This window comes from Nocardia sp. NPDC051030 (assembly GCF_040683015.1).
Taxonomy (GTDB): domain Bacteria; phylum Actinomycetota; class Actinomycetes; order Mycobacteriales; family Mycobacteriaceae; genus Nocardia.
Genome location: NZ_JBFBCD010000002.1, coordinates 766,097 through 823,004, shown reverse-complemented (window position 1 = coordinate 823,004; position 56,908 = coordinate 766,097). Strand labels below are relative to the sequence as shown.

At 66.6% G+C, this 56,908-nt stretch carries 55 protein-coding genes (2 of these 55 cut by a window edge); 28 read left to right on the top strand and 27 right to left on the bottom strand.

What is annotated here, in order from left to right; translation table 11 throughout:
- Positions 1–928 carry the 3' portion of a Na+/H+ antiporter gene (locus tag AB0N05_RS08435; RefSeq protein WP_364689181.1) on the top strand. Its footprint begins 668 nt before the window's first position, so only the last 928 of its 1,596 coding nucleotides appear in the window; its start codon lies beyond the left edge, outside the window; the stop codon is at positions 926–928.
- 156 nt (positions 929–1,084) lie between these two features.
- Here AB0N05_RS08435 and AB0N05_RS08430 read toward each other — a convergent pair whose 3' ends face one another.
- From AB0N05_RS08430 to eat, 4 genes are all read right to left on the bottom strand, one after another.
- Positions 1,085–2,110, bottom strand: coding sequence for a YdcF family protein (locus AB0N05_RS08430; protein ID WP_364689178.1), 1,026 nt, complete (start codon positions 2,108–2,110; stop codon positions 1,085–1,087).
- A 301-nt stretch (positions 2,111–2,411) separates the two neighbouring features.
- Positions 2,412–3,332, bottom strand: coding sequence for an ethanolamine ammonia-lyase subunit EutC (gene eutC, locus AB0N05_RS08425; protein ID WP_364689175.1), 921 nt, complete (start codon positions 3,330–3,332; stop codon positions 2,412–2,414).
- A gap of 175 nt (positions 3,333–3,507) precedes the next feature.
- The gene (locus AB0N05_RS08420) at positions 3,508–4,920 is read right to left on the bottom strand and encodes an ethanolamine ammonia-lyase subunit EutB (protein ID WP_364689172.1); all 1,413 of its coding nucleotides are present in this window, start codon (positions 4,918–4,920) and stop codon (positions 3,508–3,510) included.
- Positions 4,917–6,341 carry an ethanolamine permease gene (eat, locus tag AB0N05_RS08415; protein ID WP_364689169.1) on the bottom strand — a complete coding sequence of 475 codons (1,425 nt, stop codon included), beginning with the start codon at positions 6,339–6,341 and terminating at the stop codon, positions 4,917–4,919. Before eat ends, AB0N05_RS08420 begins: the two co-directional genes overlap by 4 nt.
- 260 nt (positions 6,342–6,601) lie before the next feature.
- On the opposite strand from eat, the gene AB0N05_RS08410 reads away from it, so the two are divergent.
- Positions 6,602–7,489 (top strand): rhomboid-like protein, encoded by an 888-nt coding sequence (locus tag AB0N05_RS08410; protein ID WP_364689166.1) that lies wholly within the window; start codon positions 6,602–6,604, stop codon positions 7,487–7,489.
- A gap of 84 nt (positions 7,490–7,573) precedes the next feature.
- On the opposite strand, the gene AB0N05_RS08405 is transcribed toward AB0N05_RS08410, so the two are convergent.
- The 3 genes from AB0N05_RS08405 to AB0N05_RS08395 are packed head-to-tail and all read right to left on the bottom strand — an operon-like array spanning position 7,574 to position 10,478.
- On the bottom strand, positions 7,574–8,764 hold the full coding sequence (locus AB0N05_RS08405) for a cation:proton antiporter (protein ID WP_364689163.1): 1,191 nt from the start codon (positions 8,762–8,764) through the stop codon (positions 7,574–7,576).
- Between the two features lie 4 nt (positions 8,765–8,768).
- Positions 8,769–9,251 carry a cation:proton antiporter regulatory subunit gene (locus AB0N05_RS08400; RefSeq protein WP_364689160.1) on the bottom strand — a complete coding sequence of 161 codons (483 nt, stop codon included), beginning with the start codon at positions 9,249–9,251 and terminating at the stop codon, positions 8,769–8,771.
- Positions 9,252–9,260: 9 nt separating this feature from the next.
- Positions 9,261–10,478, bottom strand: a complete 1,218-nt coding sequence (locus tag AB0N05_RS08395) for an MFS transporter (RefSeq protein WP_364689157.1) — start codon at positions 10,476–10,478, stop codon at positions 9,261–9,263.
- Between the two features lie 92 nt (positions 10,479–10,570).
- Between AB0N05_RS08395 and AB0N05_RS08390 the strand changes: the two genes are divergently transcribed.
- Positions 10,571–11,437 carry a LysR family transcriptional regulator gene (locus AB0N05_RS08390; RefSeq protein WP_364689622.1) on the top strand — a complete coding sequence of 289 codons (867 nt, stop codon included), beginning with the start codon at positions 10,571–10,573 and terminating at the stop codon, positions 11,435–11,437.
- Positions 11,438–11,453: 16 nt separating this feature from the next.
- Here the strand turns inward: AB0N05_RS08390 and AB0N05_RS08385 are convergent, their stop codons facing one another.
- On the bottom strand, positions 11,454–11,822 hold the full coding sequence (locus AB0N05_RS08385; RefSeq protein ID WP_364689619.1) for a DUF952 domain-containing protein: 369 nt from the start codon (positions 11,820–11,822) through the stop codon (positions 11,454–11,456).
- A gap of 306 nt (positions 11,823–12,128) precedes the next feature.
- Positions 12,129–13,457, bottom strand: a complete 1,329-nt coding sequence (locus AB0N05_RS08380) for an aldehyde dehydrogenase family protein (protein WP_364689154.1) — start codon at positions 13,455–13,457, stop codon at positions 12,129–12,131.
- 135 nt (positions 13,458–13,592) lie between these two features.
- Between AB0N05_RS08380 and AB0N05_RS08375 the strand changes: the two genes are divergently transcribed.
- The 4 genes from AB0N05_RS08375 to AB0N05_RS08360 all read left to right on the top strand — a co-directional run bounded on the left by AB0N05_RS08375 (position 13,593) and on the right by AB0N05_RS08360 (position 17,521).
- A complete protein-coding gene (locus AB0N05_RS08375; RefSeq protein WP_364689150.1) occupies positions 13,593–14,627 on the top strand; it encodes an AraC family transcriptional regulator ligand-binding domain-containing protein in 1,035 nt (344 codons plus the stop codon).
- Positions 14,628–14,682: 55 nt separating this feature from the next.
- Positions 14,683–16,488 (top strand): acyl-CoA dehydrogenase, encoded by a 1,806-nt coding sequence (locus tag AB0N05_RS08370; RefSeq protein WP_364689147.1) that lies wholly within the window; start codon positions 14,683–14,685, stop codon positions 16,486–16,488.
- Positions 16,489–16,825: 337 nt separating this feature from the next.
- Positions 16,826–17,020: a hypothetical protein gene (locus AB0N05_RS08365; RefSeq protein WP_364689144.1), complete on the top strand. Its 195-nt coding sequence runs from the start codon at positions 16,826–16,828 to the stop codon at positions 17,018–17,020.
- A 201-nt stretch (positions 17,021–17,221) separates the two neighbouring features.
- Positions 17,222–17,521 (top strand): DUF1905 domain-containing protein, encoded by a 300-nt coding sequence (locus AB0N05_RS08360; protein WP_364689141.1) that lies wholly within the window; start codon positions 17,222–17,224, stop codon positions 17,519–17,521.
- Positions 17,522–17,535: 14 nt separating this feature from the next.
- Here the strand turns inward: AB0N05_RS08360 and AB0N05_RS08355 are convergent, their stop codons facing one another.
- The gene (locus AB0N05_RS08355; RefSeq protein WP_364689138.1) at positions 17,536–19,233 is read right to left on the bottom strand and encodes a DEAD/DEAH box helicase; all 1,698 of its coding nucleotides are present in this window, start codon (positions 19,231–19,233) and stop codon (positions 17,536–17,538) included.
- 101 nt (positions 19,234–19,334) lie between these two features.
- Between AB0N05_RS08355 and AB0N05_RS08350 the strand changes: the two genes are divergently transcribed.
- From AB0N05_RS08350 to AB0N05_RS08335, 4 genes are all read left to right on the top strand, one after another.
- Complete coding sequence (locus tag AB0N05_RS08350) at positions 19,335–20,444, top strand: YihY/virulence factor BrkB family protein (protein ID WP_364689135.1); 1,110 nt, start codon at positions 19,335–19,337, stop codon at positions 20,442–20,444.
- Between the two features lie 102 nt (positions 20,445–20,546).
- A complete protein-coding gene (locus AB0N05_RS08345; RefSeq protein ID WP_364689132.1) occupies positions 20,547–21,914 on the top strand; it encodes an OFA family MFS transporter in 1,368 nt (455 codons plus the stop codon).
- Positions 21,911–22,045, top strand: coding sequence for a hypothetical protein (locus AB0N05_RS08340; protein ID WP_364689129.1), 135 nt, complete (start codon positions 21,911–21,913; stop codon positions 22,043–22,045). The genes AB0N05_RS08345 and AB0N05_RS08340 overlap by 4 nt, the downstream gene beginning before the upstream one ends.
- Positions 22,046–22,141: 96 nt before the next feature.
- Complete coding sequence (locus AB0N05_RS08335) at positions 22,142–22,795, top strand: hypothetical protein (RefSeq protein ID WP_364689127.1); 654 nt, start codon at positions 22,142–22,144, stop codon at positions 22,793–22,795.
- A 47-nt stretch (positions 22,796–22,842) separates the two neighbouring features.
- Here AB0N05_RS08335 and AB0N05_RS08330 read toward each other — a convergent pair whose 3' ends face one another.
- Genes AB0N05_RS08330 through AB0N05_RS08315 form a run of 4 tightly spaced genes read right to left on the bottom strand, consistent with a single transcriptional unit; the run spans position 22,843 to position 27,676 of the window.
- On the bottom strand, positions 22,843–24,627 hold the full coding sequence (locus AB0N05_RS08330; RefSeq protein WP_364689124.1) for a glycosyltransferase family 2 protein: 1,785 nt from the start codon (positions 24,625–24,627) through the stop codon (positions 22,843–22,845).
- Between the two features lie 14 nt (positions 24,628–24,641).
- Positions 24,642–25,568 (bottom strand): glycoside hydrolase family 16 protein, encoded by a 927-nt coding sequence (locus tag AB0N05_RS08325; RefSeq protein WP_364689121.1) that lies wholly within the window; start codon positions 25,566–25,568, stop codon positions 24,642–24,644.
- The gene (locus tag AB0N05_RS08320; RefSeq protein ID WP_364689118.1) at positions 25,569–26,873 is read right to left on the bottom strand and encodes a hypothetical protein; all 1,305 of its coding nucleotides are present in this window, start codon (positions 26,871–26,873) and stop codon (positions 25,569–25,571) included.
- A complete protein-coding gene (locus tag AB0N05_RS08315; protein WP_364689115.1) occupies positions 26,870–27,676 on the bottom strand; it encodes a WecB/TagA/CpsF family glycosyltransferase in 807 nt (268 codons plus the stop codon). Before AB0N05_RS08315 ends, AB0N05_RS08320 begins: the two co-directional genes overlap by 4 nt.
- 114 nt (positions 27,677–27,790) lie before the next feature.
- Between AB0N05_RS08315 and AB0N05_RS08310 the strand changes: the two genes are divergently transcribed.
- Positions 27,791–28,756, top strand: a complete 966-nt coding sequence (locus tag AB0N05_RS08310) for a GDP-L-fucose synthase (RefSeq protein WP_364689113.1) — start codon at positions 27,791–27,793, stop codon at positions 28,754–28,756.
- Here AB0N05_RS08310 and gmd read toward each other — a convergent pair.
- From gmd to AB0N05_RS08285, 5 genes are all read right to left on the bottom strand, one after another.
- Positions 28,744–29,778, bottom strand: a complete 1,035-nt coding sequence (gmd, locus tag AB0N05_RS08305) for a GDP-mannose 4,6-dehydratase (protein ID WP_364689110.1) — start codon at positions 29,776–29,778, stop codon at positions 28,744–28,746. The genes AB0N05_RS08310 and gmd overlap by 13 nt on opposite strands.
- Positions 29,760–31,013 (bottom strand): glycosyltransferase family 4 protein, encoded by a 1,254-nt coding sequence (locus tag AB0N05_RS08300; RefSeq protein WP_364689107.1) that lies wholly within the window; start codon positions 31,011–31,013, stop codon positions 29,760–29,762. The genes gmd and AB0N05_RS08300 overlap by 19 nt, the downstream gene beginning before the upstream one ends.
- Before the next feature lie 100 nt (positions 31,014–31,113).
- Positions 31,114–32,007, bottom strand: a complete 894-nt coding sequence (locus tag AB0N05_RS08295; RefSeq protein ID WP_364689104.1) for a glycosyltransferase family 2 protein — start codon at positions 32,005–32,007, stop codon at positions 31,114–31,116.
- Between the two features lie 53 nt (positions 32,008–32,060).
- The gene (locus AB0N05_RS08290) at positions 32,061–33,047 is read right to left on the bottom strand and encodes a hypothetical protein (protein WP_364689102.1); all 987 of its coding nucleotides are present in this window, start codon (positions 33,045–33,047) and stop codon (positions 32,061–32,063) included.
- 16 nt (positions 33,048–33,063) lie between these two features.
- Positions 33,064–34,560, bottom strand: a complete 1,497-nt coding sequence (locus AB0N05_RS08285) for a sugar transferase (RefSeq protein ID WP_364689099.1) — start codon at positions 34,558–34,560, stop codon at positions 33,064–33,066.
- A gap of 425 nt (positions 34,561–34,985) precedes the next feature.
- Between AB0N05_RS08285 and AB0N05_RS08280 the strand changes: the two genes are divergently transcribed.
- On the top strand, positions 34,986–35,603 hold the full coding sequence (locus tag AB0N05_RS08280; RefSeq protein WP_364689096.1) for a YdcF family protein: 618 nt from the start codon (positions 34,986–34,988) through the stop codon (positions 35,601–35,603).
- A gap of 41 nt (positions 35,604–35,644) precedes the next feature.
- A complete protein-coding gene (locus AB0N05_RS08275; protein ID WP_364689093.1) occupies positions 35,645–36,256 on the top strand; it encodes a serine acetyltransferase in 612 nt (203 codons plus the stop codon).
- On the opposite strand, the gene AB0N05_RS08270 is transcribed toward AB0N05_RS08275, so the two are convergent.
- The 3 genes from AB0N05_RS08270 to AB0N05_RS08260 are packed head-to-tail and all read right to left on the bottom strand — an operon-like array spanning position 36,222 to position 39,663.
- Positions 36,222–37,541 carry an oligosaccharide flippase family protein gene (locus tag AB0N05_RS08270; RefSeq protein ID WP_364689090.1) on the bottom strand — a complete coding sequence of 440 codons (1,320 nt, stop codon included), beginning with the start codon at positions 37,539–37,541 and terminating at the stop codon, positions 36,222–36,224. The two genes, AB0N05_RS08275 and AB0N05_RS08270, sit on opposite strands and share 35 nt — an antisense overlap.
- Complete coding sequence (locus AB0N05_RS08265) at positions 37,538–38,428, bottom strand: glycosyltransferase family 2 protein (protein ID WP_364689087.1); 891 nt, start codon at positions 38,426–38,428, stop codon at positions 37,538–37,540. The genes AB0N05_RS08270 and AB0N05_RS08265 overlap by 4 nt, the downstream gene beginning before the upstream one ends.
- On the bottom strand, positions 38,425–39,663 hold the full coding sequence (locus tag AB0N05_RS08260) for a hypothetical protein (RefSeq protein WP_364689085.1): 1,239 nt from the start codon (positions 39,661–39,663) through the stop codon (positions 38,425–38,427). Before AB0N05_RS08260 ends, AB0N05_RS08265 begins: the two co-directional genes overlap by 4 nt.
- Before the next feature lie 82 nt (positions 39,664–39,745).
- On the opposite strand from AB0N05_RS08260, the gene AB0N05_RS08255 reads away from it, so the two are divergent.
- The 7 genes from AB0N05_RS08255 (at position 39,746) to AB0N05_RS08225 (ending at position 47,696) form a co-directional block, all read left to right on the top strand.
- Positions 39,746–40,294 (top strand): colanic acid biosynthesis acetyltransferase, encoded by a 549-nt coding sequence (locus tag AB0N05_RS08255; RefSeq protein ID WP_364689082.1) that lies wholly within the window; start codon positions 39,746–39,748, stop codon positions 40,292–40,294.
- Positions 40,294–41,397 (top strand): glycosyltransferase, encoded by a 1,104-nt coding sequence (locus AB0N05_RS08250; RefSeq protein ID WP_364689079.1) that lies wholly within the window; start codon positions 40,294–40,296, stop codon positions 41,395–41,397. Before AB0N05_RS08255 ends, AB0N05_RS08250 begins: the two co-directional genes overlap by 1 nt.
- Positions 41,394–42,131, top strand: a complete 738-nt coding sequence (locus AB0N05_RS08245) for an SGNH/GDSL hydrolase family protein (RefSeq protein ID WP_364689076.1) — start codon at positions 41,394–41,396, stop codon at positions 42,129–42,131. The genes AB0N05_RS08250 and AB0N05_RS08245 overlap by 4 nt, the downstream gene beginning before the upstream one ends.
- A complete protein-coding gene (locus AB0N05_RS08240; protein WP_364689073.1) occupies positions 42,128–42,763 on the top strand; it encodes a cell shape-determining protein in 636 nt (211 codons plus the stop codon). Before AB0N05_RS08245 ends, AB0N05_RS08240 begins: the two co-directional genes overlap by 4 nt.
- The gene (locus AB0N05_RS08235; RefSeq protein WP_364689071.1) at positions 42,760–43,884 is read left to right on the top strand and encodes a Wzz/FepE/Etk N-terminal domain-containing protein; all 1,125 of its coding nucleotides are present in this window, start codon (positions 42,760–42,762) and stop codon (positions 43,882–43,884) included. Before AB0N05_RS08240 ends, AB0N05_RS08235 begins: the two co-directional genes overlap by 4 nt.
- Before the next feature lie 69 nt (positions 43,885–43,953).
- Complete coding sequence (locus AB0N05_RS08230) at positions 43,954–44,670, top strand: hypothetical protein (RefSeq protein ID WP_364689068.1); 717 nt, start codon at positions 43,954–43,956, stop codon at positions 44,668–44,670.
- Positions 44,667–47,696 carry a lipopolysaccharide biosynthesis protein gene (locus tag AB0N05_RS08225; RefSeq protein WP_364689065.1) on the top strand — a complete coding sequence of 1,010 codons (3,030 nt, stop codon included), beginning with the start codon at positions 44,667–44,669 and terminating at the stop codon, positions 47,694–47,696. The genes AB0N05_RS08230 and AB0N05_RS08225 overlap by 4 nt, the downstream gene beginning before the upstream one ends.
- Here AB0N05_RS08225 and AB0N05_RS08220 read toward each other — a convergent pair.
- Together AB0N05_RS08220 and AB0N05_RS08215 are read right to left on the bottom strand one after the other, a co-directional pair.
- Positions 47,648–48,286, bottom strand: coding sequence for a class F sortase (locus AB0N05_RS08220; RefSeq protein ID WP_364689063.1), 639 nt, complete (start codon positions 48,284–48,286; stop codon positions 47,648–47,650). The two genes, AB0N05_RS08225 and AB0N05_RS08220, sit on opposite strands and share 49 nt — an antisense overlap.
- Positions 48,283–49,266 (bottom strand): hypothetical protein, encoded by a 984-nt coding sequence (locus tag AB0N05_RS08215; RefSeq protein ID WP_364689061.1) that lies wholly within the window; start codon positions 49,264–49,266, stop codon positions 48,283–48,285. The genes AB0N05_RS08220 and AB0N05_RS08215 overlap by 4 nt, the downstream gene beginning before the upstream one ends.
- 264 nt (positions 49,267–49,530) lie before the next feature.
- Here AB0N05_RS08215 and AB0N05_RS08210 point away from each other — a divergent pair, with 264 nt between their 5' ends.
- Complete coding sequence (locus AB0N05_RS08210) at positions 49,531–49,992, top strand: phage tail protein (protein ID WP_364689058.1); 462 nt, start codon at positions 49,531–49,533, stop codon at positions 49,990–49,992.
- A 251-nt stretch (positions 49,993–50,243) separates the two neighbouring features.
- Here AB0N05_RS08210 and AB0N05_RS08205 read toward each other — a convergent pair whose 3' ends face one another.
- On the bottom strand, positions 50,244–52,871 hold the full coding sequence (locus AB0N05_RS08205) for a DUF4132 domain-containing protein (RefSeq protein ID WP_364689056.1): 2,628 nt from the start codon (positions 52,869–52,871) through the stop codon (positions 50,244–50,246).
- Positions 52,872–53,288: 417 nt separating this feature from the next.
- Between AB0N05_RS08205 and AB0N05_RS08200 the strand changes: the two genes are divergently transcribed.
- Positions 53,289–53,555 carry a hypothetical protein gene (locus tag AB0N05_RS08200; protein WP_364689053.1) on the top strand — a complete coding sequence of 89 codons (267 nt, stop codon included), beginning with the start codon at positions 53,289–53,291 and terminating at the stop codon, positions 53,553–53,555.
- 174 nt (positions 53,556–53,729) lie between these two features.
- Positions 53,730–54,095: a hypothetical protein gene (locus AB0N05_RS08195; RefSeq protein WP_364689050.1), complete on the top strand. Its 366-nt coding sequence runs from the start codon at positions 53,730–53,732 to the stop codon at positions 54,093–54,095.
- A 589-nt stretch (positions 54,096–54,684) separates the two neighbouring features.
- Here the strand turns inward: AB0N05_RS08195 and AB0N05_RS08190 are convergent.
- Positions 54,685–54,825, bottom strand: a complete 141-nt coding sequence (locus tag AB0N05_RS08190; protein WP_364689047.1) for a hypothetical protein — start codon at positions 54,823–54,825, stop codon at positions 54,685–54,687.
- Positions 54,826–55,030: 205 nt separating this feature from the next.
- On the opposite strand from AB0N05_RS08190, the gene AB0N05_RS08185 reads away from it, so the two are divergent.
- The 3 genes from AB0N05_RS08185 (at position 55,031) to AB0N05_RS08175 (ending at position 56,250) form a co-directional block, all read left to right on the top strand.
- On the top strand, positions 55,031–55,504 hold the full coding sequence (locus AB0N05_RS08185; protein WP_364689044.1) for a CinA family protein: 474 nt from the start codon (positions 55,031–55,033) through the stop codon (positions 55,502–55,504).
- A 207-nt stretch (positions 55,505–55,711) separates the two neighbouring features.
- On the top strand, positions 55,712–55,951 hold the full coding sequence (locus AB0N05_RS08180; protein WP_364689041.1) for a YlcI/YnfO family protein: 240 nt from the start codon (positions 55,712–55,714) through the stop codon (positions 55,949–55,951).
- Entirely contained in the window at positions 55,948–56,250 is a 303-nt protein-coding gene (locus AB0N05_RS08175) for a type II toxin-antitoxin system PemK/MazF family toxin (protein ID WP_364689038.1), read from the top strand. Before AB0N05_RS08180 ends, AB0N05_RS08175 begins: the two co-directional genes overlap by 4 nt.
- Before the next feature lie 114 nt (positions 56,251–56,364).
- Here AB0N05_RS08175 and AB0N05_RS08170 read toward each other — a convergent pair whose 3' ends face one another.
- The gene (locus tag AB0N05_RS08170; RefSeq protein WP_364689035.1) at positions 56,365–56,601 is read right to left on the bottom strand and encodes a DUF3039 domain-containing protein; all 237 of its coding nucleotides are present in this window, start codon (positions 56,599–56,601) and stop codon (positions 56,365–56,367) included.
- A gap of 95 nt (positions 56,602–56,696) precedes the next feature.
- On the opposite strand from AB0N05_RS08170, the gene AB0N05_RS08165 reads away from it, so the two are divergent.
- Positions 56,697–56,908, top strand: partial view of a DUF3099 domain-containing protein gene (locus AB0N05_RS08165; RefSeq protein WP_364689032.1) — the 5' portion only. Its footprint extends 229 nt past the window's final position; the window shows 212 of its 441 coding nt (coding positions 1–212); it begins with the start codon at positions 56,697–56,699; its stop codon lies off the right edge, out of view.

Here is a 56,908-nt window from a genome sequence, read left to right as displayed (position 1 = left end):
GTTCGCGGCCTACGGCGTCTCCGAATCGCGCGGCGGGTCGGCCGTGCTGGCGGTGCTGGTGTGCTCGCTCTATCTCACCGATGCCGCAACCGATTTCAGCGATAGCGACTACCGCCTGGTCGGTGATTCCTTCTGGGAGATCACCGAAATGCTGGTCACCGGTTTCGCTTTCGGCCTGATCGGCCTCGAACTCAGCACCGTGCTGCGCGACGCCGGACCGAACTGGCCGACGTTCATCGGCGGCGCGGCCGCGGTGATCGGCGTGGTGGTGGGCCTGCGCCTGATCTGGCTGCTCGCCACAACCTCGATCTTCCAGAGCTGGTGGCGGCACCGCGGCGCGGACGAGCCGTACACCTGGCGAGAAACCATAGTCACCTGGTGGGCGGGCATGCGCGGCGTCGCCACCGTGGCCCTGGCCCTGGCCGTCCCGTTCACCACCGATAGCGGCGACCCTTTCCCCGGTCGTAGCGAAATCCTGTTCACCGCTTTCGCGGTCGTGCTCTTCACCCTGCTGCTGCAAGGCCCGACCCTGCCCGCCGTGGTCCGCGCGACCGGTGTGCACGCCGACACCGAACTCGAGCGCGATATGGAACGCAGACTGTGGACCCGCGTCCTGACCGCGGAACTCGCACGCCTGAAAGAGATCTCGGAATCCGAACGCCTCCCCGAGGAGGTCTACGAGCGCCTCCGCGGCGGCTTCGAACGCCGCCTCGCCCAAGCCGACCCCGAAGCCGCCGACGACAATGCCCGCGCCAATACTGGCCGCGCCCTAGCCCTCACCGCACAGATGCGCGCCATCACCAACGATGTCCTGGAAGCCGGTCGCGCCGAGGCACTTTCGGCCCGCCGCGAACCCGGCACCGCACCCGATGTGGTGGACCGCGTGATGCGCCGCCTGGATTTGCGCTCCAACGGAAGGACTCCGTAGCTCGCGGACATGGGGCTGAGTGGCCGAACCGCTCCCCGCCCGGCTGGCCGCCGCCCACCTCGTCTGGCACCGCACCCGATGTGGTGGACCGGGTCATGCGCCGCCTCGACCTGCGCTCGAATGGCAGAACACCGTGACCTAGCTCGCGCCCTGCGGTCAGTCCGGGAGATAGGACAGGACCAGCAGGGCGGCGACGGCCGCGAACAAGACACCGGCGATGATCAAATTCGCCCGGCGATGAGTGGCCAGGACGGCGACGAACTCGCGTAGAAAGGCCGCGGGCACGAAGTATCGGGCGGTGCGAGCCCCGGTGACCTGGGCATCGAGTCCGTGGCGACGAGTCAAACCCGCGGTGCGCAGAACGTGAAAGTCGCTGGTGAACACGGTCATTCGCATAGTGTCCGGTTCGAGCCCGCGCTCCCGCAGTTCCCGCAGCGTGAATCGCAGGTTCTCCTCGGTATTGCGAGACCTGTTCTCGCGCACGATATTCCCGTCATCGATGCCTGCCGCCACCAGGTACTCCGCCATGGCATCGGCTTCGGCCACACTCTCCCCCGGTCCTTGCCCACCGGAGGTGATGAATAGTGGTGTGCCGCCTTCGCTCAAATACACCTGCACCGCACGATCCAGGCGCGAGGCCAGCAGGGGCGTGACCTCACCGCCATGCAATCCGCACCCCAGCACGACGACCGCGTCCGCCCCCGCTCGCTGCGGCAATCGCGCATACAACAGGGCATAGCCGGTAAAGGCAATCAACTGCACCAGGATCAGCAGTCCCAGCAAGGTGGCCAGCACCGCCAGCGCCGTCTGCCAGGCATCGCGGGTATCAATCACCTGAAAGGCAATGAACGGCAAGGCAATCAGCCCGATCCCCGCCACCGGCGCGACAGCGGTCGCAATCCGCAACCCCTCCCGCCGAGTCAGCACCACCCCATTGGCCACCAGCCCAACCCCCGCCGCCAACAGCGAAAGCGGCGGCAGCAGGAAAAACACCGCGAACACCACCTCGACCACAATCGGCGGTGCCACGACATGCAGCGCCAACACCACCCACAACGCGATCAACGAGATAGCAGCAACCAACACCAGCCCGGTCGAAACCCGCCGCGGATCCCGAATAACCCGAACCGTCCCCAACACCGCCAGCCCAGCCCCCGCAATAAACAGCCAATGAGTCGACACCAACCCCCACCCTCCTCCCGCGATTCAAGCCGAGCTACATCAGCGCCGTCGCCCCCACAGAGCAATCACCAGGCGACCCATGCCCCGACCCTAACCACTCCCTCCCCCACCACCCCTGAACCTCCCACCCGTGTCCACAAGCCGACGCCCAGCCTGCACCCACCTCGCCACCGCCCGCAGCCAGCACCGCGACGTCAGTAGGCGGTGAGGGAGCACTGGTGGTGGGAAATCGACCCGAATTCCACCATGAGCGCTCCCTGATCTTGTCGGGGGACGACGGCGTTGGCGGTTGCTCTCGTCGCTATGCCGAGGCGGCTGCGTCCAGGATGAGGGTGGTGGTGGGTAGGGCTGGATCGCCTGAGGTGTCCTTGACGTCGACGCCGGAGCGGCCGAGGCGGCGTGCGCCTTCTATGAGGCCGGTGGCTATGTGGGCGGCTCGGGTGTAGGTGAGGCCTTCGGGTGGGTGGATGTTGGAGATGCAGTTGCGTTCGGAGTCGGCTCGGCCGGGGCGGGGGAGGTGGGTGAGGTAGATGCCGAGGCTGTCGGCCACCGAGAGGCCGGGGCGTTCGCCTATGAGGACGAGGAGGGTGGTTACGCCCAGGGCTTCGCCTATGTGGTCGCCGAGGGCTACTCGGGCCTGGGTGGCGATGACCGGTGGGGCGAGGGTGTAGCGGTCGCCCAGGGCTTCGACGAGGGCGGCGAGCATAGGGGCCGCGTGGTCGGTGAGGGCTCGGGGTGAGAGGCCATCGGCCAGGACGAAGCCGATGTCGGCACCCGCGTACGACACGGTCGAAAGTCCTTCTCCCACTGTGGCACTGGATCCATCTGATGGCCCAGCAAGAAACCCTTGTCCGGTCGCGAAGTCCGGACCGGAGGGCAGTCGGCCAAGGTCTGGGCGGCGTAGGTATTCGGAGCGGTCGGCGGCTCGGCTGCGGACGTGTACGGGTTCGCCGAGGCCCAAGGCTGCGACTCGGGTGGCGAGGGCGGGGACGTCGAGGGGGTTGTGGACGGCGTCGCGGGCGGCGGCGTGGGCGGCTCGGAACTCGAGCACCTCGGTGGTGGGGAGCGCGTCGCCGGTGCGACCCAGTCCGATCCGCGCCTGGGTGGTGCGGCGGAGTTCGGCCCAGAAGTCTTGCACGGCAGGATCTTCGGCACGCTTGCCCGCGCCAGGCTCTGCGGCAGCTCTGCCCGACTCGTCGGCCGAACGGATCGGATTGGTCATGCTGAGGGTCCTTCCTCCGGAGCGGCGGCCGAGTGTGCCCGGCAGCTTCCGTCGAGCCTGCGTGCGGCGCGCAAGCCGCGTCGCGAGGCTGTCCGATCATGGTGAGGGCCGGTGTCTTTGGCACGCCGCGCGGCGAGCAGGCCGGAGAGCGCGGGGCAGGGATGGGCGGGTTCGTTCATAGCGCGCTCGTGAGGGCGCGTAGTGGTGAGGACAGGGCTTCGACGGGGAGGATGCGGCCGTCCACGCCCAACATGCCGAGGCGGTCGAGCCAGGCCTCGAATTCGGGGGCGGGGCGGAGGCCCAGGACTTTTCGGACGTAGAGGGCGTCGTGGTAGGCGAGGCTTTGGTAGCCGAGCATGACGTCGTCGGCGCCGGGGACGGCGATGACGAAGGCGCAACCGGCCGCACCGAGGAGGGTGAGGAGGGTGTCCATGTCGTCCTGGTCGGCTTCGGCGTGGTTGGTGTAGCAGACGTCGACGCCCATCGGGAGGCCGAGGAGTTTGCCGCAGAAGTGGTCTTCGAGGCCTGCTCGGATGATTTGCTTACCGTCGTAGAGGTATTCGGGGCCGATGAATCCGACGACGGTGTTGACCAGGAGTGGGTCGAGGGCGCGGGCGACGGCGTAGGCGCGGGTTTCGAGGGTCTGCTGGTCGACGGGTTTGCCGCCGGTGCCCAGGTGCGCGCCCGCCGAAAGTGCCGAGCCCTGACCGGTTTCCAGGTACATGACATTGTCGCCGACGGTGCCGCGCCGCAAAGAGCGCCCGGCCTCATTGGCCTCGCGCAGCAACGAAATATTCACGCCGAAGCCGGAATTCGCGCCTTCGGTGCCCGCGATGGACTGGAACACCAGATCCACGGGCGCGCCCGCCTCGATCAACCCGATCGTCGTGGTCACATGCGAGAGCACACACGACTGCGTGGGAATATCGAACCGCTGCCGCACCTCATCGAGCAGATACAGCAGATCGGCGGTGGCCTGCGGCGAGTCGGTCGCCGGATTGATGCCGATCACCGCGTCGCCGCACCCCAGCAGCAGCCCGTCCAGTACGGCCGCCGCGATGCCGCGCGGATCATCGGTGGGATGGTTGGGTTGCAATCGCGTCGCGAGCGTCCCGGGCAGCCCGACGGTGGTGCGGAATCCGGCCCGCACCTCGGTCGCCTTCGCCACGGCGATCAAATCCTGATTGCGCATGAGCTTGCTGACCGCCGCCACCATCTCGGGCGTCAGCCCACGCGACACCCTCGCCAGCGTGACCGCCGCCTGTTCGGTGGCGGCGACACCGAGCAGCCAGTCCCGCAACCCACCGACGGTCAGATGCGAAATCACCTGGAACGCAACACGATCGTGCGAGTCGATGATCAGCCGAGTGACTTCGTCGGTCTCATACGGCACGACCGGATCATTCAGGAATTCGGTCAATGGCACGTCCGCCAGCGCCCATTGCGCCGCGGCGCGCTCGGCGTCGGAATGCGCTGCGCACCCGGCGAGTTCGTCCCCGCTGCGCAATGGCGTGGCCTTGGCCAGCAGCTCGACGAGCCCGTCGAAGCTGTAGCTGGTTCCGCCGATTCGCTGGTGGTACAGGCTCATTCGAGCTCCTTCTCGGCCTGCGCCAGCATGGCGAACTCCTCGTCGGGCGAGTGCGCGACGAGCCGATGGCGGCTGTACAGCCCGAAATAGAGCATGAAGGCGCAGAACGCGGCGAGCGTCCACCCGGCGGCTACGGGATCCACCAGGAAGGTGGCGACCACGGCGATACAGGCGATAACCAGGGCGAACCCGGTAGTAGCGATCCCGCCCGGCGTGCGGTACGGCCGCCGCATCCCGGGTTCGCGCACTCGCAGCACAATGTGGCTCACCATCATGAGCACGTAACTGACCGCCGCCCCGAACACGGCCATGTTCAACAACATCGCGCCCTGCCCGGTCAGCGACAGCCCGAATCCGATGACGCCCGGCACGATCAGCGCGAGCACCGGAGCCTTGCGCGCATTGGTCACCGACAGGCTCGTGGGCAGGTACCCCGCACGAGACAGCGCGAAGGTCTGCCGCGAGTAGGCGTAAACGATCGAGAAGAAGCTCGCGACCAGCCCCGCCAGCCCGATGTAGTTGACGACGGTTGCCGCCCCACTACTACCCAGCGCCTCGACCAGCGGATTCCCCGACCGCGAAAGCTTGTCCGCGCCAAGCGCTCCCGTGGACAGCACCAGCACGGTCCCGGAGGTGACCAGCAGCACCAGCATGGCCGCGATAATCCCCTTGGGCACATTCTTCTCCGGCTCCCGAGCCTCCTCGGCCGCCAACGGCACACCCTCCACGGCCAGGAAGAACCAGATCGCGAACGGCACGGCGGCCCAGATCCCGAACGCCCCGAACGGCAGGAACGACGAGCTGCCAACAGCATTCGGATCGGCGGGAATGTCGGTGAGATTGCCGAGATCGAACTTGCCCCATCCCGCGAGCGCAAAGATCACCAGTCCGAGCAAGGCCACGACGGTGATGGCGCACATGACCTTCAGCGCCTCCCCCGCCCCGGCCAAGTGCACGCCGATGAACAGCGCATACACCGCGAGGTACACCCACCACCCGTCGGTGATCCCCAACAGCCCCAGCGATTCCACATACCCGCCGATGAATGTGGCGATGGCCGCGGGCGCAATGGCGTATTCAATGAGAATCGCCGCCCCCGTGGCGAATCCGCCCCACGGCCCGAGCGCCCGGCGAGCGAACGTGTACCCGCCGCCCGCCGCGGGCAATGCCGCCGACAGTTCCGCCATCCCCAGCACCATCGCCAGATACATCCCCGCGATGAGCACGGTGGCGATCAGCATCCCGCCGAATCCGCCATGCGCCAAACCGAAGTTCCACCCCGAGTAGTCGCCCGAGATGACGTAGCTGACACCCAGTCCCGCGAGCAGTAACCACCCGGCCGATCCGGTGCGGAGTGTTCTTCGTGCCAGGTAGTCCTCGGAGCTGGTGTCGGCGCTCGTCGCGGTGCTGGTCGCGGTCATATGGTGGCGGCACTCCTCACACGATTCATCTGAACAATCGCCCAAGAAGGGCGTGCCTCCATCAAGCCGGAACGATGTTGCTGCGACGTAACCGATGCTTTCCGGGGGCATTACTGCGCGTTACGAACCCGACCCCGCCACTCCGGCGCACCGCTCGGGGCGAAGACCTCGTGACCTCCGGATACCATGGCCAGGACGCCCCGGCGGGACGTCGGTTCACACGGCGGAAATCACAACGCACGGGAGAACGGACCCCATCGATGTCATTGGCCACCTATGAGCCACCCTGGCTTCGCACCGTCGATATCGGCGACGAGATTCGTGGCCTGGCCGCCTGGTGGGGCCGCCCGCAGCGCCTGCGCCGCGCCCTCGCCGCCTACCATGATCTCCTCGCCGTCACCCCGGCGTCCATCGCCTACGCCTTCACCCTGTTCGTGACCTGGTGGACGCTGCGCGGGGCCAGCGATATCGTCGGCCGCAGGCTGATCCTGTCGGCCTCCACCAATCTCCGCAATATGCAACGCGATCCGATCCAGGTGCTGGTCGCGTCCGCCTTCTGGACCGACGGCGGCTTCCCGTGGTCACACATCCTGATCCTGCTGACGCTCATGGCGCTGGCCGAACGCTGGCTGGGTTCGCTGCGCTGGATCCTGGTGGTGGCCTGCGGACATGTCGGCGCGACGTGGCTCACGGTGCTCGGTATCGCGCACAAGATGGACAAGCACCTGATCCCACTCCGGGTGGCGCTGGCCTCGGATGTCGGCCCCAGCTATGGGATTTCGGCCATCCTCGGCGTCCTCGCCTTCCGCTTACGTGGCCGCGCCCGGCTGATCTGGGCGGCCGGATTGCTGATCTACTACGCCTTCGAGGTGTGGCACGGCCGCACCTTCACCGACTACGGCCACTTCTTCGCACTGGTCATCGGCCTCCTGCTGGGCCTGATCGCCGTGGCGGCCTCACATCGCCTGGTAGCCCTGCAACGCCGAAAGGCCTTGGCCAGAGCCCATTCCGCCGCGCCGGAGTCGGCACCGCCGCAGCCCGAGGCGGTGCCGAACCAGGTCGAGCCGGTGCCCTCACGCGCCGAGGCGGTACCGAAACGAACCGAGCCGGTATCAACGCGAATCGAGCCGGGCGCGAACCCGACCTAACCTGGATCCCGCCTCACCGCGTCACTGCCCGACCCGACCGAGTCACTGCCCAACCCGACCATGTCACTGCCCGACCGGACCGAGTCAGTGCCCGACAACCGGGTCGACGCTGGGCCGCTCACGCTGCACGAGCCGGACCGCAGGCTCGACCAGACGCGCGACGATCGGCCCCAAGACCGCCATCATCAGCACGTACGCCGATGCCAGCGCCGCGAGCTGCGGATCCACTCCGCCGACCGAAACCGCCAGTCCGGCAATGACGATCGAGAACTCCCCGCGCGCCACCAGCGCGGCCCCCGCACGCGCCCGGCCCATCCGGCGAATCCCCTGCCGCTTGGCCGCCCACCATCCGGTGCCGATCTTGGTCAATGCGGTCACGATCGCCAGTGCCACCGCCCAGCCGAGCACCGGCGGAATGGCTTTGGGATCGGTATTGAGCCCGAACGCGACAAAGAATATGGCCGCGAACAGATCCCGCAGTGGCTCCAGCAGCTTGGCTGCCTCCTGCGCCGTCGATCCGGAGATCGCGATACCGAGCAGGAACGCGCCCACCGCCGCCGACACATTCAGCGATGAGGCCACGCCCGCCACCAGCAGCGCGGCCCCGAGCAGCTTGAGCAGGAACACTTCATTGTCATTGCTGTCCACGATGGCCGACACATACCGGCCGTAGCGCAAGGCCACCACCAGCACCACGGTGATCGCCACCATCGCGATGCACAGCGATTTCGCCCCCGCCGCGAAGCTCAGCCCCGCCAGCATCATGGTGAGAATCGGCAGGTACACCGCCATGGCCAGATCCTCGAACACCAGGATGGACAGGATCACCGGCGTCTCGCGGTTACCCAGTCGCCCAAGGTCATTGAGCACCTTGGCGACGATCCCGGACGAGGAGATGTAGGTGACGCCACCCATGGTGACCGCACCCACCGCCCCCCAGCCGAGCAGCAAGGCCACCAGCACACCGGGCGTCGCATTGGCCACGATATCGAGCAGACCCGCCACCCAGGAGCGCCGCAGCCCGGTCACCAATTCGGCTGCGGTGTACTCCAATCCGAGCAGCAGGAGCAGCAGTACCACGCCGATCTCACCGGCTAAATGGCCGAATTCGGCGGCGGCCCTCATCTGGACGATGCCACCCTCACCGAAGGCGAGGCCACCCAAGAGATAGAGCGGGATGGGTGACATGCCGAAGCGGCCGGCCACCCTTCCCATCATGCCCAACGCGAACAAGATCGCGCCGAGCTCGAGCAGGGCTAGACCGGTCGAATCCACCGGTTCAGCCGTCGGCCAGGATGCGAGCGGCCGCGTCCAGGCCGTGCGGAGTTCCTACAACCACCAGCAGGTCGCCGGAGTCGAGCACGAAATCCGGTCCCGGTGAGGGGTGCAGCTGCCCGGCGCGCATCACCGCGACGATCGAGGACTTGGTGCGCGTGCGCATCCCGGTCTCGCCGAGCATCCGGCCCCGATACGGCGATTTGCCGGTGATCGGCAGCTGCCGGGTGGTGATCCCCGGCAGGTCAGAGTGCTCATCCTTGAGCTGCTGCACCAATTGCGGCGCACCGAGCAGATTGGCCAGCACGGCCGCCTCATCGGTGGTCAATGGCACCTGGGCCAGGCAGGCATCGGGGTCATCGCGCTGCGAGACGATGAGGTCGATGCTCCCGTCCCGGTGCGTCACCACTCCGATCCGGCGGCCGGAGCGCGCTTCGAAATCCTTCCGCACACCGATACCGGGCAGGGCTGTCACGTCGACGTTCACGCGTCCAGATTAGGCCAGAGCGGGACGCACGCGGCGGAGCGGCGAGGCGAACACCGCCCACAGCACCGAACCGGCCACCGTCGCCGCGGCTCCGATGCCGCAGACCAGGCCCCAGCCGCCGGATTGATAGGCCGCACCGGCGGTCACCGACCCGGCGACGCCGCCGAGGAAGTACGTCACCATGTACGCGGTGGTCAGGCGGCTGCGGGCGGCCGGATCGAGGGCATAGATCGCGCTCTGATTGCTCAGGTGAATGCCCTGCACGCCGAAGTCGAAGATCACCAGCGCCACGATCAGAACGATCACCGAGTGACCTCCCCAGGCCAGCAGCACCCAGCTGCCCAGCAGCACCGCCCAGACCAGAGTGGTCACCACCCGCAGCTTCCCGCGATCGGCCATCCGCCCCACCACCGGCGCACCCAGAGCGCCGACAACACCGGCCAGCCCGAACAGCCCGATGGCGAATTCGGAGTAGTGATACGAGCTCGAATGCGCCCCCGACAGCAGGAACGCCAGCGAGGTCCACACACCCGAAAAACACGCCATCCCAAGGAAACCCAGTGTCATGCGCTGACGCAGCACCGGATGCACACGGATCAACCCGAAGATCGAGGCGAGCACCTCGGAATACCGCTCCCCCGCCGCTGCCCGCCCGGTCGAGGGTGCGAGCAGGTACACGCTCACCGACATCACCAGCTGAATCCCCGCCGCGACCACCAGCACCGCACGCCAGCCACCCACCTGTGCGATCGCACCCGACAGCACCCGCGAGACCAGAATCCCCAGCAGCAATCCGCTCATCACCGTGCCGACGACCTCCCCGCGCCGCTCCGGATCGGCCAGCGCCGAGGACCACGGCACCACGACCTGAGCGGCCGAGGCGGTGATCCCGGTGGCGAACACGGCCAGCAGCAGAATCGGGAAGTTCGGCGCGACCGCCGAAACCGCCAGCGCCACAACCGAAGCCGCCAACAGTGCCGGGACCATCCGGCGGCGCTCCAGGAAGTCCCCGAGCGGCACCAGCAGCGCGAGCCCGCACAGGTATCCGACCTGCGACGCACTCACCAGCAGTGCCGCCGTGGCCGTCGAAACATTCAGCTGCCCGGCAACCTCCTGCAGCAGCGGTTGCAAGTAGTAGTTGCACGCGGCGGAGGACCCCGCCGTGATGGCGAAGACGAGCACGGTGAACCGAGTCAGCCTCGCGGGAGCGGCAATCGATGTAGTCACGCCAACCATCGTGCGGCGCACTGCGAATCAATAAAAGCGATGGTTTTCGATATGGATATCTACAAATTGGATGGCAGACTCACCTCGTGGAGATGCGGCAAATCGAATGCTTCCTGGCCTGCTGCGATCAGCGCTCCTTCACCGCCGCCGCCCGATCCCTCAACCTGGTGCAGTCCGCGGTCTCGACCAGCGTCGCCAGGCTCGAACACGAGCTCGGCGCGCGCCTGTTCGACCGCACCCCGCGCACCCTCGAACTCACCGAGGCGGGCCGCGCCCTGATCACCCCCGCCCGCGCGATGCTGCGTGCCCGCCGCGACATCATCGATGCCGTCGACGCCACCCGCGGCCAGGTCCGGGGCGAGGTGGTGATGGGCAGCCTGATGAACATCCACAGCTTCGATCTCGCCACGGTCATCGCCGGTATGCACCACCGCTACCCCGAGGTCACCATTCAAATGCGGCAAAGCATTTCAGGCACGGCGGGCAATCTCGCGGGCCTGCGCGACGGCAGCCTCGATCTCGCGTTGCTGATCGGAACGGTCACCGAGATCCCCGGTATCACCCTGCATCAGATCAGCGCGGAAACCCTCGTCCTGTGCACCGCACCCACTCATCCGCTCGCGGGCCGTCGCTTCCGCGCCGCGGATCTGGACGGGGTCCGATTCATCGATTACGCCCCGGGCTGGAGCATCCGCAGTGTCACCGACAGCCGCTTCCCCACGCGCCGTCCCGTGATCGAGGTCGCCGATCAGGGCATCGCACTCGAACTGGCCGCCGCGGACTTCGGCGTCACCCTGGTAGCCAAATCAGTGGCCGACCGCGCGCGCGACACCATCGTCTACTCCGAAGCCGCCGACCCCATCCCCTGGCTGGTCGCCGTAGGCCACGACGCCCAGCGCACCCCCTCGAACGCCGCCCGCGCGGTCATCCAAGCTCTCGGCACCGGCAGCCGGATCTAGCCGTCCGCCAACCGGTTCAGCCGTCCTCGAGCGGCGCGAACGACCCGTCGGGCCCCGGCACGAACTCCGTCACCTCCACCACAGCGGCGACCGGCAACGGCCCATACAAATGCGGAAAGTGCATCGACTCCGGATCGCTCGGCACCCCGGGTTCCCACTTCACAGGCGAACCCAGCAGACCGGAATCCAGCCACAGCAAAACGAGATCCCGCCGCCCGGCAAACAACCGATTAGCCGGAAAATGCGCCTGATAGGTGGCAGACAAGTGGATGAACCCCACCTCATCCAGCGAGGCCGCCCGATACTCCCCCGCCGCCCGAGCACTGTCCCACTCATCCCGACTACAGATGTGCACCAGCGTCTTCGGCGTCGCCTCAGGTTCGATTCCCACCGACCCAGTCTAAATAGCCCCCACCCACAAGGTCGATCAGCATCACGTGGTTCACACCCTTCCGCTTGGTACGCACCCGTTGCAGCCGACTGGAAATGGGTGCGTACCAAACAAACGGGCGTGTACTCCCTCATGTCGATCCGTGAGGCTTCAGGCCGATCCACTTCAACGCAGCCGCACACCGCCGCGATCGCGCACCCGAAGCCGCACACCAGACGGGTCAGCAGCAGCCGGGAGGGCGTCGGCAGCCCAGACGCGCGGCCCGTCGGCGGTGCCGCGTGAGATCGCCCGCGCGGGCGATCAGAAGGGGGCAGGGTGGGCTAGGTGGACCGAGACGTCGTTGACGCCGACCACGGCGGGGGCGAAGCGGCCTGCGGCGCGGGCTCCGATGGAAGCGTCGGTGGTCCAGAGGCTGAGGCAGGGGCCGGTGGGCTGCTGTTGTTGGGCCAGTTCGAGGGCTTCACCCGCGTCGGCTACCCGGACCACGGGAAGGATCGGGCCGAGGGTTTGGTGGGTGAGGACGGACATGGTGGGGTCGACTTCGCCGAGGACGGTGGGTTCGAAGCGGTGCCCTTCGCCGGTGCCACCGCAGCGCAGGGTCGCGCCTTTGAGGAGGGCGTCGCGGACCTGGTCGCGGACGAGTTCGACCTGGGTCGCCGAGGTCATGACGCCCAGGCCGGTCTCGTCCCCGAGCATCGGCCCGAAGGCTGCGGCCTCTGCTGCCAGTTTGTCGAGAAACGCGTCGTAGACGGAGTTCTCGACATAGATCCGTTCGATGGAATTGGAATTTTGCCCATCGTTCGCCAGCCCGCCGAGCGCAATGCAGGCGGCCGCCTGATCCAGATCGGCGTCGGCCAGCACCACGGCCGCGGATTTGCCGCCCAGATCGAGACAGCACGGGATCAACCGCCCGGCCGCGCGCAGCGCCACGATCTTCCCGGTCTCGAAACTCCCGGTGAACCGGATGTAGTCGACGCTGTCGAGCACCGCGGGTCCGGCCTCGTGCCCGGCCACGCTCTCGAACACCGCGGGCGCGCCGAGACTCGCCCAGCCGCCGGTGACGGCGCGCATGGTGAGCGGCGTTTCCGAAGAGGGCTTGACGACCACGGCGGCCCCGGACACCAGTGCGGGCACGGCGTCGAACATGGCCAGCGCCAACGGATATGTCCACGGGCCGATCACTCCGGCCACCGCGCAGGCGCTGCCCGCGACCGCCACTTGCAGGGCGGCGGCGGGCCGCGCGAACACCTGCGGATGTCGCCCGCCGAGGAATTCGGCGGCATGGATGCGGTAGTGATCGAGCGCGTCGAGGGCGAGCGTGAATTCGGCCTCGGCCTCCGATTCCGTTTTGCCGGTCTCGCGGCTCAATAGCGTGACGATGCCATCCCGGTTGTCCAGCAACCAGTTTCGGAACAAGGTCAGCCAGTGCACCCGGCCGACCATGCCCAGCGAGCGCCACACGACGCTGTTGTCCCGGAGTCGTTCGACGGTGTCGCGCACCTGATCGGGCGAATCGGTCGGGATGGTGTCGATCACCTCGCCATCGGCGGGCGCGATCACGGTGAGCATCGGCGGGCGGACCTTTCCGGCATCCGGCAGCTGATTCTGATTTGCGAGCGCTATGCGCATGAAACTCACCGTATGGCTGAGGGTTTCGGGCGACCAGCTGGCAATCGGCCAGGAATCAGCGAATATGGGCCGTATACAGGCAACTTACCCACCGGTAACGGCCCGGGGACGCCGAATGTTTGCGAGACTTCCTGAGTGACGGAAGAGTTGGAGCAACTGCGTTCCATCACCAGCGTGGCCCTCATAGCCGATTTCGCGCTGGGCCGGGGTTTGACCATGCGGTCGGTTCTCGAGGGTTCCGGCATCAAGGAAGCCGAGGTCCGCGACCCCTCCACCGAAATCACACTGGCTCAGGAATTCTCGGTGATGCGCAATGTGGTCACCGGTATCGACAATGAGCCCGGGCTGGGTTTGCTGGCGGGCCTGCTGTGCCATCCGCCATCCATGGGCGTGCTGGGTTTCGCCCTCATGAGCAGTGCCAATCTGCGCAATGCCATGGATATCGCGCTGCGCTACGCGGACCTATCGTTCACCACCGCCGACCATCACGTCGAAGAGCACGGTCCGCACGTCTGGGTGGTCCGCGACGACGGCAATGTGCCCGAGGACATTCGGCGTTTCACTCTCGAACGCGACCTGGCCGCCATCGCGACCCTGCAGCAGGATCTGCTGCCCATGCGGGTGCCCGCGGTGCGTGTGGAGCTGTATGTGGAGGCGCATCCGATCTACGAGATGTTCGGTGCGGTGTTCGGCGTCGAGGAGGTGCTGTTCTCGATGCCGCAGTCCCGCATCATCTTCCAGTCCAGCATGCTGGAAACCCCGCTCCCCCAGGCAAATGTATCGACCGCCCGGTTTTATGAGCAGCAATGCAATGACCTGATGGAGAGCCGCCACAGCCGCAGCGGCCTCAGCGGCCGGGTCCGCCAGCTCCTCATCCGGCACGGCGGATCGGCTGACCAGACCCGCATCGCGGCCGACCTGGACGTCAGTGTCCGCACCCTGCGCCGCCGCCTCGCCGAGGAGGGCACCACCTTCCGCGAGCTGAGCACCGAAACCGTCGGCCTGCTCGCCGAGGAGCTGTTGATCGCCGGGCTCACCGTCGAACAGGCCGCCGAGCGGCTCGGTTACTCCAGCGTGTCGGCCTTCGCCTCGGCCTTCCGGACCTGGAAGGGGCAGTCGCCCGGACACTTCGGCCGACTGCATCGCGGCCGGGCCTCCGTGCGTTCCTGAACGATCTGGTAGACCGGCTGGTACGCCCGCCGTCCAGCCGACCGTTCGAGGAACCATGAACCCGTCCGTGATCATGTCCGCCCGCGATATCGAGTTCCTGCTCTACGACTGGCTCGATGTGGAGTCGCTCACCGCGCGCGACCGCTTCACCGACCACTCTCGCGACACCTTCGACCAGGTGTTGCGCCTGTGCCAGGACCTGGCCACCACCTATTTCGCCCCGCACAATCGCGAGAACGACCTGCACGAGCCCACCTTCGACGGCGAACGCGTGCACATCATCCCCGCCGTCGGCAAGGCCCTGAAGGCCTTCGCCGACGCCGGAATGATCGGCGCGGCAATGGATTACGAGGTCGGCGGCATGCAGCTGCCACATTCGGTCTACACGGCCTGCATGTCCTGGTTCCACGCCGCCAATGCGGGCACCACCGCCTACGCGCTGCTCACCACCGGCAATGCGAATCTGCTTGCCACACACGGCAGTACCGAGCAGATCGACCGCTTCGTGCGCCCCATGCTGGAGGGCCGCGACTTCGGCACCATGGCCCTGTCCGAGCCGCACGCCGGATCCAGCCTCGCCGACATCACCACCCGCGCCGTCCCGCAGGACGACGGCACCTATCGAGTCTTCGGCCGCAAAATGTGGATTTCCGGTGGCGACCACGAGCTTTCGGAGAACATCAACCACCTGGTGCTGGCCCGCATCCCCGGCTCTCCCGAGGGCACCCGCGGCATCTCCCTGTTCATCGTCCCCAAATTTCTGCCCAACGAGCAGGGCAATCCCACCGAGCACAATGACGTCGTGCTCGCGGGCATCAATCACAAGATGGGCTGGCGCGGAACCGTCAATACCGCACCGGTTTTCGGCGACGGCAACTTCACCCCCGGCGGACAACCCGGCGCGGTCGGCTATCTGGTGGGCGAGCCGAATCACGGTATGGCGCAAATGTTCACGATGATGAACGAGGCCCGCATAGGCGTCGGCCTGGCCGCGACGGCCCTCGGCTACACCGGATATCTGAAATCCCTGGACTACGCCCGCAATCGGCCGCAGGGCCGCCCGGTCACCGCCCGCGGCGGCGCACAGGTGCCGATCGTCGAACATCCGGACGTGCGCCGCATGCTGCTCGCCCAGAAGGCCTACGCCGAGGGCGCATTGGGCCTGCAGCTGTACTGCGGCCGCCTCGTCGACGAACATCGCACCGCCACTTCCGATTCCGCCCGCGATCGCGCCGCCACCCTGCTGCGCATCCTGACGCCCATTGCCAAGAGCTGGCCGAGCCAGTGGTGCCTGACGGCCAACGACCTCGCCATCCAGGTGCACGGCGGCGCGGGCTACACGCGCGACTACGACGTGGAACAGCACTACCGCGACAATCGCCTCAATCCCATCCATGAAGGCACCCACGGCATCCAGAGCCTCGACCTACTGGGCCGCCAGGTCACCCTCGACAATGGTGCGGCGCTGGCCGCCCTCCTCGAGACCATGTCCGCGACCGTCATCGCGGCCTCCACCTCCGGCGACGCCGAGCTCACCGCCTTCGCCGATGCCCTCCAGGCCGCCGCAGGGCGACTCGCCGCCACCACCGCGGGTCTGTGGCGCGACGGCGACCCGGTGTCGGCGCTGGCCAACTCGGCCGCCTATCTCGAGGCCTTCGGCCACGTCGTCCTGTCCTGGATCTGGCTCCAGCAAGCGCTCGCCGCGACCCCCCTGGCCGAGCGCGGGGATGCCTTCGGACTCGGCAAGCGCGCGGCCGCACGTTTCTTCTTCAAGTGGGAATTGCCGCGCACCACTGCACTGTTCGAGCTCCTGGATTCCGGCGACCGCACCACCCTCGATCTGGATCCGTCTTGGCTGTGAGCTTTGCCGGGCCGTGGCCGGAGGGTTATCCAATCAGAGTGTGGGTGTCGGCCCCCACGGGTAGTCTCCCGATAGACAACTCGATCAGCGTGTTCGGAGGGGGTCTCCGACGGCCTCACCGGTGTTCTCGCGGGCCTGTTCGCTTTAAGCGAAACCCCAGGTCATGTTAGGCAAAACACATGGGAAACTCATCGGGAACAAAGACCTCGCCCCGAACGTCTGACAGAGTAGTCATCAGCCACTGCTGGGAAGTAGCGGTAGCGAGCCCACGGAGTGGACTGTGGGCCCCACACCAGGCAAACGGCGCGCAAGCCCCGGGAGCCAGGACGGAGGAGTCATGCCAGGAACCCTGACAAGCACCCCACTGACCGCGGTCGATCGTTGTGACCGTTGCGGGGCGGCCGCGCGCGTGCGCGCCACCCTTCCCGCAGGTGGTGAGTTGCTCTTCTGCCAGCATCACGCCAATGAGCACATGGATCGTCTCCGTGCGCTCGAAGCCGTGATCGACTCGGAGTCGGCACCGGCGCTGTAAAGCTCCTCCATCTCGAGGACATCGGCCCTACCAGCCGCTCCACCTCGAGAGGTCCGCTCGACAATTTCATCTTCCCAACAGAAAACCCACAGCGGGCGACCTCACAGGTCGCCCGCTGTGTTCGTTCTGAAGCACCGGTCGGCGAGCACATCGGCACCGAGGGGTACGGAAGCTGTCGCACCCCTCGGCTACGGTCGGCGGATGGTTGACTCGCGATATTCGTTCTCGGCTGAGCTGTGGGTTTGGGAGGGGCCCGCCGCGTGGTACTTCGTGAATCTGCCGGAGGGGGTCGCGGATGAGATCGAGGAATTGTTCGGGCAGCGGGCGGGCGGGTTCGGGTCGGTGCGGGTGAAGGTCGAGGTCGGCGAGAGTCGGTGGGCCACTTCGATATTTCCGAGCAAGAAGCACGCCACGTATATGTTGCCGATGAAGAAGACGGTGCGGGAGGCCGAGGGGTTGAGTGTGGGCGACTCGGTGCGGATCGCGCTGACGATCGTGTGAGCCGCCCGTGGGGGCTACATGCGGCGCAGGGCCGCTATGCGTTCGGATAGTTGGTCGACCGTGGCCAGGGCGGTGGGGGGGCCGCCGCATTCGCGGCGTAGCTCGCCGTGGATGACGCCGTGGGGTTTGCCGGTGCGGTGATTGTGCATGGCGACCAGGCTGTTGAGTTCGCGGCGGAGTTCGCCGAGGCGGTCGGCGGTGGCGGCACGTTCGGCGGCCATCACATTGACCGGTTCGGGGCGGGCTTCGGCGGCGCTGATCTGGCGGGCCTGGCGATCGCGCAGGAGGGCGCGCATCTGGTCGGCGTCCAGGAGTCCGGGGATGCCGAGGTAGTCGGCCTCCTCATCGCTGCCGGAGAAGGTGGCGGTGCCGAAGGAGTCGCCGTCGTAGATGACCTGGTCGAGTTCGGCGTCGGCGGCCAGGGCGATGAACTTGCGTTCCTCTTCGCCGGGCTCGTCCTTCTGCTTATTGGCGTCGATCAGGAGTTCGTCGTCGAGGTCGCTCTTCTCGCGATGCGGCTTGCCGATCACGTGATCGCGCTGGACCTCCAGCTGCGCGGCCAGATCGAGCAGCACCGGGACCGAGGGGAGGAAGACGCTGGCAGTCTCGCCGGTTTTGCGGGCACGCACGAAACGGCCGATGGCCTGCGCGAAGTACAAGGGGGTGGAGGCGCTGGTGGCGTAGACGCCGACCGCCAGGCGCGGCACGTCGACACCCTCGGACACCATGCGCACCGCGACCATCCACGGGTCGGTGTTATCGCTGAATTCGCCGATGCGGTCGGAGGAGGACGGGTCGTCCGAGAGCACGATCGTGGGTTTGGTGCCCGAAATATGTTCCAGCAGTTCGGCGTAGTCGCGCGCCTTGTCCTGATCGGTGGCGATCACCAGGCCGCCCGCATCGGGCATGCCGGTGGCGCGCAGCTGGCGCAGGCGGGTGTCGGCGGCGGTGAGCACCTTGGACATCCAGTCTCCGGCCGGGTCCAGGGCGGTGCGCCAGGCGCGGGCGGTCTGTTCGGCGTTCAGCGGCTCACCCAGGCGGGCGGAATACTCCTCGCCCGCACTGTCTCTCCAGTGCGCCTCTCCGGAGTAGGCGAGGAATACGACGGGGCGGACGACGCCGTCGGCGAGCGCCTCGGAGTAGCCGTAGGTGTGGTCGGCCTTGGACTTCTCGAAGCCGGATTCGTCCGGCTCGTAGGTGATGAAGGGGATCTTCGAGTCATCGCTGCGGAAGGGGGTACCGGTGAGCGACAGGCGGCGGGTGGCGGGGCCGAATGCCTCCTCGGTCGCCTCACCCCAGCTCTTGGCGTCACCGGCGTGGTGGACCTCGTCCAGGATCACCAGGGTCCGGCGGTTCTCGGTGCGCACGCGATGCTTGAACGGATGCGAGGCCACCTGCGCATAGGTCACCACGACACCGTGATAGTCCGAGGAGGTGGAACCGGTGGAGTTGGAGAAGTTGGAGTCCAGCTGCAAGCCGATACGCTGCGCCGATCCCGCCCACTGATGCTTGAGGTGCTCGGTCGGCGCGACCACCGTCACCTGGTCCACCGTGCGGTCTCGCAGCAGTTCCATCGCCACACGCAGCGCGAATGTCGTCTTACCGGCACCGGGGGTGGCTACCGCCAGAAAGTCCCGAGGCTTGGTCGCCAAATATTTGGTGAGAGCCCTGCGCTGCCATGCACGTAATGAACCGCCACCACCCGAAGTCACTCGGAAGAGATTAGCTTTCCGGACCGACAGCAATCCAATCCGACACAGCCTGTTGTAGTGCCGCGCGACACATCGCGGGTCCGCGCACATTCGAAACCCTGGTGAGCGATGCTGTAGCCACGATGAACGAGCACGACGACCCTCCGCAACACGCCGACGCGCCCGCGCCGGACGGGCCCGCTGTGGATGATTCCCGGCGCGCCGGGGTGCGCACCGTCACACGACTGGGCCGGGTCTGGGAGCTGATCGTGCATGTCGCGGCGAAGGCCTGGGCCGATTCCATCTTCGGGAAGTCCGCCGCGGCGGCGTTCTGGCAGACCCTGTCGCTGGCGCCGCTGCTGCTCGGCCTGCTGGGCAGCCTGGGCTATGTGGGGCACTGGTTCGGGCCGGACACGGTGAACATTGTGGAAACCAAGATCATCAACTTTGCCCGGAAGCTGTTCAGTCCCAGTGTGGTCGACGACCTGGTCGAACCGACCGTCACCGATGTGCTGCAACGCGGGCACGGCGGGGTGGTGTCGGTGGGGTTCGTGCTGTCGCTGTGGGCGGGATCCTCGGCCATGGCGACCTTCGTGGACGCGATCACCGCCGCGCACGGGCAGGCCACCGCGCGGCATCCGGTGTGGCAGCGGATCTTCGCGCTGCTGCTGTACGTCGGGTTCCTGATCGCCTCGGTGCTGATCCTGCCGCTCATCGCGCTGGGGCCCTCCATCGTGGGCCGGGCGCTGCCGCGCGGTTGGCGTGAACCCGGGCTGCGGCTGATCGACGCGTTCTACTACCCGGGCGCGGGCCTGCTGCTGATCGTCGCGCTCACCACGCTGTACAAGCTGGCCTTGCATCGCACCCTGCCGTGGCATCGACTGTTCGGCGGCGCGCTGGTGGCGGGTGTGTTCTTCATGACCGCGAGCGAGGGGCTGCGGCGCTATCTGGCCTGGGTCACCAAGACCGGGATCAGCTATGGCGCGCTGGCGACCCCGATCGCGTTCCTGCTCTTCACGTTCTTCCTCGGCTTCGCGGTGATCCTGGGCGCCGAATTCAATGCCAGCGTGCAGGAATTCTGGCCCGCCCGCGCCACCCGCCTGTCCCAGATCCGGCGTTGGTGGACGGCCCGCAATCGCAGACCGGTCGAGGAGCAGGCGGCGGCACCGGATCCCGGCCCGGAACCGCCGCCGCCCACCGGGAAGTCTCCATCCCTGCCGATCATTTCGTAGATCCCCGGCGCCCGGCCACGCCGCGGGGGATCTCCGGATTTCCACCCGGGCCGCGCAGCGGGGATTTACGCTCACGGCACAACTTCAGTGTGGAGATTCAGCATGACCGCAGTCGCCGACGGCGTCCGATATTCGCGCATCATCGCGCCGCCCGGATGGAACCGCTGGTTGGTACCACCCGCCGCATTGTCCATTCACCTCGCGATCGGCCAGGCCTACGCCTGGAGCGTGTTCAAACCGCCGCTCGAGAAATCCCTGAGTATCTCGGGCACCGAGAGTGCACTGCCCTTCCAGATCGCCATTGTGATGCTGGGACTTTCGGCGGCCTTCGGCGGCACGTTCGTCGAACGGCGCGGGCCGCGCTGGGCCATGACGATCTCGCTGGTGTGTTTCTCCTCGGGCCTGCTCATCTCCTCGCTCGGTGCGGCGCTGAATGCCTACTGGCTCATAGTGTTCGGATACGGCTTCGTGGGCGGTATCGGCCTCGGGATCGGCTACATATCCCCGGTCTCCACACTCATCAAGTGGTTTCCGGACCGGCCCGGTATGGCAACGGGTTTCGCGATCATGGGGTTCGGCGGCGGCGCGCTCATCGCCTCGCCGTGGACGTCGGAACTGTTGTCCCGCTTCGGCCGCGACGATTCCGGTATCGCGACGACCTTCTTGGTCATGGGGTTGACGTATGCGGTATTCATGTCGGTCGGCCCCCTGCTGGTCCGGGTTCCACCGGCCGGCTGGCGGCCGCACGGCTGGGTGCCGCCGACCACGCGGGCGAAGTTGGTGAGCGGCAATGATGTCAGCGCGAATGATGCCCTGCGCACCCCGCAGTTCTGGCTGCTGTGGATTGTGCTGTGCTTCAACGTGACCGCGGGCATCGGCATTCTGGAGAAGGCCGCGCCCATGGTGGTCGACTTCTTCAAGAACACCTCGACCCCGGTATCCGTCTCGGCGGCAGCGGGTTTCGTAGCGGTGCTGTCGGCGGCCAATATGGCCGGGCGCATCGGCTGGTCGTCGCTCTCGGATCTGGTGGGGCGCAAGAATATCTACCGCGTCTACCTCGGCGTCGGCGCGCTCGCCTATCTGGCGCTCTGGTCGGTGGGCCGCACCGACAAAACCGTGTTCATCCTGGCCGCCATGGTGATCCTGTCCTTCTACGGCGGCGGATTCGCCACCATCCCCGCCTATCTCAGAGATCTGTTCGGCACCTACCAGGTCGGCGCGATTCACGGACGACTACTCACCGCATGGTCGGTGGCGGGCGTGGCCGGGCCGTTGATCGTCAATCGGATAGCGGATTCCGGTGTGAGACATGGCAAGTCCGGCCCTGCGCTGTACGGCACTTCTTTCACGATCATGATCACATTGCTGTGCATCGGCTTCCTCGCCAATGAGCTCATCCGCCCGGTGGCGGCGAAATACCATAGGCCGCCGAATACTTCGGCCGACGTCGTGAAGGGAGATCCGGCATGACCGACCCCGTGAGCACCGAACCGGTACCGAACCGAATTCCCCTGCTCATTTTCGCCTGGTTGTGGGTGGCGGCCCCCTTCTCCTACGGCCTCTACCGCCTGGTCGTGAACCTGCTCAAGCTTTTTCAGTGAATTGCTGTCGCCTGCGGTATTCAGCGCGAACTGGTTAGGTAAGCCCTGACAGGTCGCACGAGCTGAACAGTGCGCCGCGAAAGCAAAGGTTCCGACATGGCCTACCCGGGCACCTACCCCACCTCCTACCCGGTCCGGGCGCAACCTCCGCAACCCGATCGCCCCTCCGGGTGGTGGATCGTCGCCGGAGTTCTGGTGATCCTCGCGGGAGTTACGGGTGCCACCATGTCCGGCGTCATCGGCGTCTCGAACATGGACGACGACATCGCGCACTACCAGCGGGTGACGGTCCCCGGCGCGGGCGATCTACAGCTGACCGCGGATCACGACTACACGGTCTACTTCGAGAACCCCAGCACAACACCGGATCTCCCCGCGGTAACCCTCACCCTCACCGCCCCTTCAGGCAAGCCCGTCACACTGCAAACCAGCAGAAACACGACCTACCAGCAGGGCACCTTCGACGGCCAATCCGAATTCAAATTCCATACCACCAAAGCGGGCACTTACAGCCTCACTGCCGAAGGCGGCCCCGACGTAACGGTCGCCGTCGGTGAAAGTCTGACGCCCTCACTCCTGAAAACCGTTGTCCTCCCCCTATTCCTGGGCTTCGCGGGCCTCTTCATAGGCGGAGCGATAGCCGTAACCACCCTCGTCCGCAGGGTGACGGCCCCATCGAAATCCCCTGGACAACTGCAGTCTCAATCCCCCGGGAATGGGTCGCTCAACAAATTGCTGACGAGGCGATGAATCGGCGTCATCACGGATGGCGCGGAGACGAGGGGGCGCCCCTGGTTTCACACGCCGGTCGAGCGGCTGCTGTTGTCGCGTTCCCAGCGCGAATCGCTGTGGGCCGCCCGGCGTCTCGCGGCGATCGCCACGCCGAAGTAGACCGCTGCGTCGACGGCCGAGAGTGGACCGGTAATCGTGCGCAGGATGGCGCGCGCGGTGTGCAGGCCGGTTTTCGGCGTTCGCTCCGGATCACGGTCGACGAGTTCGGTATTGCCTCTGTGGTGTCTGCCGAGGACCGTGAGCAGGCCGGAGAGATCGGTGGGGGTCGTCCATACCGATGGCTCGGTGTGGACGACCGTTTTCTCGGTGTCGCGGAATTGGGTGTCGACGAACATATCGTCGCCGGTGACCTCGGGGAACTCGCCGAATCGTTTGTGGCCTTCGGCGCTGAGGCCGAAGACGCCTGCCCACCACAGCGCATTCTGGTGGGCCGCCATTTTCCGCCGGGCGCGGTAGTAGCTGCGGACGATCGTGCTCGCGTTGTCGGAGTCGTATCTGAATGCCGGGCGGGCGGCCAGTACATCGCCGTGATCGATGCGGTCGAGGACTGCGAGCACGGTGGTGGCGGTGATTCGGATGTCGGCGTCGAGGTATAGGCGCGGCCACAGCGTCGCGACACTGTCACCGGTGTTGAGCGCCAAGGGTTTCGAACCGACCGGGAGCTCGACCACCTGAACGCCCGGGATCGTCCGGGCTCGGGCGGCGGTGTCGTCGGTGCAGCCGTTGGCCACGACGATCAGCTCGAAGAATCCCGCGACGGCGGCCTCGCTCAGTGGGCGCAGCGTCCGCTCGATCACGGCGGCCTCGTCGTAGGCCGGGACGATGACCGCGCCGCGCCCGAGTCGACCGGAGAGCACTTCCGCCACAGCCGGTTTCGTCGCCTTCGGCAGGTCCTTCCAGCGATTCCGGCGCAGCACGATGGACAGCGTGCGGCGGTGGTCGGCATTGTAGGAGCGCATCAGGGCGGCGAGCGCGACGATGGCCCGAAACAGCCGTGCGTACCAACGGCCGTGGTGCAGCTCGATATAGCGGATTCGGTTGACTTCCAGGAGCGTCGCGAGGGCCGGGGACGTTCCCGAGCCGCCGAGGCGATGCTGGACGACGGCGGCCGGGGCGAAGCGCACTACGTGCCCGCTGGACCGGATGCGGCGGAAATACTCGGTCTCCTCCGAGTAGAGGAAGAAGTCCTCGTTCCATTCGCCGAGTTCGGCGGCCAGCACGCCGCGCACGAGCAGGCACGCGCCGGTCGCCCAGTCGATATCGTGTGCGTGCCCGTAACTGCTTGGGCGATAGTCGAATTCCGACAGCCATGCCGGTCGGTTCCGCCAGGCCCGGCTGCCGAGCAGCGCATCTCCGAACGCCCGGGTCAGGGACGGCTCACGGCACAGCGAGGTGTGCGGGTTGCCCTCGGTGTCCAGGATCAGGGGCACCACGGCCCCGATCCGGTCGTCGGCGTCGAGTGCCGCCAGCATCTCGGCGATCGCGCCGGGCCGCACCCGCAGGTCCGGGTTCAGGATCAGGACGGCGTCACAGTTCCCGGTATGTGTGAGCCCGACATTGATCCCGCCCGCGTAGCCGAGATTCCCGCCCGATTCCACGAAGACGACCTCGGGATACCCGCGCACGATCGCCGCCGTGTCATCGGCCGACTCATTGTCGACCACCACGACCCGGATATCGGTCTCGCGCGCCTCGGCGCGTAGATCGTTCAGCAGCAGCGGGATATCCGCGGCGCTGTTGTAGGTCACGATGACAATCGCGACCGTGGCGACATGCTCGGTCGAGTCCATGAACCCCCTGCCCCCTAGTGCTGTTGAAAGACTCGCAGGTAATCGACATCGAGTGTGGCGGTCTGGTTCTGGTTCGCGAGCACCGAACCCTCGTTGCGTTCCCAGTCGTTGTCGACCGTCATATTCAGGATCAGCTGCATCGGGCCGTTCTCGATCGCACGGGCGTCGGTGAATTCGCCGCAGCGGACACCGTTGATGTACCAGGCGATGTGGTCGGGTTCCCAGTCGACGCCGAACCGCACCCAATCCTGCGAGTAATCCCGCACCGGGCAGGCGCCATTGTCGCCCGAGGTGTTGTTGACGCGGTACGCGTTCGAGCGCCCGTCGTAGGCGTAGGTCATGTAGACGTTCTGGGGGTTGCCGCCGAGCGCCTCGACAATGTCGATCTCGCTGCGGTACTCGAATTTCGGGTTGGTCGGCAACATCCAGAACGCCATGAAGAAACCGGCGATCGCCGGGAACTTGACCCGGGCCTCGGTGTATCCGTAGGTGAAGGAGAACAGGTACTTGTCGCTGTGGGCATCGGCGCGTGCGGTCGAGAGCAGCCCACTCTTGTAGGTGCAGACCTGCTGGAAACACGAGGGATCCGGCGAGGGCGGGTTCAGTGGCTCGGCAACGAGTTTCGCGGACCCGCCACCGACGCGGACCTGTTCGGGGCGATAGGTTTCGCGGCCGGAGTTGAAGCTGCTCGTGCAGCCGCCATAGTTCCAGTCGAAGCACGGCGTCAACTTCGAGTGGTCGTAGTCGGTGCCGTCGAAGTTTTCCTCGAAGATCAGCTTCCAGCCCTTGCCCGACGCGGCCGCCACCGGGGGCGGAACACAGGTGGCGGCGGTCCTATTCGTGGTGGTGCAGGTATCGGTGCCCGGGTCACCCGTCCCGACGCAGCTGGCCAGCACCAGTGCGAGGGTCAGTATCGCCGCGACTCGATTGAAGATCCGCACTCAGCCACCCAGCGCCCGGAAGAAGGGAATGCCGACGATACCCGCCGTCACCACGAGTTGGAACGCGGCGAGACCGGCCAGCGGCCAGGTCCGTACCAGCCTCCGGCTCCGTGCAATCTCGACGACCACCAGCAAGGTGAGTACGGCGATCGGCAACTCGGCGTACTTCTGGTAGAGCTGGGAGCCCGGTGCGGTAACCAGCGTGAGCGCGACGAGTGCCGCCGCCATGATCACGGCGGTTCGGCGCTCGAGCACGAACAACAGTGCGGCGCATGCGAACCCGCCGACGAAGGCGGCCACGGCCAGTACCGGCGAGCGTCCGGCCACATCCGGAAGCTTTCCGACGACGGTCCACACCACGCCGCCACGCCGCGAGTCATCGGGGAATTTCGTTGCCGCACTGCGAAAGACGAGGGCGGGGGCAGCGACGATCAGGCCTGTGACGGTCTCGGCGACCAGGTGCGCGCGGACGGCGGCGACCTGCGCCGAAGCCACCAGGACCGGTACGGCGAAAATCGCGGCGACCGCGAATGTGAACGCGATGGCCGTAAGGCTCGGATGCGCGGCATTGAACTGCCGCATCGCAGGCGGGGTCAGCCCGCCCCACAGGACGATCAGACCGGCCAGCACCACGATGCCGGGACCGGCGACCAGAGCGGCGTGTCCCAGCGTGGATTTCGGGTCGCGGCGCGGGCTCACCAGGTCCACACACGACAGCACGGCCGGTGCCAGCAGCCAGACGAAGGTCTGCCGCGTCGCGATCGCCGCGGCAATGAGCACACCGATCGCGACGCACCCCCGGGTCGTCGGAACCGTGATCATCAGAATCATCGCCGCCATCGCGAACACCAGCGCCGCGTCATCGGTGAGCATCCACAGCGCCGACTGCCAGAAGTACGCCGACAACAGCAGTGGTGCCACAGCGAGCGCGCACAGCTGCCACGACGGCAGCGTCCGTGCGTGCTGGACGGCAAGCGCGGCAAGACATCCCGCGAACACTGCGCCCACGACCTGAGTGCCGTGCTCGCCCAGGCCGAGCGGCCCCGAGATCGCGGCGACCACGAGGTGATAGAGCGGCCCGGTCGCCGTATTCAGGCCGACGAGATCGAGGTGCGGGAACGACGCCCGAATCTGTTCCACCGACGGCCAATGAAAGGCACGCTGATCATTGCCACCGGCGGTGACGACCACACCGGTGGCGGCGACGGCCGCGGCGAGCGCGACCACGAGGCCGAATGCCCCCGCCGCGGGCAGGTACGAACGACCCGCCGTACGCACGGGAACCGTGGCCTCGTCCCGGATCATGCCGACGCGGGTGCGGCCTCGAGCACCACCGCCGAACGTTTCAATCGCACCAAGGCGGGCGGTCCCTGCACGAGGTAGCGCCGGGCCAGCCGCCGCGGCTCCAGCATGAGACGCCACGCCCATTCGCCGCCCACATTGCTGACTCGTTCCGGCACGCGGGCGACCCGGCACGCGAGGAAGTCGACGACCGCCCCGAACGCGAGCAGCGCCTGGGCGCCGGTCTGCGTCCCGTAGTCGGCGATCCACCGCTCCTGGCGTGGCTTGCCGAGCCCGACGACGAGGATATCGGCTTCGGCCGCTTTTATCTGCGCGGCAATCGCCTCTGACGCACTACGATCGGTCAGCTCGGCCCGCTCGGGAGCCCAGGTCCCCGCGACCTCGAGCCGTGGGTGCCGCTCGGCCAGCACGGGGAGCAGCAGCTGGTGAGTTTCGGCGGTGCCGCCGAGAAACGCCACTCGCGCCCGCGTGGCTGCCGCACGTTCGAGGATGGGCGTAATCAGGTCGCTTCCGGATAGTTTGGGCCAGCTGCGACCGCTGCGGGCATTGGCGGTACGCACCAGGGGCATGCCGTCGAGCAGGGTGAGCCAGCGCAGCCCACCCGTCGGGGCCACCGGAGTCCGCGCGTCCCACGAGGCATCACCGGCGAAGTGGTGGATGTGGTCCAGGTTGGCGGAGGCCACGGCAATCGGGTCGGAGTCCGACAGCGCACCGAAAATGAGCTCCAGCGCCGCATCGCGATCAAGCAGGTCGATGGGAACGTGTCCGACGAGCATTCGCGGCCAGGGCGTGGAGCATTCGTTCATCTGACCGATTGCCTTCCAAGAGTTTTCGGCCTGAACATACGAGAGCGAGTATATCGACCCGCGACGCCTTCGCATCTCGGATCCTGCCCGCCCGGCTCTGCCACAATGGCGACCATGCACTGGAACGGCGGTCCCCTCTCGCGCGCTTCGCGAGTGTATGTGGCAGGACATCGCGGACTGGTGGGATCGGCGCTGTGGCGTCGGCTTCGGGCCGCGGGTTTCACCGATCTCGTCGGGCGCGACTCGACCGAACTCGACCTGCGCGATGCCCGTGCCACCGCCGAATTCTTCGCTGCGACACGGCCTCACGTCGTGATCGATGCCGCAGCACGGGTGGGCGGGATCGCGGCGAACGCGGCGCGACCGGCGGAGTTCCTCTCGGACAATCTGCGTATTCAGGTGAATCTGCTCGATGCCGCGGTCACGACCGGGGTGGAACGGTTCCTGTTCCTCGGATCGAGCTGTATCTACCCGAAGTCCGCCGCCGTGCCGATCCGCGAAGACGCGCTGTTCACCGGTCCGCTCGAAGCGACGAACGAGGGCTACGCGGTCGCGAAGCTCGCGGGTATCACCCAGGTCGCGGCGATTCGGCGGCAACACGGCCTGCCGTATATCAGCGCGCTGCCCACCAATGTGTACGGCCCGGGCGACAATTTCCACCCCCGGACCAGCCATGTCGTACCGGGGCTGATCCGCCGCTTCCACGAGGCCGCCCGCGATGACGCGCCCTATGTCGAATGCTGGGGCACCGGAAAACCATTGCGGGAGTTCATCCACGCCGACGATCTCGCCGACGCCTGCCTGTTCCTGCTCGAGCACTACGACGGCGAGGGACCGGTGAATATCGGAACCGGCCAGGAGACGACGGTGGCCGAACTCGCGACGACGATCGCGGACATCGCAGGTTATCGCGGTGAGATCCGCTGGGACACTTCGCAACCGGACGGTACGTATCGAAAGTTGCTGGACGTCTCGCGGCTCACCGGCCTGGGCTGGGGTCCACCCGCAATCTCCCTGGTGGATGGGCTGAAGGCGACGTGTCATTGGTTCCTGGACAATCAGGCGAACTATCGCGGCTGATGCCAGGCGGCGAGATCGGGGCGATCGATCCACACCGGCGTCTCGGACTTCAGCATCTCCATATCGGCATCGACCATGAGCCGCGCCAACTCCGGGGCACGCACCCGCGGTTCCCAGCCGAATGTCGCGGTCGCCTTGGATGCGTCGCCGATCATCGCGTCCACCTCCGCGGGCCGCAGGTACCGATCATCGAATCGGACGTGGCGCTCCCAGTCGAGTCCGGCCCGTTCGAACGCCATCACCAGGAAGTCCCGCACGGAATACCCGACACCGGTCGCGAGCACATAGTCGTCCGGCTCATCGACCTGCAGCATGCGCCACATGCCCTCGACGTACTCGGGCGCATACCCCCAGTCCCGGATGGTGTCGACATTGCCCATCCACAGCTGCTCGTCGAGCCCGGCGGCGATCCGCGCGACCGCGCGCGTGATCTTGCGGGTTACGAAAGTCTCTCCGCGGCGCGGTGATTCGTGGTTGAACAGAATGCCGTTCACGGTGTGCAGTCCGTACGCCTCGCGGTAGTTGCGGGTCGCCCAGTAGGCGAACATCTTCGCCGTGCCGTACGGCGAGCGAGGGTGCAATCGCGTCAGCTCGTTCTGCGGCGGCGGTGACGAGCCGAACATCTCCGAGCTCGACGCCTGGTAGAAGCGGCAGTGCAGCCCAAGCTGCCGAATCGCCTCGAGGAGGCGGATGGTACCCAAACCGGTTGTCTCCGAGGTGTATTCGGGCTCATCGAAACTGACCCGAACATGGGACTGCGCGGCGAGGTGATAGATCTCGTCCGGTTCGATCCGTCGAATCAGCGTCGCCAGCCTGGCCGTGTCGTTCAATTCCCCGTAGTGCGTGAACAGGCGGGCATCCGGATCATGCGGGTCGACGTACAGGTGGTCGATCCGCCTCGTATTGAAGGTCGACGCACGACGGATGATGCCGTGCACCTCGTACCCCTTACCGAGCAGCAGCTCGGCCAGGTATGAACCGTCCTGTCCGGTAATTCCGGTGATCAATGCGCGTTTGGCCATCGGACCGCCTTCCCCCGTGCGCGAGCCAACTCGATTATCCACTCCTCGTAGCTGTCCAGCGCGGCCTCCGGATTCAGCAATGCCGTGGCGTATCGCCTTCCCGCAGCGGCGAACTCGGCGCCGAGGACCGGATCGGCCCCGATCCGGATCGCCTCGGCGAGCAGGAGATCCGGGCGGTCGGCGGGCACGAGGACTCCTCCGCCCGAGGCGGTCATCTCCTGCGCGGTGTACCCGGACGGGTCGGCGGCCGCGAGAATCGGCCTGCCGGAGGTGAAATACGAGGTCAGCTTGCTCGGCACGGCCATCTGCGCCACGCCCGGCCGCTCGTTCACCAGCAGCACGTCCGCCGCGCCGAGCGCGGACGGAAACTCCGCCTCGCTGACGGGTGGCAGGAATTCGAGCGTCGGCAGTCCGGCGCCCGCGGCTTCGATCCGCCGCCGCTGATTGCCATCGCCGAGCAGAACGAACCGGACCGGCAATCCGTCCCGCGCCGCCAACTCCGCGGCGGCGACGACATTCTCCAGGCCCTGTTTGGTCCCCATATTGCCCGCGTGCAGCACGACGATCTCCTCGTCGGACCACCCCCGCGCCGAACGGAACGCCAGGCTCGAGATCGGGTCGGGCGTGGCCACGTGGTTCCAGTTCCGGATGACCTTGATCCGCCCGCGCTCGACGCCCAGACCGCGCACCAGATCATCGCGGAGGCCGTCGTGGATCACCGCCACGCCGTCGGCATGGCGGAAGGCGGCGGACTCCAGCATGCGCATCGCCTGTGCGGCGGGCCCGGGCAGTGCCCCGGTCTCGACGACACCTCGGCTGTACAGGTCGTGCACGAGCACGCCGACCGCGGGAGCGGCGGGCGTCAGCCGCGCCCGGGCGACCGCCATGGTGGCGGCGAGCAGCGGCGGTGAGACGCAGATGACCACATCGGGACGCTCCCACCCGGTCGTCACCGCCTGGAGACCGAAGGTCAATTCCATTGCGGCACGGCCGAAACCACGACCGTGCTGAGGAACGTGGTGGTTCAGCCGACGCAGCCGCACCCCATCGGCATCGGTGTCGGTGCGGAACGCCTCACGCTCGGCGGCGCGCCGCCAGGCCGGATAGTGCGTGACGCCGGTGAGAACCCGCACCTCATGGCCACGCGCGGCCAATCCCCGCGCGAGACCTGTTGTGTACGGGGCGATCCCAGTCGTTTCGGGGGCGTAGTTGATGCCGAGAATCACGACACTCACGGTTCCGCTCGGCACATTGTCCGACATTAGCGGCCTCGACACCCCTCGGCGCGGCGAGTGATTCACCGAGGTCGCCGGGAGCGGTACCGTGCCCATCGCGCTACCCGCGGGTTCCCGGGCTCGCACCGAGGTACCCGGACAGCTTGCGCATGCCGCGAGCGGCGGTGATCTGTTGCCGTTTCGCGTAGAGCCGCGCGACGGCGCGGCGGGCCTGCCACCGTTGCTGCGGCGTGAGGTCGGATGCGGCTATCCAGCGCAATAATTCGCGGCACTCCAGTGTGTTGGAGAAGTGTGCCTGCCAGCTCGCCACGCCGAGCTTGCGCGCCATGACGGATTGCCGATCGTGCTGCCAATGCCGACCGCCGAGCACCTCGGGCACATGCCCCCAGGGACCGGCCAGGGCCAGCTTTCCGGCGTAGACCTCATCTTCGCGCAGCATATTCCGGCGCGCGATGCGGCTCACCGGCTCACGACGGACCAAGGCGTACAGCGGATCGAGCAGCAGGAAGCTTTCATTGAGCAGGCGCAACATCTCGGCGAAACGGACCGCAGGGTCCTGCGAGCGCAGCGCCGTGCCGTGATAGGGCGCGGTCTGGCGCACACCGTCCGGGCCGATGTAGTCCAACTGGGAAGTCACCAACAGCAACCTCGGATCGGCCTCGAACGCATCGAGACACCGCGACAGATAGTTCGGCTCCAGCCAGTCGTCGTCGCCTATCCACCGGAAGTATGTGCCCTTCGCGAGGTCGAGTGCGCCGATGAAGTTGTTCAATATGCCGACATTGACCGCATTGCGGTGGTAGACGATCCGGCCGTCGTGCGCCGCCAGCTCCCGGCAGACCTCCTCGGTGGCATCGGTCGACGCATTGTCGGAGATCACCAATTCCAGCCGCTCATGGTCCTGGGCGAGCACGGACTCCACGACGGCCGGAATCCTGTCGGCTCCATTGCGAACCGGCAGGGCGACGGTGACGAGTGTGTGTGGGTGACGCAAGTGAGTTCCCTCCCAACTCAGTGTGCGCGGCCGGGCCGCGCGGTATTGAGCAATCAGACTCGCTCGAGCCAAATTTCGCGCCAGAATGTCACGTACTCGCGCGGGCAGTTGGCGTGGTAGACGCCCGTGCAGAACACGTCCTCGAGGACGATCGCCGGGGTTTTCATGACCACCAACTCACCGGTCGTCTCATCGAGGCACCGGGTGATCCGCCGTTGCACCCGCGCGGTGCGGCCGCAGTGGCGCGACATCTCCTCCTCGAATCCCATGCCGCGATTGAGCCGCTCGGCATTGAGGGTGAGTTCGATCTGCTCCTTGGACCTGATCCGCACGATCTCGCCGGGTTGCAGGTCCAGCTGTGCCACAGGGGTTTTCCCGATGACGCGACCACGGACGAACCCCCACTCCATTCCCCCGCGGAACAGGAACCTGGCGGGCAGCAGGCGCTTGCTCAGCGCCTGCAACCGGTTGAACATGGCGAAGAAGAAGGCCAGCAGGGATGCGCGCGCGGTGGCATTGCCGACGCTGACGTCCTCGACATACTGCCGAACATCGCGAAACGGCAGGCATGTCGGGGCGGCGCGCATCATTTCGGTCGATTGGCAGGAGAAGCGCGGCTTGCCGCTTTCGAGCGGTGGCTTATGCGTATTGACCTCGAGCAACTCCAGGTCGATGCGGGTGCCATTGGCCGGAGTCGGCGGGGTGCCCGGCGCGATGGGCTTGAGCCACTCCTGTTTCCAGTACAGGCTGCACGCGGTCTGGCAGCCGCCGTGCGCGGTGCCGCCGCATCGTGCGCCGGTGAGGTGCACCGCGTTCGTCATGCGGTGCATACCGGTTCGACCGTAGGGGTCGCATACCTTATTGGCGACCTTGTGCACGGTCAGCTGTTGTCCACAGAACTCCAGCATTTCGGGCATGAACGGCAGATTGTCCAGTTCGCCGTGCTCATCGAGGGTGGCCATGATCTCGGCCGCGCTGCGGACCTCGACGAGATCGCCCACCCGCAATCCGGATGTCGGCTCGGCGACGGACTGGGTCATGCGATTTTCCTCCATGTCAGTAGGCACCGTCACTGCGCGTGACCGCCGTAATGGTCTTCGCGATGATCAGCAAGTCCTGCACCATCGACCAGTTTTCGACGTAGGACAGATCGAGCCGGACCGACTCGTCCCAGGACAGGTCCGAACGGCCGGACACCTGCCACAGCCCGGTCACTCCGGGCTTGACCAGCAGCCGCCGCCGCACCTTGCCGTCATAGCGTTCGACCTCGCCGGGTAGCGGCGGGCGCGGGCCGACCACGCTCATCTCGCGTCGAATCACATTGATGAACTGGGGTAATTCGTCCAGGCTGTAGCGCCGCAGAATGCGCCCGACGGGGGTCACCCGCGGATCCTCGCGCATCTTGAACAGCGGGCCCGCGCCCTCGTTATGCGACAGCAGGGCGGCGCGCTGCTGCTCCGCGTCCACGAACATGCTGCGGAACTTGATCATCCGGAACGGCACGCCGTCCAAGCCGATCCGCTCGGAGCGATAAAAGACCGGGCCGCGGCTGTCGAGCTTGATCGCCACCGCCGCGATGAGCATGACCGGGGAGACGACCGCCAGGGCGAATGCCGCGAAGGCGAGGTCGAATACCGCGCGGCCGAACGACCTCGACCGGGCATATTGCGGCTTCGCGATGTGCAGCAGCGGCAGATTACCGATCGGGCGGATCGACATGCGCTGATCGGCCACATCCAAGAGCCCTGGTGTGACAGCCACATCCACGCCCAGCGGGGCCAGCTGCCACACCAGATCATTGATCACGCGCGGACCGAGATGTTCGGTCGCGGAGACCGCCACGATGTCGGCGCCGGTCTCCTGCACCGCATCCAACACGGTCATGGTCGATCCGGTGATGATGGGCAGGTCCGGAAGTCCCGGGTCACCGGCGACATCCTTGTCGTACGGGCTGTACACGCCGACAACCGAATAGCCGACCGCGGGATCCCGGGCGAAACAGGTCATCATCTGGCGTGCGGCATCGGGACCGCCGACCACCATGACCGCGGTGCGGCAGCGCCCCTTTCGTCGCTGCGCCGCGGCGTAGCGACGCCACAGGACCCGGTTTCCGAGCAGGCCGAGCAGGCCGAACGGTAGCGCGATGGCCAGATACCCACGGGCGAAATCCATTCGGCCCAGCAGCGAGACGATCGCGATGAGACCGAATAATCGCAGCGTGGCCGAGGTGATCTGGCGGTATTCCTCCACTCCGGCGCCGGGCACTCCCGGCGAGCCGGTATTGCCTATGACCAGGAAGCTGAACCAGGCCAGCGCCAAGAGGATCGAGATGATCGAGTATCCGATGCGGGCATCGCCCGACCAAGCGGTCAGTTGTGCGTTCTTGTCGATTCCGCCGAAACGGATCAGCTGCGCGGCTCCGACGGCTGCGACCAGGACGAGCGCCTCGCCCGCCCGGACCCGGCGGCCGTATTCGGCTTGCCATCTCTCGCGATCGGAGCGCCACTCGGGCGCGGACCCCCGGATCCGAATCCGGTCAATCTGGAAGGCCATCCGCGCTCCATCCCCACGCTCACTGCCGAACTGCCCAAGCTCCCCCCGTTGGATGCCCGCGCCGAATATTATCGGTTCGACCCACTACAGGTCTATGTTCCGCGTGCAGGCCGGAGATTCTTGCGGATTCCGAAAACTTCTGCATAACAACATATTTGATGCGCCTCACCGAGGGTTCGCCGCGCAATCCCCGGAGAACCGTCGAGCCGAGACGAAATCGACTGAGCCCCAAGGTCGAGCGCCATCCCCGCCGATGGAGTCAGTCACCCGTGAATTCGCAACTCCCACCCCGGACGTTACGAAAAACCCAGCGTCGCGCCGCATTTTTGCGGGTCTTTCACCCCGGGCGGCGCACCGGGTGCTTCGAGCAGCCGACGTAGACTGTCGCCGACGAATCCGGACCGAAACGAGGACACCGGCACCGCATGACAGCCCAGGACGAGGACACCGCCGCGGCCCCGGCACGTCGATGGACTCGTATCCGCACGCGGCGGAACGGGCGTCCGCGACGGCTCCCGTGGGTGCTCCTGGCCGTCTGCCTGCTGATCGGTGCGGCCGCCGGAGCAGGCATTCCGGTCTATGCGCAGCCGCAGATCGACCAGCTGCGGCGGGCCGATGCGGTATTCGTCCTCGGCGGGGAGGGATTCGCCCGCTATCCGTACGGCCTCTCACTCGGGGCCGCCGGGTGGGCTCCGACCGTGGTGTTGTCGAACCCCTACGGCACCGACAATGACTGGCTCACGCGCACCTGCCAGACGCGGCAGACCGGGTTCGAACTCGAATGCTTCGTTCCGGATCCGCCGACCACGAAAGGTGAAGCGCGCCAGCTACGCCGACTCGCGGCCGAACGCGGCTGGCAGACGGTGATCGTGGTGACCTTCCGGCCGCATATCTCCCGGGCGAGGTACATCGTGGAGCAGTGCTTCGACGGTGACCTGGTGATGACCGCGAGTCCGGCGCAGCTCCCGTGGTACCGATGGGTATACGCGTTCGGGTATCAGACGGTCGGGTACGCACGTGCCGCACTCCAGCCCGGGTGCTGACGAATCCCGGCCCCGATGCCTGGCCGTTTAGGATGACCGGCATGGCTTCCGGGCAGTGGGCATTGCGGCTGCGGGTCGCTCGGGTGCTGGTCTACCCCTTGTGGCGCAGCGTCGGCGGCACCGCTTCGGCCCGCGATGTGCGGGCCGATATTGCGTGGTGGGTTGAATGCATCGCTGCACCGAAACTCATGGCGTTGGACGAATACTCACGATTCGCCTATCTCGCGGCCGCGCTGCCCGAGTTCCGCACGCTCGTGCACTACCGCCTGCGCGGTCGATCTCCGGTGCTTCGAATGCTGTTGCGAGCCTGCTATCGACCGCTGCCGACGCTCACCCTCGAGGCCGATCGCATCGGGCCGGGGCTGTTCGTCCAGCACGGTGTGGGCACCATTGTCACCGCGGAGGCCATCGGCAGCCACTGCTGGATCAATCAGCAGGTGACGATCGGGCACGATGCGAAGGGGCGTCCGACACTGGGTGATCGCGTGCGCGTCGGCGCGGGCGCGGTGGTGCTCGGCCCGATCATTCTGCACGATGGAGCCACCGTGGGGGCCAATGCGACGGTGATTCACGATGTGCCCGCCGGGGTCACCATGGTCGCGCCGCTCGCGACCGAGCTCACGGCCCGGCCGCGCGGCGACGGACCAGCCTAGGAACCCACGCCAGATCGGGAAGCACCTGCGCGAGCAGGGAACCGAGCGCGGCGGCGGCGACCACGCCCACCGCCCCGAATCGCGCGGCGAACACGATGCCGAGCCCGATGCTCAGCATGGCCATCGCCACCGTCCAGCCCGCCTGCCAGCGGGCCTCGTTCGGCCTGGTCAGCAGGACGTTCGCGGGGAGATGCGCGCTCTGGACCACGAGCAGGGCACCGAATGCCAGTGCCAGCTCGAACGATACGTCGATCCGGCCACCGGACAGGATCGAGGCCGCCCATGGTCCGAGCGCGGCCAGTGCGATCGTTCCCACGGCCGCGATCCCGGCGAATATGGCGGTGATCCGCCACCAGATCCGGACCGTTTCCGTCGCGGCGCCACGGCGTTTCACGAAGACCGGCCAGTAGGACAGGCCCGCTGTCGAAATCACCGACCAGATCACGCCGTAGATCTGGGCCGTCAATGCGTAGCGGGACAGCTCGACCGGAGTGGACAGGTGCGAGAGCAGCAGCCGACCGGTCTGCAGCCCGGCGGGAAGTCCGACTCCAACAAGGAATAACCACAGACTCCCCGCGAGCAGCCGCGTGCGATGACCACCGACCGCAGCGAACGCCGACCGACCGAGACCGGAGAGCCGCAGCGCGGCAACGGTACCGACGGTGTGCCCGGCCAGCACGCCGACCAGCGCCGATACGCAATACCAGATGGGGCTCACACCGGCCGCGAGCAGCGCCAGCGTCGTCAGCAGGGCGAATGCCGGACAGCTCATCAGCACGAGTGTCGCGAGTTCATTGCGGTCGATGCCGATGAGAATGCGCACGCCGAGCCCGGCCGGAATGGTGAGCGCGAAAAGGACTGCGGCGACGGTGATCGCCCAACCGTCCTCGGACCCGGACGACAGCCCCGTCAGCAGTGCCCACCGGCCCGTCGCGAGCACCACGAACGCGGCGGCCGCGACACCCGCTGCCACACCGGACAACACCCGATAGGCGCGGCGAATGACGTCGGCGGCCAGCAGATCACGCTGCGTCGATGACCGATTCAGCTGGGCGCTCGCGCTCAATACCGTCGCGCCGATGCCCAGGTCCGCGAAGGGGAACAGCAAGGTCACGGTGGTGATCAGGGAGACCAGGCCGAAGACCTCCACACCGGTCTGCCGCACGATGATCGCGGTATTCGCCAGACCCAGCAGTGCGACGATCGGCGTGCCCGCGATGCGGTACAACGTGCCGCGGAGCAATGCCCTGCGCTCGTCCGGCGCCAGCCGAGCCGGATCGGTCATCGGCGCAGCATGATCCGGACGCCGTTCAGCACGGCGTAGGCCAAGGCGAACGGACCGGGACGCCCGTATCGCAGTGCCGCCCGCAGCGCGCGGCCGACCCCGGTGAGCGAACCTGCCGCCACCGCGGCACTGACCGGACTCGTGCACAGGTAGTCGCCGCGAATCCGCGGCGACTCCGCGCGAAGATACTCCAATCCCCAGGCGATGTAGTCGTCCACGCGGTCGGCGGTCGATCGCGAAACTGATTCGGCCCCTACGTAATACGTGCCGAGCACCTCCGGAACCTGGATCAGCCGCAGCTCCGGAACCGCGCGCTGCACCGCCAGCAGCCACGTCGGTTCGTCGTGCACCGTGTCGGTGTCCCAGCCGACCTTCCGGGCGAGTTCGATGGGAAAACACAGCGTCGAGGTCTGTAGGACAGCGCCGCCGACACGCAGCGAGCTGAACCGGAACAGGTACCGCGCCACCGATTCCCGGGGCGCGATCAGCCTGCGCGGCCAGACCCGATGCCGCTCGCCGGGGCCCGATACCGCGATCCGAGAGGAGCAGATCCAGTCGCGCCCGGTGACGGCATCGAGCTGGCAGTGCAGTTTCTCCGGCAGCCATTCGTCGTCATCGTCGAGCAGCGCGATCACGGTGCCCTGGGCGGCGTCGATACCGGCCTGCCGGGCGGCACCGGGACCTACGCGACCGGCCGTGCGCACCACCGTGATCCGGGTGTCGGACGGCAGGTCCAGCGCTACCCCCTCGGCGGCGACGACCATGACCTCCGCCACCGGGCGGGTCTGGCGCAAGGCCGATTCCACCGCGCGGCGCAAGGACGCTCGCCCGACGGTCGGCACGACAACGCTGACGGCGGGATTCATGCTGTCCGTCGCGGGATTCATGCTGTCCGTCGACAGTGGATCGCGAGATACGCGAGCATGAGACAGGCGAGTTCGGGGAGCATGCCGTAGGTCCACGGCGCGTAGAGCAGGTCCCACACTCCTTGCAGCGCGACCACGACGAACAGCGGAGCCCAATTCCCCAGGCGTTCGTGGTTCCAGAACACCCCGGCACAGGCGACCAGAATCGACAGCGGCAGCAGTGCCGCGATCACCCCGCCCTCGGCCCAGGTGCCGAACAGGATCGAATGGAACGCGGAGTAATCGAATACCGGCAGCCGCCAATACAGCTCGAACGGAAACGTCGGTGCGAACCCGATCCGGATCGCCACATGTTCCGCCTGCGTATACAACTCGGGTGTCAGATGCTCGGCGCTCCCCCAGCCGAGCAGCGGACGCTCCGCGATCGCGGCGAAAGTCATCGGCGGCTCGGTCCTACCGGCCAGCAATAACGGCAGGTGCGTCGCATCCTGCTCGACCGTCTTGCGCTGCAACGCCGGTCCGAACATGCCCGCCCGCGCCGCGATCGGCATGACGTACGCGAACAACAACCCGAAACCGGTGACACCGGCCAGCGACCAGCCACGCCCGATACGCGCGCCGAGCACCTGCCTGGTCGCCAGCCATACCGCCGCGACCAGGCATACGAGCGCATGCGACCGGAAATTCAGGCCCAGACTCGCCAACGCGAGCGCCGCGAGCGACCCACAAATCACCATCGGGCGGGCGCGCGAGCGAATCAGCGCGAAGACGACGAGAACCGTCACCGCATGCGCGATCCCGTACTTCCACAGATCGAGCAGGCGGCCGGTATTGGTCAGCTCGATTCCCTCGAAGACGAAGAATCCGACAGTGCCCACCGCGACCCCGGCGAGCAGGGATGCGATCGCATCGATCGAGCGTCCGGTGAGCACCGCGAAACCGATGAAGTACAGCGCGAACGCGGGCAACGCCAGCGCATTCGGCCACAGGATGCCGACATGGTTCACCACACACGAGGCCAGGAAGGAAATCCACGCCAGCGCGGCAATCACGATCGGCGCCAGATCGACCCCGCGATGCGACATCAGCGCGAACCCCGGAACCGCCAACACACAGATCAGCGACAGCCCGGTCACCGTAAAGTTCGCCAGCTGCACACCCGCCGTCGCACCCACGATGACCAGCGCGAACGCCGACATGTAGTGCACACGCCGCGGAACGGATTGCGGTGCCGCCGTGAACCCCAGATCGATCACCAGGTCAAACCTCTTGTAGCAACGAACGACTGGCGGGCTATCGAAAGGTAACGGTACATTGATCACGCCAGGGGAGGTGTTTATGAGCGATGCCGGACCGGAACGAACCCTGGCGGCGCTGCGCGGACACTCCTATGACAAGGGTCGCGGTCTGATCTGGCAGGTGCTGTGGGTCGCCGTGTCGACGCTGGTCTTCACCCAAGTGTGGTGCCCGAATCGATTGCGGGTGGGGATCCTTCGGCTCTTCGGCGCGGACATCGGGTCGGGGGTGTTGATCAGGCATCGGGTGAGCGTGCAGTGGCCGTGGAAGTTGACCGTCGGGAATGACTCGTGGGTCGGGACCGGGGCGGAGCTGTACAACATCGAACCGATCACGCTCGGGTCCAATGTCTGTGTCTCCCAACGGGCTTACCTATGCACCGGTAGTCACGACCGGCGGTCACCGACCTTCGATTATGACAATGGACCGATCGTGGTCGAGGACGGCGTGTGGGTGTGCACGGGTGCCACGATCTTGCGCGGCGTCACGATCGGCGCGCATTCGGTCGTCGGGGCGACCTCGCTGGTCAGCGCGGATGTGCCGCCGTATTCGCTGGTGCGGCCGCCGCCGCCCGTGGTCACGCCACGCTGATGCGAATCCTGCACCTGGTCACTCTGGTGTCACCGGAGGGCACTTACGGCGGTCCGGCCCGGGTGGCGTTCAATCAGGCGGCAGAATTCCTCACTCGCGGTAACGACGTGACCGTGGCCGCCGCCGCGCGCGGGTACGACACCCTGCCCACCATGGTCGGTGACGTTCCGGTACAGCTGTTTCCGGCCCGAACCTTGGTTCCCGCAACAGGTTTCGCTGGTCTCGGAGCGCCCGGCCTGTGGCGGTGGGTGCGCCGTCACGGCGGCGGCTTCGACGTCGTTCATGTCCACCTGGGCCGCGATCTGGTGACATTGCCCGCCGCCCTCTCGGTGCGCGGCGCGCGTACGCCCTACGTCGTGCAGCCGCACGGGATGATCACGCCGAGTTCGCATCCCCTCGCCACTCCCCTGGATGCCGCATGGACCCGCAAGGTCCTGCGCGATGCCCACGCCGTCTGCTTCCTCACTCCGGTCGAGCGCGACGATCTGGCCGCCGTCGCCGGTCCGGGGGTGACTCTGGTGCACCTGGACAATGGCGTACCCGCCTACCCGTCCGCTGTCCGGGCAGCCACACCCGAGGTGCTGTTCGCCGCCCGCCTGCACGCCCGCAAACGACCGCTCGCGTTCATCGAGATGGCAAAGACGTTGCTCACCAATGGAATCGAGGCGACCTTCACGCTCGTCGGGCCCGATGAGGGTGAAGGCCCGGCGGTGCGGGCGGCGCTCGGTGACGACCCCCGGCTGCGCTGGACAGGTCCGCTCGACCCGGCCCGCGTCCCCGAGCGGATGGCCTCTGCCGCCGTGTTCGTGCTGCCGTCGGTCCGGGAGCCGTACCCGATGGCGGTGCTGGAAGCGATGTCGGTCGGCCTGCCGGTGGTGATCTCACCGGATTGCGGCCTCGCACCACTTGTCGAGCGAACCGGCAGCGGCATCGTAACGGCCTCTGCCCCAGCCGAACTCGCGGCGGCGGTGGGGACACTGCTCGCCGACCGTGGACTGGCCCGGGCGATGGGCGAACGCGGCAGGCACACGGTGGCTACGGAATTGGGGATGGCGCGAATCGGCGACGCGCTGAGCGGGCTCTACAGTGCGGCCGTCCGATGAACCGGTCGAGGGCATCCGATCTCGCGGCCGCGATTCTCGCTATCGCGATCGTCGCCGGGCTCGTGTTCGCCCTCCATACCGATCCGACCGGACACGGCGACTCCACCCCGAAACCGCTCAGCAACCCCGAGCAGACCGAACCGACCGCGCTGTTCATCGGCGATTCGTACACGGGCGCCAGCATGCTCGCCGAGATGTCGTACGCATGCCAGGCGGCACTCCGGATGCATTGGCTCTGCGACCTGGCCGCGCTGCCCGGCACCGGGTACATCAGCGGCGGGCCCGCCAACCGATTCCACGTCGCCTATATCGGCGACTCCACCTCGTTCGACGAGCGCGTCCATCGTCTGGCGCAGCGCTCCGCACCGAATATCATCGTGCTCGACGGTGGCCGCAATGACATCTTCGCACCGCTCGACGACGTACTCGAGGCAATGCTCGGTACCGTCGAAGACGCGCACAGCACCTGGCCCGCAGCGAAGATCGTGTTCGTGCGACCGCGTTTCCTGCAGCGGCCGGGCGATGACCTCGGCTTCGACGACGACTTCCTGTACCGCCTGAAAAGCGACCCGGCCATGGCCGACGTGTCCGTGATCGATCCGCTCTCCTCGCTCGACGACGCCACCGCCTTGGTAGGTAAGGACGGGGTGCACCCGAACGCGGACGGCAACCGGCGGATCGCCGCCGCCCTGGTCGACAGCCTCACTACCCACGGATTGGCGACGGCGCGATGAATCCCACTCTCTCGCAATACGGTGCCGTGCTGCGGCGGCGATGGCGCTGGATCGTCTGGGGAGTACTGGGGACATTGGCTGCGACAACGGTTTTCCTGCTGGTGTGGCCACCGGTGTATCGGTCGGACGCGACGGTGTTCATCCGGACGCCGGGCGACGTGAGCCGGGTCATCGACGGCGGGGATTCCTATGCCAAGGCTCGCGGCCGGACCTATGCGGCGCTGGCCACGAGCCCGGATCTCGCCGCGGTCGTGGTCGGCGATCTCGCGCTGGCGGCCGATCCGGATCGCTTCGCCGACCGCATTTCCGCCTCGAGCCGAACCGGAACCGTGCTGATCGATGTGAGCATCACCGGCCCCACCGCCGAGGAGACCACCCGGACCGCCGAAACCTTCCTGAAAGACTATGCCGCGCTGGTCCGCACGCTCGAGACGATCCCCGGCAGCCCGGTGCCGCGCGCCGAATTGGTGGTCGTCACCGGACCCGGTCGGCCCGAGCGCGAAGTCGCTTGGGGCGCGCCGATTTACGCCGTCCTCACGGGGGCCGTGCTGACCGGCTTCCTGTTCGGCGCGGGTGCGGCCGTGGCGCGCCGGCTCTTCGAACCCGATACCGAAAACGAGGCGAGCAGTTGAAGCTGAACCAATTCGTCGCGCAGTTGGGCAGGTACTGGGCGACATTCGGCGCGGTGGCCGGGCTCGTCGCCGCCGCGGGCATCTGCCTGGCCGTCCTGAGCCCGCCGCGATACGTCTCGACCACACAACTGCTGGTATCGATCGAGGGCTCGACGACCGCTTCGGCATATGAGAACGACAATGTGGTCACCGGCCGGGTCACCACCTACGTCGCCTTGCTCACCACCGATGCCGTCGCTCAGCGCGTGATTGACAAGCTCGAATTGTCCGAATCGCCGCGCGATCTGGCCGAGCAGGTGAGTGCGGCGGTCGTGCCGCCGAAGACCGCGATCATCGATGTCGCGGTGACCGATTCGTCCGCCGACCGTGCCCGCCGCATCGCGGCCACCCTCGGCACCGAGTTCATCGCCTACGCCGACGCTCTCGAAACGCCGACCGGCGAGGACCGGCAGAAGGTGCATACGAAGGTCGTGACGGCCGCGAGTACCCCGGGCAGCCGACTGCCCGGGGTACTCGCGCTGGCCGGACTCGGCATCGTCGCCGGATTGCTGCTCGGTGCGGTCGCGGTGTCGATCCGGGGCCGCACCGACCCGATCCTCAGAACCACCATCGATATAGGGGTTCCGGTGCTCGGCACGGTGGCCGCGGTGCCCGCTCCCTCCGAACAGGAATCCATCGGCTACCGCGGGTTGCGGGCACATCTCGAGCAATTGACTCCCCCGCCCTCGGTCTGGGTAATAGCCAGTGCCACAGCCGAAGTCGATGTGGCGACCGTGGTGCGCAATCTGAGCCGCACGATCGAACGGCACGGCGGGCAGCCGGTGGTCGTGTCCGGTGACAGCTACGATCCGGCGCAGGCGAGAAGCCTGATCGATCCCGTGCGATCGGATCACACCCATGTTCTGCTCGCCGCGCCACCGGTAACGAAAAGCGTCTCCGCGTCGGTATATGGAGAGTTCGCGGACGGCGTGATCCTGCTGGTGGAACTCGGCGCGACGCATCGGCGCGATCTGCGTGAGGCCATCGCGCAACTGCGGGCGGCGGCGGTCGGCGTCACGGGCGTCGTGGTGGCAAATACGTGGAAGCACAGTGGCAAATACGTGGAAGCACAATCGAACTGAACGATCGCGAGGTGTCGTGTAGGTTCGGCGTTCGAGCCGCCTATGCGATGTTCGAAGGGGGATGTTGACATGGATTTGTTCGATGTCGCGAGGTCGTGCGCTCGCCGCTGGTACGTGATCCTGCCGCTGCTGGTCCTCTGCCTGCTGTACGGAAAACAGACCTATTCGGCGGCCAAGCCGGTCTACTACGCCAATGCCGTAATCGGCTTCGCGCCACCGAGTTTCCGCACCGACACCGCGGTGGCGGGCGAACCCGTCCGGCGCAATGGACTGCTGGATGTGGGCGGGGCGACGCTGCTGGCGAACCTCGCGGCACTGGGCCTGCGGCAGCCCGCGGTCATCGATCGGGTCGTCAGCGGAGGCGGGCAGCCCAACTATGTCGCGCGATTGTTTCCCGTCACCAGCAACTCGGCGCAGATCCCGCTGGTCATGCTCGAGGAGACCGCCGCCGACCCGCAGTCGGCGGCCAAGACCCTCGAGCTCGTAATGGCACAGGCCGATTCGACGCTGACCGGTCTGCAGCAGAGCGCTCAGGTCCCCAGCGATCAGATGGTCGCGTCGTTCACGGTGCAGCCACCCAGTACTCCCGTGGCGGCCACACCCTCGCGCACCCGGTCGACGATCTCGGTCCTCGCCGCCGGAATCGGCCTGTCCATCCTGCTGACCGTGCTGCTCGATGTGGTGCTCGAGCGACTGAAGCGCAACCGCCGCCGCCCCGAGCCGTCCATACCGCTCAGCCCGGGCGCACCGGCGGCCACCAATGCCCGAGCAGCGAATTCGATGTGAGTACCGCCGAAGTCGTCGCTGACCGATCCGGCGTCGGTGAGCGGCGGCGGGCGGCCAGACCGTGGGCGCTCGCCATCCTGTGCGTGCTGATCCCGGTCCTACCGGCCTACGTCGTGCCCGCCGGTCCGCTGAAAAGCAATGGCTCTCCGGCGAAGATCCTCGCGGTGCTGCTGTTCGGGCTGGTCGTGCTGGGCTTCCTGGCCAGCCGCCGCAGCGGAAGCCGCCGTTTCAATCCCGGCGTCGCGATCGTTCTCGCCTACTTCTTCGCATGGCTGGCGATCTACGGGCTCGGCCGCCTGCACATCGACGGCCCGGCGATCGAGGCGGCCAAGACCCGCGCGGTGATCGCCCTGGTCGCGGATATCGGCGTGGCGCTCTACGTTTTCACCCGGATCAAGACGCGCCAGGACCGCGATTTCGTGCTCGGCGCACTGCTGATCGGGCTCGCCTTCGAATGCGCGGTGGGGCTCCTGCAAGGCGTCACCTCGACGGATCTGCGATTCCTGTTCCAGCCACCGGGTTTCGTCGTCAATACCGAAGACCTCACCCTCGACGAACGGATCGGCGCCAAACGCGTCATCGGCACCGCGCAGCACGCCATCGAATTCTCGGTCCTGGCCGTGGCGGCGGTGCCGCTGGGCATCTACTTCGCGCGCAATGCGCGACGCACCGACGTCCGGATACTGGCGGGTCTGGCAGCCTGCCTGGGCCTGGCGGCAATGCCCGCCGCGATCTCCCGATCCGGCGTGATCTCCCTGGCGGTCGCGCTGCTCGTCTACATGTTCTATTTCCGGGTGCGCACCATTGCGATTGCCGCGGCGGGACTGGCGCTCGCGGTCGGCGCGTATATCGTGGCCTTCCCGACCGTCGTCGACGCACTGTGGCGGACCATCACCGGATCCGCCGACGACCCGAGCATCAAGCATCGCACCGAGGACTACGCGGGCGTCTCACGAATCTTCCACGACAACCCATACTTCGGCCTCGGCCTCGGCGGGCAACCCCACCTACTCGACAACGAATGGCTCCAGACGGTCGTACAGGGCGGCATCGCCGGAATCGCCGCGATGATCGTCCTCAGCGGCGGGACACTATTCGGGATAGCCGCGGGCCTGCGCGCCGCGCAGACCCCGCGCGAACGCGAGCAAATCTACATGCTCGGCGCGGTCGTCGCCGCAATCCTGGTGTCCAGCACCACATTCGACCTGTTCTACTACCAGCAAGCCACCCTGATCTTCTTCGTGGGATTCGCACTGCTGTGGACGCGATATTCGATTCCATTGCAGGAGCGCGGTGCGCGCACCGTGGGCGCCGGGCCGAAACCACCTGTGCCCGAGGGGAAACCACCTGCGCCAGAGGCGAAACCAGCCACAGCTCAGGCAAACGCGCCCACGGCCGAGCCGAAACCAGCCCTGGCTGAAGCGAAACCCGCTGCGGCTGAGGGCCTCTCGCTGGGCGCAGCAGGCGAGGGCCTGTCGTCGACTACGGCAGACGAGGGCCTGCCCGCGGGCGCGGGCGACAAGGGCCTGTCGTCGGGTGTGCGGTGGAGTGGGGTCTCGATGGTGGGGCGCGAGATCGCCCGCACCGGGTTCACGGTGTTGCTCGCGCGCCTGATCGGGCCGGACGCGTTCGGCATCGTCGCGCAGGCCACGGTGTACCTGGGGATCCTGAGTCTGCTTCTCGACCAAGGCTTTGCCAGCGCGCTGATTCAGCGGCCGACGCTCGATCGGTACATGCCCGGTGCGACGATGACGGTCAATATCGCGGTCGGCGCGGTCCTGGCCGCCATGACCGTCGCCATCGCCCCCGCCTGGGCGGCGTTCATGCACACCCCGGACCTGAAGTGGGTCCTGATCGCACTGGCCCCGAGCCTGGTGGTCCGGGCCGCCGCCATCACGCCTCGCGCAATGCTGTGGCGCGAGATGGAGTTTCGCAAGAACGGCATTGCCGACATCGTGTCCGCCCTGCTCGGCGGCGCGGTCGGCCTGGCGGTAGTGATCGCGGGCGGCAGCTACTGGGCACTCGTGGCCCAACTCGTCACCACCGACATCGTCATCGCCGTCATCCTCATCGCGGTCGCCGGTTCCTGGCCGAACCTGCGCCTGAACCGCCTACGCGAAATCGCCGGTTTCTCCTGGCGCGCGTTCGCCGGTGCGGTGCTTGTCAATTCGCTCTCCCGCAATGCCGACAACCTGCTCATCGGCCGCTTCCAGGGAGCCCAAGCCCTGGCCTTCTACGCCCTCGCCTATCGCCTACTACTCCTGCCGGTGCAACTGACCGTCCAGAGCATCGGCTCGGTCCTGTTCCCCCTCTTCGCCCGCCTCGCCGAGGATCTTCCCTCCCTCCGCGCCGAACTGGCACGGGCAACCAGAATCATGGCCCTCGTGTCCCTCCCCGGCATGGCCCTGGTCGCAATCGCCGCCCCCCAACTGATCGACCTCGTCTTCGGTTCCGCCTGGGCCCCCGCCATTCCCATCGTCCAAGTGCTGGCTATGGCCGGTGCCCTCCAAGCCGTCTACCAGCCGTCAGCGATCCCGGTAATGCTGGGCCTGGGCCATGCCCGCCTGCAGCTGCGCTACGCCGCCCTCTGCACCGTGGTATCGATCGGCGGCATCGTCGCCGGTCTGCCCTTCGGCCCCTTCGGCGTCGCAGTCGGTTACAGCGCGGCCACCGTCCTACTGGTACCGGTCGAATGGCTGGTCCGAAAGCGGCTACTCGAAGTCAGCATGCGCACCCAGTTCGCCCAACTACTCCCCGGCCTCCACATCGCCTTCTGGATGGTCCTTGCGTACGCATCGATCGCAGTGGCCTTGCACGGTCACAACATCGCAATCTTCTGCGCCGGAACAGTTCTCGCCCTCGTCGTCGGCGTCGCAGTACTCCGCCTGGTGTATCGCACCCAGCTGAACGAAATCCTCCACCTGGTGCAACGAGTACTCGGCAAGCGCGGCAAGGACAGCGAACCCGCGCTCGATGCCTACGTCACGGAATCCAGGGAGGAGAAGACGACCACATTCGATAGGTAGTTCTTGTCTGCCTGATCGAAATCGCCACCGCAGGTGACCACCTGGAGGGTCGCGCCGCCGCGCGGCCCGAACACCAACTGGTCGGGAAATTCGGATTTCAGGTACATGCGGACGTCGGTGACCTTGAAGTGGGCGATCTTATGGTCGGCGCGGGTCACATCGATCAGGTCGCCCGGCTTGACCTTCTTGAGCGAGAAGAACACGCCCTCGCCCTGGTAGGAGTCGACATGGCCGAGGATGACCGCCGAACCCTGCTCGCCCGGGGCCGGGCCCTGTTGGTACCAGCCCGCAGTTCGATAGTCCGCGGGCACCTGAACTGAGCCATCGGCGTTGAGGCCCAGCGAGATCAGCGGCCCCGCGGTCTTGATCGAGGTGATATCGAACGACACCGGGGTCGAACGGCCGACCGCCGCCGCGGTCTTCACGCCGGAGGTGGTCGACACCGCGGCGGTCGTACTCGACGCGGATTGAGCGCTGTCCGAGGAGCAACCCGCGACAAGTGATGCGGAGACCGCCACCACGATGGCGCACGCACCGAAAAGTGTCCGACGAATTCTCTTCGGGTTCACGGCATTCGGGGCGATGGTCACTTGGCACCCACCTCACGCGCCATGCCGCCCGCGCCGGTTGCCGGTGCGCCCCTGGGGATCACGTATCCGCCCGGCGGGGCCTGGTCGGTGACCGCCGTGCCGCCGAGAATGCCGGTGGTCGCGCCCACCGGAATCGCCATGCCCTGCACCGTATCCGCTCCGGCCGCCGCGGCTCCGGCGGTCACCAGATCGATGCCACCCAAACCACCACCCTGCGCTCCCGCACCGATAGTCGTATTCCCGCCGACCTGGACACCGCCCCCGGCATTCCCGCCGACCTGCACGCCACCACCGACGTTCGCACCGCCCTGGGCACCGCCGCCGACTTGCACACCGCCACCGACGTTTCCACCGCCCTGCGCATCTCCGCCGACCTGGACGCCACCACCGACGTTCCCACCCGTCTGCACCCCGCCACCGACCTGCACACCACCACCGACGTTCGCGCCACCTTGCCCGTCCCCGCCGACCTGGACGCCGCCTCCACCATTTCCACCTGTCTGCACCCCACCGCCGACCTGCACACCACCCCCGACGTTCGCGCCGCCCTGCCCGTCCCCGCCGACCTGGACGCCACCACCGGCGTTTCCGCCGCCCTGCGCATCCCCGCCGACCTGCACGCCACCACCGGCATTCCCACCGGCCTGCGCCCCGCCACCGACCTGCACACCGCCGCCAGCATTTCCACCGGCCTGCGCACCCCCACCGACCTGCACACCGCCCCCGGCATTCGCTCCCGGAGTCACGCTGACGCTCGGTTGAACGGAGGCACCGGCATTGCCGCCGACCCCGACCCCGCCCCCACCTTGTACGCCGACGCCGACGTTAACTCCACCGTCACCGACCCCGACCTGGACATCCAGGCCGGCGCCCGGGCCGGGAGCCGTTGTCGTGGTGGGGTCCGCGGTGGCCGCCGACGCGCAGAGAGCTACGGCGGCCGCAGCCAGCACCGCAGCAGTGAATGTCCTTGCCGACATCATGAATTCGCTTCCAACAGTTGTTACTCGACTCCCCTCATTCGAATGGACCGAGTGGTGCGTTACCCGATCTGCCCGGTTTTCCCGAAGTTAGCGACAATCCGGGAGCCTTCAAGACTGGACGCCTGCACAACCCCCAAAGCGAGCACGCCCATCACCCGAAATCCCCTAATCCAGCGCCTGCGCGCCAGACCGACACCTGGACCGGCAGCCGCTTATGCTTCGGTGTCGAGATCTTCGCGAATTGGACAAACGGAGGAATGTGCCGTGACCTATGCCGTGGACTTCACCACCGTCTCGACCGTCGGAGTCGAATCGTCGCCGGTCGCCGAGGCGCTCGCCGGGTTGCGGGCCAACGAGGCCCGCTACTTCAAGAACAAGTACGACCACGTGTTCACGGTCGAATCCGCGAGCGACGCCAAGGAAACCATCGCCTGGGTGAGCAAGATCCTCGAAGACGAGCGCGGCATCGTCATCTCCTCGCCCCCGCTCGAGGCCACCGCCTTCGAGGTCGACGGCATCCGCATGGCCTACGTCTTCTACCGGAGTGGCCTGTCCATCAACGTGATGTACACGATCGCCGACGCCGGTAAACGCGCCGTCGGCTTCAAGCTCTCCGACGGCATGGAAGTCCCGGAAGAGCTCTCCGCCTTCAAATTCGCCCGCCAGAAATCCAAGCTCGCCGGCACCATCCGCGGCTCCTACTTCGTCATCAAGAACGAGTACTGACAGCTACGAGGTGCCGGCCAAGGCATCAACCTCACCGGCATAGCCCACATCCTCGACCTCCAAGACGCCAACTCCCTACTCCGCAACACCAACGCCGCCCTGACCGCCGAACGCGACCCACATGCGGCACACCCCGAAAACGGAGATGGCCAAACCTAAGAAGCCGCCGTGAGTCTGCGTGCTTCAACATCGGACGGGATCGTCGTTGCCACCATCCGTGGGATCCGCCGTGCGACTCCGCCCAGGTGTTCTCATCCGGCGCGGAGTGCCTCCAATTCGCGGATCAACTCCGATGCGGTGACCGGGTCCAGGGCATTCAGGTCGGTGTCGATCAGGTCGACGCTCGTGATGATGTGTGTCGAATACCGCATCAGATCGCGCCATTCGAGGCTCGGGGAAATCCGCAGCCGGATCGAACTGCCCGCGGACAGCGGCCGCACCATTCTGTCGATGGCGCCGTCGGAGGACTCTCGGGTCCACCCATGGTGCGCGAGTGCCAGCAGCCGACCCGGTGAGGTTTCGAGATCGTGGTATCCGCTCAGGCCTGCCGCGAATGCGGAAGAGTCCGGTGCCCAGAACACTCGATCGAGCTGCGAAAATGGCTGCAATATCGCGTAATCCGAGAATATCGACGCCCAGTCGGCGGCGGCCTCACCCAGCTGCAGCGGATGGGCGATGCCTATCTCGGCTTCGTCGGCGATGCTGACCACGTCGTCGTCGACATCGGCGAAGGTGAGATCCTCGGCAATCCGGAAAGACCGGTGAACGGTGCCGTCGGTGTTGAAGGTGGCCCACACCAGTCGCCGGGAGAGCTGGCGCAGCATCGGATGGTCGACGAACAGCTCCCGGTACGCCTGCGCCGACCAGCGTCGACTCTCGACCATGGCCTGCTCCAGGCGCCGAATCTGTTCTCGGGCCACCTTCTTCGCGCCCGCTTGCAGCATGGTGAACTGGTCGTAGGCCGCGTTGGCGACGGCACGGTCGTCCTGCGCGGTGGGCTTGGGCAGAGTCTTGCGGCGCGGGCCGACAGCCCATGAGCCGTCATCCGCACGGCGGCCGTCGAAGACAACCGGTCTCAGTTGTTCATCGAGATCGATGACGAAGCCGCGTGATCCGTAGTCCAGGGTGAGTCGGCCATCTTTGCCCAGACCGAAATCCGGGATGGAGCGATCGGCCAATTCGTCCGTCGTGATGCGGCGCTGCGCCGCGACATCATCGAGCTTGGCCCGCACGGCCTTCCTGAATCCGCGCTGTCTGGTGCGCAAGCCGATGTCGCGCAGGTGGCCGAGCGCGGCCGGAGTACCGATATCGGCCAGCACGTCGAGGCCCGCCACCGCCCGGGCCGAAGCCGACTGCCGCGGCCATTGCAGTATCAGCGGGACCAGCAGCCGCGCGGCTTCGTCGTCACCGAACAGACCCACGGCGCGCAGGGTCCAGATTCCACCGGCCGGATATTCGGCGAACACCCATGCCTGGAACAGCCCCCACGCGAAGGCCGCCATCGACATCGGATCGAGGATGGCCGAAAGCTGTTCGATCGCAGTGCGATCCGGGGTGCGTTTGGCCAGCAACGCGCACACCACCTCCACCGTCGATGTCGGCAGAGCTCGCGCGGTGTCGCTCGTCAGCAGCGGCGGTAGCACCGGCACAATCAACCACGACGGCACCGCAGCCGGTTTCCGGCGCGGCCGAAACACGTCCGGCAACTCCGCTGGATCGACAACCGGAAGATCGGGCAATTGGACGCCGAATTCCGTAGCCAGGTCCGGGTTCTGCCAGGCGTGGATCCGCAGCAGTGTGGCCGCAGCCGAAGTCCGCACGGCCTCAACCGACAGCAGCCGCATGGCGCGGCGCGGGAAACGTCGCGCGGCCGCCATCGCAGCGGTGGGAACTCCGTATCGATCCAGGTTCCGCAGCAGCAGACCGAACGCCTCGTCCGTGGGCAAGTACGACAGAATGTCGGCCAGGTCGCGCGTATGCTCCCGCGTCCAGCCGGTCACGTGATCCACGAAGCCTACGGAGGCAATCGTTTCGGCTGCCTCCGGGCCGACGCGGGCGGCCGCGCCGATGTACCCGGCCGTGCTCACGCTACTACGGTTACCGGGCCGCAAACGCGCGATGAAGGCCTCCAGTTGAGGCGCGGTCGTGACTGCCGTCGCAAGGAGCGCATAAATGGTGTGAGCCCAGTAATCGTTCGCCACCGGTTCGCCGATATCGGCGGTGACCCAGGACTGCTCGGTCGGCATCAAATAGCTCGAGGCAATACGGACCGGCAGTGTTCTTGTGGCCGAACGTATTTCGCCGAGTCGCGCGACGGCGGCCCGATACTCGTCGTCGGTAGCGGCAACCAGATGCTCCCGCGCTCGCCGCAAGGCGGCCAGGGAGTAGAAATGGTAGAAGTGGCGCCCGACCGACCATGGCGTCAAGTCGTAACCGCGACCACCCGGTACCTCGCGGAACCCGCGAGTCATCGTGGTCGCGATCAGTGCCGCCTCGGCGGCAAACACCACACCGCGCTGGGCTACCCACGCGTCGACCGTCATGGACCAGTCGTAGGCACTGCCGGAATATCGCCCTTCACACTCGACCACGACGGCCAGCCCGGCCGCCCCGAGAGGCGTCGCCGATATCGGATCACCCAACGCCACCACCCCGGCCTCGGCCGATGCCGTCGGCCACGAGGCCGCCAGCGCGCGCTGCAGCGAGTCCCGCTGGGCCGCAATCAACTTGTCGTGAACTTCGACCGCACTCGGATCAGGAATGAACGATCGATACGGAGCAAACCCACGGACCGAAAGCGCCACCTCACGCCAGGCCGCAGGAACCTCCCAAGTGTCCTCATCGACCTTCCCACGATCGTGCTCTACCCCGTTGGCCATCGGCCCCCCTCTTCGATACTGCGAACAACTGCCGGTATTCAAGCAAACGCGACCGACAACCAACCGTTCCCTCGGAATCGACACCGCCGCATGGGAAGCCGCAGGGGCAGCTAACCGGGACCGTCTGAGCCCGTAGGCAGTGGCGGACGTTCGCCGACCTCAGGTCAGCACAGCCAGTTGATCTTCCAGTGCCGGGCACTGACCGGTTCGGTCAGCGCCCTATGCGGCAATTGAGTGTGTTCGATAGGGGCCTCGCGAAGCGGGCTGTGTTAGATCATTCCCGTCCAACAAACCGCGCAACGCCCTTGCCTGCCGCAATGTGCACGTGAAGGTGGCGATTGTGCTGCTCGTCGCCGAGTGTGGTCAGAACCTGGCAGCCGCCATGCTCTGCGACAACTCCCTTTCGGTCACAACTCGATGGAACCGGACGAGACGTGGGCGGTGACAGTCAGTGACGCCCGCGGCGAACCAGCGACGTGGGGACGGATCCCACGCAGCTACATCCGCTGCAGTCGCGATCGGATGCTGCCGCTCGCGTTACAGGACCGGATGATCGTGGAGGCCGACGCCGCAACGCCCGGAAACGCTTTCGATGTCCACACTCTCGATGCACCGCATCTCGGTCCGCAAGACCCACAGCCGGTGGTCGAGATCTTGACAGCGCTTGCCCACAGTCTGCGCTGATCCCGTCGCGGTGACGCTATCTCCACCCGAGGAAGAACGACCGCTCGGAAGGACTGTTGTCATCGTGCGTGACCAGGACTCGTATATCTCTGCGGCGGAGCATAATTCGCTTGCGTTGTGGCCGGACCGGTGTAATCGTCGCAGGGAATAGGGTTCGTCTCGGGGAGGAGATCGATGAAGTCTCGGACTTTCGCAGGGCTCTCGGTGATCGCGGGAATAGCTTGTGCCACAGCAGTTGTGCTCGCGCCATGTGCCACCGCGGCCTTCTATGTGGCGCCCGGCGTCTGGTGTGAAGGGGCGACCTGCACCAACGACAACGACGAGGCATATCTGATCTCCGCGCAGGTCAGCTGTACCACCTTCAACGGACCCGGCGCGAATCCGGCCTTTGGGACCAACAGCTACCCCACGAGTCAGTGGGCCGACCCGCATTCCAGCGTGACCTTCGATACCTCGTGCGGTGCACCCGCTGTAGACGCGGGGTGGTCAATCACCAGCGCAGTACCGCGCTCCCAGGTGTCCACCGGTTCCATGGGCTGATCGACGACCATCGATCCGGTGGCACGCAGTCTCTGGCAATGACGGAACGTCCGCTACTGGTGAACGATGCCGGATCATGCTTTCCAGGTCGAACTCTGGTCCTACCTCAGTCCTTCTTCATCATTTCGTAGAACCCCAAGAACCGTTCGCCGACCGGGCGGTCTCGGGCGCTCTATACATCCTGACCTGGCATTTCGCTGCCCCAACGCATCCCAGCCGTTCCGACCAAAACCCTTCGATTCCCACTGTTCCAGCCGCAAAATGGCACCCATAATGGCACCAGGATTCCCACTGCATCCCGGCGGTCCCGCCGCCCCCGATCGCGAACCCTAGATCGACTCCCCCCCCCCCCCGACTCGAACAGAAGCCGAACGCGTCATCCGCACGGACAGCGCAGTCCATCTCAATCAGCGCGCCATTTGACTTGTATCGGGACGTTCCTCCCGGCCAAAATCCCACCCAAGGGATCCTGTGGACCACACTCTGACCAGTTTCGTCAGCGCGCCATGCGGCATTTGAGGATGTAGTTGGGGTGGCGGTCGAGGTTGGTGCGGGCGACAGTCAGGGGTGTGAGGTGGTGGTCGGTGCATCAGTAGAAGTACAGGCGCAGATCGGATTTGGTGTGGATGCGTGAGATGGTGGAGAACTGGGCTAGGTAGGCGTAGACGGCGAGCTGGAGCACGAGGTCATCACCGGCGAAGTCGGCGTCGAGGTCGGACAGAGCGCTCATGCCCCACGATCACCCGACGCAGCCGACCCGCCAGAACCAGACATGTGAAGCCGCCGGACGCCGGGCACCAGCCTCCAAAGACGTCCTCTTCTGCCGAATGGCGCGATCGAGGCACTACCCGGCGAGGTTGCTCTCAATCCGCTGCGTGATCGCGGAAGGCGCGGGTATCACAGGGAGTGGAACAACTGCCTCGGAGAGGAGCCCGATGTCGACCATCGACGACTATGCAGTCCGGATAGCTTCTGCGGCCACCAGTACCGGCGTGACGGTGGCAGTTGCGGAATCGCTGACCTGCGGGGCACTCGTATCGGCCCTCGGCAGCGCACCCGACTCCGCGCAATGGCTGCAGGGCGCAGTGGTCGCCTATAGCTCCGACGTGAAGCGAACCGTGCTGGGTGTACCCGACGTCGCGGTGGTGTCCGAAGGCGCGGCATGCGCTATGGCTGCCGGGGTCCGAGAGCTTCTGCACGCGGACATCGCCGTCGCTGTCACCGGCGTCGGTGGCCCCGGCCCCCAGGATGGCGAGCCGACAGGCTCGGTGTGGTTCGCGATCGGCGAGACCGACGGGTGCATGGCACGTCACGAGCATTTCGAAGGGCCGCCCGAGCGTGTGGTTCGGCTGACAGTCGAAACCGCCCTGGCCATGATCCTGAGGGCCGTCCACGACAAATCTCAGTAAGCGGATTCGTTTCTCATTGCGCGAGGGCACCCCCCGGGACCAAAACTGGCCCGGGGGTTTTCGCGTATCGAGACACGCATTGCAGCAGGCGGTTCAGACCGTAGTGAGATCCTCCAGCACAAGGGCGGCTTGACCCGCGCGAATGCGACATCAGCACTACTTTCGAATGAATCCCGAACGCATACCAGAATTGGTATGATTGCTGGTATGAGTAAACAGATCACCATCCGCCTGCCCGATGAGCTAGTCGATTTTGTGGACGCCGAGGTAGCGGCCCAGCATTGCGCCAGCCGAGCCGCCCTGGTCGCAGCCGCCCTCGAGCACTACCGCGAACGCGCCGTCGGGGAAGCCATCGTCGCCGGATACACCGCCATCCCCGACGGCGAGGACGAGGACCTGGACGAATTCCTGTCCGCCGCAAGCAAGTCCGTGTGGGGTGATGAGTGAGGCCGATTCACATCGCCGAGTTGGGCACCAAACCACGGCCGGTACTGGTACTGACCCGAGAGATCGCCCGGCCGGTGCTGAACACTGTCACCGTCGCCCCCATCACCAGCACCATCCGCGATATACCTACCGAAGTCCGGCTCGACTCCAGCAACGGGCTGGATCACGATTGCGTGGCACTGCTGGACAAGATCACCACCATCCCCGCCGACGCGCTCGGCCGCCGCGTCGGCTACCTGCACCCCGGACAGGAGCAGAGCTTGACCGATGCCATTCACGCCGCGTTCGAACTGAAGTAGCAGTCGAACCCCTTCCCAGCCGACGCTGGGCGCATATGCCGCTCAAAGTGGCACTCAAATGGCACTTTTCGGCAGTTCGAGACCTCTCCGACCAGGTAGACGCCCAGTCCTAGCTCATTCTTTTTTCATCATTTCGTAGATGCGCTTGCAGTCCGGGCAGACTGGGGAGCCGGGCTTGGCGGACTTGGTGACCGGGAAGACCTCGCCGCAGAGGGCTACTACGTGGGTGCCCATGACCGCGCTTTCGGCGATCTTGTTCTTCTTGACGTAGTGGAAGACCTTGGGGGTGTCGTTGTCGGTCGACTCGTCGGTGGTCGTGTCCGGACGTACCAGGGTGTCTGTGTTGCTCACGCATCCATGATGCCAGGACGCGGTTGGACCGCCGGAGGAAGTGCCCCGGAACACCGGCGTGTGCATTCGACCGGCCGTAGTGCAAGACTCGAGGTATGCAGCGTGACGGCGAATCCCAGGCCGAGTTCGGTGATGGCGGTGATCGCCCGGAGGTCGAAATCCATCCCGCCGGTTCGATCCCCATTCCGCCGCGTCCGGCGGCGGGGTACTTCCCGGGTGAGCAGAAGCATCCGGCGCTGATCACCGAGGCCGCGCCGTCGTTGGAGCAGCAGCATCATGATCGGGTCAAGCGGTACACGATCATTAT

What these genes read in the sequence shown, in the direction of transcription:
- eutC (WP_364689175.1), bottom strand. Translation starts at nt 3,332, where the DNA reads ATGACCAATCCGATCCGTTCGGCCGACGAGTCGGGCAGAGCTGCCGCA.
- AB0N05_RS08420 (WP_364689172.1), bottom strand. Translation starts at nt 4,920, where the DNA reads ATGAGCCTGTACCACCAGCGAATCGGCGGAACCAGCTACAGCTTCGAC.
- eat (WP_364689169.1), bottom strand. Translation starts at nt 6,341, where the DNA reads ATGACCGCGACCAGCACCGCGACGAGCGCCGACACCAGCTCCGAGGAC.
- AB0N05_RS08410 (WP_364689166.1), top strand. Translation starts at nt 6,602, where the DNA reads ATGTCATTGGCCACCTATGAGCCACCCTGGCTTCGCACCGTCGATATC.
- AB0N05_RS08390 (WP_364689622.1), top strand. Translation starts at nt 10,571, where the DNA reads ATGCGGCAAATCGAATGCTTCCTGGCCTGCTGCGATCAGCGCTCCTTC.
- AB0N05_RS08380 (WP_364689154.1), bottom strand. Translation starts at nt 13,457, where the DNA reads ATGCGCATAGCGCTCGCAAATCAGAATCAGCTGCCGGATGCCGGAAAG.
- AB0N05_RS08370 (WP_364689147.1), top strand. Translation starts at nt 14,683, where the DNA reads ATGAACCCGTCCGTGATCATGTCCGCCCGCGATATCGAGTTCCTGCTC.
- AB0N05_RS08365 (WP_364689144.1), top strand. Translation starts at nt 16,826, where the DNA reads ATGCCAGGAACCCTGACAAGCACCCCACTGACCGCGGTCGATCGTTGT.
- AB0N05_RS08360 (WP_364689141.1), top strand. Translation starts at nt 17,222, where the DNA reads ATGGTTGACTCGCGATATTCGTTCTCGGCTGAGCTGTGGGTTTGGGAG.
- AB0N05_RS08345 (WP_364689132.1), top strand. Translation starts at nt 20,547, where the DNA reads ATGACCGCAGTCGCCGACGGCGTCCGATATTCGCGCATCATCGCGCCG.
- AB0N05_RS08340 (WP_364689129.1), top strand. Translation starts at nt 21,911, where the DNA reads ATGACCGACCCCGTGAGCACCGAACCGGTACCGAACCGAATTCCCCTG.
- AB0N05_RS08335 (WP_364689127.1), top strand. Translation starts at nt 22,142, where the DNA reads ATGGCCTACCCGGGCACCTACCCCACCTCCTACCCGGTCCGGGCGCAA.
- AB0N05_RS08330 (WP_364689124.1), bottom strand. Translation starts at nt 24,627, where the DNA reads ATGGACTCGACCGAGCATGTCGCCACGGTCGCGATTGTCATCGTGACC.
- AB0N05_RS08320 (WP_364689118.1), bottom strand. Translation starts at nt 26,873, where the DNA reads ATGATCCGGGACGAGGCCACGGTTCCCGTGCGTACGGCGGGTCGTTCG.
- AB0N05_RS08315 (WP_364689115.1), bottom strand. Translation starts at nt 27,676, where the DNA reads ATGAACGAATGCTCCACGCCCTGGCCGCGAATGCTCGTCGGACACGTT.
- AB0N05_RS08310 (WP_364689113.1), top strand. Translation starts at nt 27,791, where the DNA reads ATGCACTGGAACGGCGGTCCCCTCTCGCGCGCTTCGCGAGTGTATGTG.
- gmd (WP_364689110.1), bottom strand. Translation starts at nt 29,778, where the DNA reads ATGGCCAAACGCGCATTGATCACCGGAATTACCGGACAGGACGGTTCA.
- AB0N05_RS08290 (WP_364689102.1), bottom strand. Translation starts at nt 33,047, where the DNA reads ATGACCCAGTCCGTCGCCGAGCCGACATCCGGATTGCGGGTGGGCGAT.
- AB0N05_RS08285 (WP_364689099.1), bottom strand. Translation starts at nt 34,560, where the DNA reads ATGGCCTTCCAGATTGACCGGATTCGGATCCGGGGGTCCGCGCCCGAG.
- AB0N05_RS08280 (WP_364689096.1), top strand. Translation starts at nt 34,986, where the DNA reads ATGACAGCCCAGGACGAGGACACCGCCGCGGCCCCGGCACGTCGATGG.
- AB0N05_RS08275 (WP_364689093.1), top strand. Translation starts at nt 35,645, where the DNA reads ATGGCTTCCGGGCAGTGGGCATTGCGGCTGCGGGTCGCTCGGGTGCTG.
- AB0N05_RS08270 (WP_364689090.1), bottom strand. Translation starts at nt 37,541, where the DNA reads ATGACCGATCCGGCTCGGCTGGCGCCGGACGAGCGCAGGGCATTGCTC.
- AB0N05_RS08265 (WP_364689087.1), bottom strand. Translation starts at nt 38,428, where the DNA reads ATGAATCCCGCGACGGACAGCATGAATCCCGCCGTCAGCGTTGTCGTG.
- AB0N05_RS08255 (WP_364689082.1), top strand. Translation starts at nt 39,746, where the DNA reads ATGAGCGATGCCGGACCGGAACGAACCCTGGCGGCGCTGCGCGGACAC.
- AB0N05_RS08250 (WP_364689079.1), top strand. Translation starts at nt 40,294, where the DNA reads ATGCGAATCCTGCACCTGGTCACTCTGGTGTCACCGGAGGGCACTTAC.
- AB0N05_RS08245 (WP_364689076.1), top strand. Translation starts at nt 41,394, where the DNA reads ATGAACCGGTCGAGGGCATCCGATCTCGCGGCCGCGATTCTCGCTATC.
- AB0N05_RS08240 (WP_364689073.1), top strand. Translation starts at nt 42,128, where the DNA reads ATGAATCCCACTCTCTCGCAATACGGTGCCGTGCTGCGGCGGCGATGG.
- AB0N05_RS08230 (WP_364689068.1), top strand. Translation starts at nt 43,954, where the DNA reads ATGGATTTGTTCGATGTCGCGAGGTCGTGCGCTCGCCGCTGGTACGTG.
- AB0N05_RS08215 (WP_364689061.1), bottom strand. Translation starts at nt 49,266, where the DNA reads ATGATGTCGGCAAGGACATTCACTGCTGCGGTGCTGGCTGCGGCCGCC.
- AB0N05_RS08205 (WP_364689056.1), bottom strand. Translation starts at nt 52,871, where the DNA reads ATGGCCAACGGGGTAGAGCACGATCGTGGGAAGGTCGATGAGGACACT.
- AB0N05_RS08200 (WP_364689053.1), top strand. Translation starts at nt 53,289, where the DNA reads ATGGAACCGGACGAGACGTGGGCGGTGACAGTCAGTGACGCCCGCGGC.
- AB0N05_RS08195 (WP_364689050.1), top strand. Translation starts at nt 53,730, where the DNA reads ATGAAGTCTCGGACTTTCGCAGGGCTCTCGGTGATCGCGGGAATAGCT.
- AB0N05_RS08190 (WP_364689047.1), bottom strand. Translation starts at nt 54,825, where the DNA reads ATGAGCGCTCTGTCCGACCTCGACGCCGACTTCGCCGGTGATGACCTC.
- AB0N05_RS08185 (WP_364689044.1), top strand. Translation starts at nt 55,031, where the DNA reads ATGTCGACCATCGACGACTATGCAGTCCGGATAGCTTCTGCGGCCACC.
- AB0N05_RS08180 (WP_364689041.1), top strand. Translation starts at nt 55,712, where the DNA reads ATGAGTAAACAGATCACCATCCGCCTGCCCGATGAGCTAGTCGATTTT.